We start from the raw sequence: 57,671 nt of genomic DNA, 5'->3' as shown, positions 1-57,671 counted from the left end.
CGTCGACGAAGGTCGCGGCGGTCGCGGCGGGGTTGTTCCAGTATCCGGCGACGACAGTGGCGCCGCGGATGAGCAGTTCGCCGACTCCGCTGACCGGATCGGGCGTTTCGATGGCCAGGTCGATGATCGGCGCGGCGAACCCCACCGATTCCGCGTGTTCGGTGGCCCACTCGTGGGGCAGGTAGGTCGCGATGGACGAGGTCTCGGTCAGACCGAACCCGTTGGCCAGCCGCGCGTTCGGGAAGTGCCGGGCGATCTCGGCGACCAGCGCGGGCGCGACCGGCGCGCCGCCGTAGGCGACCCGGTTCACCGCGCTCAGATCGAAGTCGGCGAAGTTCGGCTGCCGAAACGCAAGGTAGTAGATGGCGGGAGTGTTGGTGAGCGAGGTGACCCGCTCATCGACAATCGCGCGGAGGAAATCCTGAATCTTGAACTGCGGCAGAATGATCGTGCTGCCGCCGATGGCCAGCTGAGGAATCAGCTGACTGTTGCAGGCGGTGACGTGGAACAGCGGCACCGAGACCAGGTTGCGCAGAGTCGGGCCTTCGTCGGCGGCGATGTGGGCGAGCCGGCGCACGTTCTCCACGGTGGACAGCAGGTTGCGATGCGTGGTCATCGCTCCCTTGGGTCGTCCGGTCGTCCCACTGGTGTAGAAGATCGCGGCCAGATCCATGGGACCCGCACCCTCGTGGACGTAGGGATCGCCCTGGGGCAGTGCCTCATTCGGCCGCAGGCTGAACGCGGCGTCGGAATCGGTGAGGACATAGTCGATTTCGGGGTCGGCGAACCGGGTGTTGACCGGCACGGCAACCGCACCCGCGAGCACGATTCCGAGAAAGCCGACCACCCACTCCGTTCCGGCGTTCAACAGGATGGCAACACGGTCGCCCGGTTGAATTCCCTTGTCCTGCAACCCACCCGAGACCGCGGCGGCCCGGTCCCACAGTTGCCGGTACGAAAGTCGCTCGCCACCGATCTCGACGACGGCTTCCTGCTCGGGCCACGTCTGCACGGTGTGGCGCAGCATGTCCACCAGGGAATCGGGCAGGTCGGCGTAGTGCGCGATACCGTACTCGTCGCGAAAGATCCCGGCGGTGCCGAACGGTTGCACGGTCATCGCGCACCCTGCGGGTTCAGCAGCGCGGCGAGGTTGTCCTCGGCGAAGAAGTCCCGGCCGCTGAGCCCGCCCGCCATCATCCGGAACCACTGCTGCGTGTGCTTCGCGCTGCTCGGCAACGCGCGCATCACCTCGACGTGCTTGTCCGGCAGTACCAGTCGCGAGGACTCACAGGTGAACCGGTACATCGGCTTGCTCGACCGATCCCGCTGCGCCTGATAGTCGGCGAGCGCTTCGTCGAGTGGCCGCGCCGCCGACAGCCCCTCGTGCGCCCGCTCGGCGAGCAGGTCGGCGTAGGTGAACGCGTCGCTGATCCCGAGGCCGGTGAACGGGTCCTTGTGATATCCGGCGTCGCCGACCAGCGCCCAGCCGGGGCCGTGCGATTCGCGGTAGAAGTTCTCCGGATAGCGGGCGATGTAGAACCGTTCGTCGCGTTCGCCGGTGTCGAGCAGTTCGGCGAGGTCGGGCGCGGTTTCCTTGAACGCCAACGAGAAGTTGCGCTCGACATCGGCGCGGAACGGCGCGAACCGGTCGACGTATTGCACACACCAGATCAGCGTCTTGCCGTCGTGGGTCGGCCAGCCACCGACCGCCTGCTTGTCGCCGATCCGCAACTGGCTCTGCATGGTCAGGCCGGACCAGTACGAGTAGGCGGTGAAGGTCTCCCCCGGGATCACGTCGTATTTCTGGGCCCCGGTGAGCTGGGCGACGGTGGACGCGTATCCGTCGGCGCCGATGACGAGGCGAGCGTGTTCGGTCACCGGTTCGCCGTCGCGGTCGCGGCCGACGATGCCGGTGACGAACTCACCGTCGCGCACCAGATCTGTCACGGTGACGCCTTCGCGCAGATCGACCCCGGCCTCGCGGGCGGCATCCTGCAACAGCTTGTCGAGCACGATGCGCCGCGGCGCGTAGGTCTCGGCGATACCGTCGATCGGGTCGGAGAAGCCGGAGAAGTGGGCGTCGGCGTAGGACATGGTGATCGAGTGGATGGGCGTGCAGCCGGTGGCTTTCAGCCGATCGAGCAGGCCCCAGTCCCGCAGCCGCGCCAGACCACTCTGCCGCAGCATGTGGGTCGACACAGCGTCTTTGGGAAACAGCGCCTGGTCGACGCAGAGCACTCGGTAGCCACGCCGCGCGAGCAGCATCGCGACTGTGGCGCCGGCGCAGCGCGCGCCGACAACAATGACATCGTGCACAGTTTTCGACCTTTCAGGCATCGAGCACGAGACGGTCCGTGCGCGCTCGGGAAACGCAGATCATCATGGTTTTGCCCGACTCTTGTTCAGCCGGGGTGAGCACCGAATCGCGGTGCTCGACTTCGCCTTCGAGCACGGTGGTCTCGCAGGTCGCGCACGTTCCCTCACGGCACGACCACAGCACGTCGGCGCCCGCCCGTTCGAGTGCGTCCAGGACCGACGACCCGGCCGGCACCTCGATGGTCCGGCCGGAACGGTTGAGCACGACGGTGCTCGTCCGCTCGGGTCCGGTTGCCGCGATCTCCTTCGGATGAAAACGCTCGACCCGCAGGGCATCCGCGACACAGTGCTGCTCGACCGCGGCCAGCAGCGGCTCGGGGCCACAGCAGTACACGAGCGTGCCCGAGGTCACCGGCTCGAGAATCTCGGCCAGTGGCATCAGCCCGACGTCGTCCTGCGCGTAGCGACGAACCCGCGCACCATAGGCGGACAGCTCGCCGGCGAACGCCATCCGCGCGCCGGTGCGGCCGCCGTAGTGCAGTTGCCAGTCGGCGCCGCGCTGCTGCAGTTCGCGGATCATCGGCAACAGCGGGGTGATCCCGATACCGCCGGCGATCAGGAGGTAGCTCGCCGCCTGCGTGAGCGGGAAATTGTTGCGTGGCTCCCGGATCTCCAGCAGCGTGCCCGGCCGCACGTTCTCGTGCATCCACGCCGACCCGCCGCGGCCCTGCTCCTCGAGCAGCACCGCGATGCGATAACTGTCCCGATTCGCGGGATCGCCACACAGCGAGTACTGGCGAACGACGCCGTCGGGCAGGACGACGTCCACGTGCGCACCCGGTGCCCACGGCGGCAGTGGCGCGCCGCCGGGGTCGGTGAGCACAAAGGACAGCACGCCCTCTGATTCGTAGGTGATGGACCGAATTCGCACAATCGCGCTGATCACACGACGAGTCTCGCAGGGGTTCGGCGGCCCGCGGCGATTGATACTTTCAACGAATTGCCGGATTGAAATGGGGTCGATCGGCTATCGGCGGTCAGCGGGAGAAACGATCAGGAATCGAGAAGTTTCCAGGTCGGCGCCGTGTCAGCATTGTTTTCCATGGATCGACGAAAGGGTTTTGCGATGAACATCACCTGGGTTCGGCGAACTCATCGCGTGCTCGCCGTCGCCTTCCTCGCGGCCGTGCTCATCACGGTGCTCGGATTGTCGCTCAGCGGGCCCGAATGGGTGGTCTACCTGCCGCTCGTTCCGCTCGCCGGGCTCTTCCTGTCCGGTGCGTCGATGTTCGTATGGCTCTTGCGCGGCCCGCACCCGCTGTCGGCGTTCGGCGACAGTGCCGGTCGCGTCCGTCAGGTGCATCGCTGGTCCGCGGCGGTATTCGTCGTCACCGTTGTCGCCACGGTGATCGCGCTGGCACAACCGGAGCCGATCGTGTGGATCTCCTACCTCCCGCTGATCCCACTCGCCGGGCTCTTCCTGTCCGGCTCGTTCATGTTCGTGTCGCCGCTGGCACGGGCGCGGCGCGCCCACTAGCTGGGTGACTCCCGTCAGCCGATGTCGACCACTCGCGCCCATGCGGGTGGGCTGTCCGGGACATAGTCCGGGTCGTCGTGGCGCCACGCGCGTTCTCGGCGGAAGAGGCCGACGACGGTTCGGCAGGCCGGTTGGTGGGAGGGCCAGGGGGTTTGGCCGTCGGTCAGGGCGACGAGTACGTCCGGGCGGGTGCGCAGGGCCTGGGTGAAACCGGTGCGCAGGTCGGTGCCGCCACCGCCGATCAGCGTCATGCCCTCGGCCTGGCACAGCGGGTGGGCGATTCTGGCCGCCGCGTCGCAGGAGAACACGGTGACCAGGTCGCGGCGGCCGCCGACGGCGCGGATGATGGCGGCGACTTCGAGCAGGGCGCTGCCCAGTTCGTCGTCGCTGACCGAACCCGAGGTGTCGATGACCACGCTGACCTTGGGTGGGGTGCGACGCAGGCTGGGCAACACGATGCCGGGGAGTGCGGTGGAGCGGCGGGCGGGGCGCCGGTAGGTGTAGTCCTCGCCGACGCCGGGAGCCGAGGCGGCCGCGCGCAGTGCCGCGCCGAGCAGGTCCCGCCACGGCTGGGAAGGATGCAACGCCTCCTTCGCCCAGCGCCGCCACCCTTGGGGCGCGTCTCCCGGACGCCCGACGATGCCCTGTGCCACCAGGAATCGGACGCCGTCGCGCTGCTGTTCGCTGAGACCGTCCGCGCCGTCGGGTCCCAGCTCCCATTCGCGGTCCGATCCGTCCGCGCCGCTGCCGCAGTCGAGCCACGCCATGTCTTCGGTCAGCCGCCCGAGGCGGAACTGACCCAGATAGTCCTCCATGAGTTGCCCCGGGTCCAGCCCCAATGTGCTGGGCAGCACGGCGCCCTCGGGCCAGACCAGCCCGTCACCGAACGCGTCGTCGTTGATCTCGGCGTCCGCGGCGATGTTCATGCGCAGCCGCTCCCCCGGACCGGTCAGGTCGTGGGCGTGGGCGTAGCGGTCGCTGCGCGCGTGATGGTCTCGCAGCAGGTGCGACACCTCGTGCACCAGGATCGAAGCCAGTTCTTCCACCGGTGTGTAGTCGACGAATCGTGGCGAGACGTAGCACCGCCAGTGTTTGTCCACGCCCATCGTCGGTGACCTCGGCGACTCGACGATGTGCAGCGCGTACAGAGCGGTCGCCAGATAAGGGCGGGCCGAAACCGCCTGCAGCCGTGCGGCATACAGCTTGCCGAAATCCAGTCCGGTGGCGTCCGCTGTCATCGGCCCGCCTGCACGGCAACGCGGGCCGCGGCGCGATCGGCACTCTGCGACACCGCCACCACCCCGGCCAGCTGTTCGATCGCCGCGGGCACCTCCCAGTTCTCGCGACGCAGCGTGGCCAGCGTTGTCGCGGGAACAACCACCAGGTCGGGTGCTCCGGTTTCCACGGCTTTCACCAGCAGCGACCAAGCCGCGTCCCACCGAGCCCGCTCCGGTCGTTTGCGAACCGCGGCCACCACACCGTCGAGAACGGCCTGGCGCAAGTCGCCCCGGGTCGGCAGTTCAGCGGCGACCGGATCGGCCAGCAGTGCTTCCGGGTCGGGCAGATCCATCCGATCGATGCTGGTGAGCAGTTCGAAACCGGGCCCGTCACCGACTGTGCCGCGGATCAACTGGGACAGCACATCACGACTCGCGTCGGCCGCGGTGGCGAAGGCGATCAGCCGCACGGTCATCTCCCAACTCCGCGGTGACGCCCAGGCACCGCCCCGCCGGGTTTCGGTGGTGGGCATCTGGTGCACGAGCTTGGGCCGAGCCGCGAGCAAGGTGCATACCGCGCGACGGGCGAATGCGACCGCCTCCGGCAGGCTTTCGGCCGCGAGCCGAGGCAGGGTCGCGTGTGGCCAGGTTCCGCCGAGGCCGCGGACGACCACGTCGTGCTCGTGAGTCCACTGCAGGTGCACGAATCGGTTCGCCAGCGGCGGGCTCAGCTCCCAGCCGTCGGCGGCCGACGAGCGTGGGTTGGCGGCCGCGACGATGCGCACACCCGGCGGCAGTTCCAGTGCGCCGACCCGCCTTTCGAGAACGACGCGCAGCAGCGCGGCCTGCACGGCGGGTGGTGCGGTGGACAGTTCGTCGAGGAACAGCAGGCCGCGCCCGGCCCGCACGAGTCGAACCGCCCAGTCCGGCGGCGCCATCGGCACCCCCTGGGTCGCGGGGTCGTCGCCGATGATCGGCAGGCCGGAGAAGTCCGACGGCTCGTGCACGCTCGCGATCACCGTGGTCAGCGGCAGTTCCAGAGACTCCGCGAGCTGGGTCAGGGCAGCGGTCTTGCCGATGCCCGGCTCACCCCACAGCAGCACCGGCAGGTCGGCGGCCACAGCCAAGGTGAGCGCTTCCAGTTGCGTGTTGGTGCGCGGCTCCGTCTTCACCGCACCCAGCAGGGCAAGGAGTTCGCCCGCGACGTCGAGCTGGGAGTCGGTGGCGCGAATCGGAAGCGGGCAGAGGGTATGAACAGTCATGTGTGCATCACCTTTGGGTTCGGAGGAATTCGATGGGCGAGCTCAGGCGGAGCGAGCCCGCCCTCGGGGTCTGTCGATGAAGTACGAGGTCGGCGGCGCGAAGGCCGCACGAATCCACGGTCGAGGCGAGGTCCCGGCGACCCGCGGATCAGCCGGTCGTACCAGGCCCACACGACCCCACCTGTCAGCGAGACAAGGCGTGGCCCTGATGGCCTGGACGCCAACTCAGCGCAAGGCCAGGCGTTTCGGACGTGCGCGACGACCCTTGCGGTCGTAACGGTCGGGAAGAACGTGGCCGCGACCGGGTGCGGGTAGACCGGCCCGGAACAGACCATAGGTAATCCGTTGCCGTACAGCGGCTTCGAGTGCGTCGCGAAGTGGTCCGTCGCGCAGCGTCGCGTCCGCGCCGAGCTGGGCTTCGACGATGGTGAGGGCGCCGTCGATATCGCCGTGGTCCAGGCGGTCGCAGACACCGACGAGCCAATCCGGTTGGCGCAGTGACCGGTCGATGGCCTGGAGGCAGGGCATCGGTGTTCCGGTCAGGGCCGCCAGGAGTTCTTCACGCCGGATCTCGGTGGGGTCGTGATCCAGGGCGGCGAGCATCCCGTTCACCAACCCGATCCGATGACGTTCGCCCCGGCACTCCACGATCCGATGACCGGCGGCGGTGGTCCCGGAAGTCTCGGTCGGCGCGCCGTCACAGCCGAGCGCCGAGGCGACCAGCGGATGCAGTCGATCGGCGGCGATCACGCCCGCGCGCAGCAATTCCAGGTCGGGGAGCACCCAGGTCGCCGCGTCGGGCAGGACCGGGAGGGCGGAGATTCCGCCACGCGGGTGTTCCCTCGAAATCCGCACGGCGAGTGGGTCCTCCGCACGCACGTCCAACACGAGCCGCTTGCGCGCACCACACCGCACCGATACCAACCCGGACCGGCGCCCCTCGGCACGCAGCAGAATCCCCGCTTCGTCCGCCCACCGGTCGACGGCGCAACCCGGCGGCGCCGTTGCGGACACAGAATCCCTGGGGTCGTCGCCTGCCGCAAACCCTTGGGCAGCGAATTGCCCTGCACCAGAACGGGTCCGCAACTCCCCCACCCTGCGCGAATCCCACAGGTGACGGTGCAGATCGAGCCGGTAGCGACTGCTGGGTCGGGGGTGTGGGTGCATGCGCGCGCTGGTCGCGGCGCTCGCCGTGTCCCACAGCGCGAGGCTGATCCACTGTCCGGCGGCCGCCCAGGCCGGTGGCGTACGGACCACCAGATACACGGAATCCGCACCGTCACACTGCGTTACGTCACCGGCCGCGCTGTCGAGGCCGGCGATGCTCCCGGATTCGTACCGAGCCAGCACCATCGTCAACCCGGGTCGCAACAGACCGTCCGGCGCGATTCTGGGTAGATGCCAGCGCAACAGGTCCGGCGCCAGATATCGCAGGTCGGCCCGCACCCGGGCGGCGAGTCCTCGACCGTGGGTCCGCGCCAACGTCCGCAGATCCACATCGAGATCGACGTGCGCGGCGGCGCAGGCCCCCGACCAGTCACCGACGAGCCGCCGTGCGGTGGCGGCCTCGATCATGGCGGACGGCACAGCGAGTTCGCGCACACGCAACCAGAGGTCGAGGCGCGCATCGTCGTAGGACGTACGGGAAGACTGCTGATTTTCGGTGAATCCCCCGCGTTCACGCGGGGCAGAAGCCGGTTCGATGACCGGCGTGGGGCTCAACGGCCCGGGCGCAGAACGCCCTTTCGACTCGATGTCATGTCGCCAGTATGCACAACAACGCGCGAGCCGACAAGCGGTGCTGGTCGGGTCGCGCGGTCTGCCACCGAGTCGACGAGGCAGGCGGGCCCTGGTCACCGACCAGATGCCCGCCTTGCCGGCGGGCCGCTATCGCGCGTCGGTGAGCTCACGCACGTCGGACTGCGCACCCAGCTGCGGGTAGGTCGGGTATTCGATGCCCGAGATGTACTGCACGGTCCGCACCACCTGGCACGAGTAGCCGAATTCGTTGTCGTACCAGACGTAGAGGATGGCGGTGTCGCCCTCGACGATGGTGGCGTTGGCGTCGATGATCGAGGCCGCCCGCGAGCCGATGAAGTCGCTCGAGACCGCGTCGGTGGCGGCGGTGTAGTCGAGGTTGCGGCTCAACGGGCCCGCGAGGGATACCTGACGCAGGTACGCGAGCACGTCTTCCTTGGTCGTGTCCTGCTTCAGCTGCAGGTTCAGGATCGCGACGGAGACGTCCGGGGTGGGAACGCGGATCGAGTTGCCGGTGATCTTGGCTTTGAAGTCCGGCATCGCCTTGGCCACCGCGGAGGCGGCGCCGGTCTCGGTGAGCACCAGGTTGAACGGCGCGGAACGACCGCGACGATCGGCCTTGTGGTAGTTGTCCAGCAGGTTCTGGTCGTTGGTGAACGAGTGCACCGTCTCCACGTGTCCACGCACGATGCCGAACTCGTCGTCCATGGCCTTGAGCGGCGGCACGATCGCGTTGGTCGTGCAGGAGGCGCAGGAGAAGATCTGCTGCGACAGGTCCAGGTCGCGGTGGTTGACGCCGTGCACGATGTTGGGCACGTCGCCCTTGCCGGGCGCGGTGAGCACGACCTTCGCGATGCCGGGACGCAGGTGCTGCTCCAGGCCTTCGCGGTCACGCCAGCGACCGGTGTTGTCGATCAGGATCGCGTTGTCGATGCCGTAGGCGGTGTAGTCGATCGTCGTCGGATCATCGCTGTAGATGAACTTGATGACGTTACCGTTCGCGGTGATCGTGTCGTTGTCGGTGTCGACCTTGATCGTGCCGTTGAAGTGCCCGTGCACCGAGTCGCGCCGCAGCAGCGACGCCCGCTTGGCCAGGTCGTCGTCGCCGCCCTTGCGCACCACCACCGCGCGCAGGCTCAGCCCGTTGCCCGACCCGGCCTTCTCGATCAGCAGCCGGGTGACCAGCCGCCCGATCCGCCCGAACCCGTAGAGCACCACATCACGCGGTCCCTGCGACACGGCCTTGTTGCCGTCGCTCACCTCGGCCAGCACCGAGGTGGTGAACTCCTCGACCGACAGGCCCCGCTCGTCGGCGTGAAACGCCATCACCAGCTGGCCCAGGTCGATCTTGCACGGCCCCAGATCCAGCCGGCTGATCACCTCGAGGAACGGCAGGGTCTCGTCCACCGACAGCTCTTCGCCGCCGATCTGGCGCGCGAACCGATGCGTCCGCAGGATGCTGATCACCGACTTGTTCACCAGCGACCGGCTGTGCAGCAGAATCGTCACACCCTTGCTGCGGTACAACGTCCCGATGATGGGAATCATCGCCTCCGCCGCAGCTTCCTGAGCGTTCCAGCGATCAAGTTGTTCGGTAGTCAACACACGTCCTCTGGGTTCATCGATATTTCCGCTGCATCGATGCTAGTGAGCGCCGAATTTTCACCGTGGGCCACTCCCCACCGGTGAGATCGTGCGCACTGTGCCGAGAGGAATGCCCGCGATCGGGCGACTGTGACCCGCGGCACCGAACACGGCTCAGAACTTGCCGGTGTGGTGCTCGACGCGGTGGCCGAGCCGGGCGGTGAACTCGGCGATGAATTCGTCGGTCAGCGGTGGCCAGCCCCAGAAGTCGAAGGCAAGGGCGCCGAGGGCGAAGCCCCACGGCCATTGCCAGTCGGTGATCGCGCCGGCCGTACCGCACGCGGTGCATGCCACCGCACCGGTGCCCGTCTGCTCCCACCCTTCGATCGCGTCCGAAAACGGTTGCCACACTGCGGGATCAGGTTCCCAGGCCTGTGGGTAGTCGATGATCACCGTGCTTGCCCGGCAGCTCGGGCACGTCGCGCCGGCCGGTGCGATCTCGCCCTGGCCGCCGTAGTGGGCGTGGCGGCCGGCGATGACCCCTACCGGGGCGGGAATCCACTCGGCGCCCCAATCCTCGGCGATCTCCGCCCACGCGGGCCCTGCCACATACCCTTCGTCGACGTGGAGGCTGTACATCGCGTCCGCCGAGGTCTCCCGCAGCAGCCACCCCCGCGACACCATCCAGCCGATCGTCGCCTCGGCCGACGCCTCGGCATCCGCCGCGGCCACATCGAGATCGACGATCCGTTCGAAGTTGTCACCCACCCTTCGCATCCTGCCACCGCGGTCCGACAGAGTGTGACGCACGTCAGCACCGCGGGTCGATGCTGTGGTCAGGTCGCGGCAGCCCAGCGGATCGACGCGGGTTCCACCCTCGCGCACAACGGGTTTCCGGTCGCGTCCGTGAGGCCGAGACGAGCCTCGAGCACGCCCGATTCGGTCGCGGCCGCCAGCGTCTCTGCGGGAACGTCGGCGAGCATCAGCTTGGCGCGCCGGAACATCGTGAGCGTTGCGGTGTCATCGTCGCTGACCCAGCTGAGGTAGAGGAACCGCTCCCCCGGTCGGCCCTGGACATAGGGCCCTCGGACGTCGGTCACGTGGACGGTGCACTCGACCGTCCACGTGACGGTTTCCGAGTCACCACGCTGTAGGTCGAGCAGCTCCTGTGGCCGGTTCCTGCGCTGCACGCCGACATGAATGTTCGAGTACGCCGTCTCGACCCCGGGCGGTCGACAGGACGACCCCGGCAGCTGTGTCCCCACGATTCGGATACGCATTCCGCGATTCTCCCGCACGCCTGCGCCGATTTCCGCGCAATGTTCGACGACGCAGCGGAGTCCGCCGATTTCACCGCGGAGCTCAGTCCACGGCCACTGCTTCGGTCGAAGCAGGCTGTGCCGCTTCGGCTTTCGCGAGCACTCCCGGCCACCACACCTTGTCGCCCAGCAGCGCGAACAGCGCGGGGACAACCAGCGTGCGCACCACGAACGTATCCAGCAGGATGCCGATCCCGACCACGATGCCCAACTGGGTCAGGGTGATCAACGGCAGCACACCGAGCACACAGAACACCGCGGCCAGCACCACACCGGCGCTGGTGATCACGGCTCCGGTCGAGGCGACCGCGCGCACCATGCCCTGGGTGGTGCCGTGCGCGCCCGCTTCCTCGCGGGCCCTGGTGACCAGGAAGATCGTGTAGTCCACCCCCAGCGCGACCAGGAACAGGAAGCCGAACAGCGGCACATTCGTGTCCAGGGCGGGGAAGCCGAAGATCGTGCCGCTGATCCAGCTGCCCGCACCGAGCGCCGCGAGCGCGCTGAGCACCGTGACGCCGACGAGCAGCACGGCGGCGGGCACCGCGCGCAGCAGTGCCAGCAACACCAGCAGCACAACGGCGAGGATGAGTGGAATGACCAGCGCCTGGTCACGGCGGGCGGCGTCACGGATGTCGAGCGCTTCGGCGTCCGTACCGCCGACGAGGGCCTCGGCGCCGGGGACGGTGCCGACCGCCGTCCTGATCGCCTCGATGGTGGTGAACGCCTCCGCCGAGCCGGGCGGCGCCTCCAGAACGACCGACCACCGTGTCGCACCGTCGGCGGAGGTACCGGTAGCGGTGGCGCGCGAAATGCCCTGTACGCCGTCGAGGGCCGACTGGATCCGGGTGGTGGTTTCGCTGCGCGCGATCACCACGGCGGGATCCGACGAGCCGGACGGGAAGTGGTCGGCCATCGTGTCGAGCCCGTCGACGGACTCGGCCTCGACGCGGAACTGCTCGGTCTGCGAGAGCCCGATATCGGTGGTCGCGAGCCCGGTCGCGAAGACGATCAGCACCGCCGAAGCCGCGCCGGCCACGACGGCAGGGCGGCGCACCACCCGCTTCGCGACGACCGCCCAGACGCCCTGCTCGGCCGCGTCGCGACCGTCCGCCTTCGGCACGAACGGCCAGAAGACCCGCCGACCGCACAGTGCCAGCGCCGGCGGCAACGCGGCGAGCACGAAGATCAGCGCCACCACGAGTCCGGCGGCGGCGAACGCGCCGAGGCTGCGGGTGTTGGGGAGCATCGCCAGCAACAGCGTCAGCAGAGCCAGCACAACGGTGACGTTGCTGGCCACGATGGCGGGCGCGGCATGGCGCACCGCGGCGCGCAACGCCACTCGATGATCGGTGTGGCGATGCAGTTCGTCGCGATACCGCGATACCAACAGCAGCGCGTAGTTCGTTCCCGCCCCGAAGACCAGCACGCTGGTGATGCCCGACGTCGAACCGTCGAAGGCGAGTCCGGTGAGCTCGGCCAGGAGCGTGCCGACACTGGTGGCGACGCGGTCGGCGAGCCCGACCACCGTCAACGGCACCAGCCACAACACCGGCGAGCGATAGGTGACGATGAGCAGGGCCATCACCACGATCGCGGTGACGATGAGCAGCAGCGAGTTCGCACCGGAGAAGGAGTCGGCGATATCGGCGCCGAAGGCCGGTCCGCCGGTGATCTGCACGCGCAGCGCATCGGGTAGATCGGTGCTGACGGCTGCGCGTAATTCGTCGACCCGATCGGTGAGCGCGAAGCCGTTGAGCTGTGCGGACACCGGAATCTGGGCGAGCGCGGCCCGCCCGTCGGGAGCGAGCATCACCCGGGGATCGTCGGTGGGCGAACCACCCGCGCGGGTGAGCGCCGCGTGCACTGCCGTGAGATCGGCCGGTGTCAGCGAACCGCCGTCGTCGCGGGTCGCCACCATGATCGCGGCGGCGGTTCCGGCATCGGGAAACCGTGCCGCGGCCTCGGCGGCCAGGGCGGATTCCGCCGATCGCGGCAACGACACCGGGGCCTGGCCCGCGCTGTCGTTGCTCCCTGCCAGCGCCATCACCGCCATGGCGGCCGCGACGACAGCGAGCAGTACCGCCCACGATCGCCGACCGGTGACGAGCCCGGCGAACCGGTCCCAACCGTTTCCGTCACTCACTCGCATCACGCCGAAACTATTTCAGAAACTTAACTAATTGGCAATGCCGGTGGCTCCGACGGCTAAGCTGCCTGTCGGACAGAGAGGAGGCCGCGCGTGGATGACGACACCGCCGACACGAACCCGGCCGCCGACCGGACAGCGCTCGAGACCGGCATCGCCCGGGATCTGCGTGCGCTGACCGCGATCTCCGAACAGATCGGTCATGTCTTCGCGCGATCGAACGACCTGCGCCCGAACGATTTTCGCGCCCTGATGCACGTCGCCACGGCCGACTCCGAGGGCTCACCGGTGAGCGCGGGCCAGTTGAGCAAGCTGATGGGCGTCTCCGCGCCCGCCGTCACCTACCTGGTCGAGCGCATGATCGAATCCGGGCACCTCGACCGCGTGCCCGATCCGGCGGACCGACGGCGGGTCAACCTGACCTATACCGACCACGGCATGTCGGTCGCCGCCGGATTCTTCGGACCACTCGGTTCCCGCACCCGCGAGGCGCTGTCCGCCCTGCCCGACAGCGACCTGACGGCCGCCCACCGCGTGCTCGTGAGCGTCACGGCCGCACTGCGCGAGTTCTACGCCGAGCTGCCGGAGCCTGGGCGAACCGCCGAATAAACGTGTCCGGAACCGGCATCCGCGACCGCTCGGCTCGACACGGCGCCGACGTCAAACGGGCCCGCTCGATCTGCGATCGGACACGCGTGTCGCCCTCTCCGCCGGTAGCCCTCAGGGAATAGCCTGGGCTGGTCAGCAGCATTTCCGACCTTTGTTGCCGCCGAATCGGTGTCCACGGTCGGCCGAATTCTTCTCCGCCTCGAACACCACAAGCGAGGGAGTTGGCTGTGTCGGATTTCATTCTCACCGCAGGCACCGTGATCACCATGGACGAGGACCGCCCCCGCGCTGACGCCGTCGCAGTCTCGGGTTCACGCATCGTCGCGGTCGGGTCGCTGGCCGAGTGCGTGTCGGCGGTGGCCCCGGACGCCGAGGTCATCGATACCGGCGCGCGAGCGTTGCTGCCGGGGTTCGTCGAACCGCACGGGCATCCGTTCCTGGGCGGGGTCCTCACCCAACCACCCATCGCGCAGATCACCCCGTGGGTAGCCCCGACCTGGGACGATGTGGTGGCCGTGTTCACAGCGGCCATCGCCGCGACCGACCCGTCGACGGCGTTGGTGTTCAACGGGTTCGACGCACTGCTCCAGGAACACGCGGCACCGACAGCATCGGACCTGGACGCGATCTTCGGTGATCGGGTGGCCGTGGTCCTGGACAACTCCGCGCACGGCATCTACTTCGACACCGCTCTCATCGAGCGCTACGGCTGGTCCGACAACCCGCCACCGGACCCCGACGGCGGTCACTACGGTCGCAATCCGGACGGCTCGCTCGACGGTCAGGGATTCGAAGTGCCGGTGCTCACCGCGGTCATGACGCCGTTGATCGCCGAGATGCCCAGCCCGCTGCTCAGCGGCGCCGGGTTCTTCGCGGCGATGTCGCGCGCCGGGTACACCACGACCTCGGACATGGCCTACGACCCGCAGACCGCACACGACTACGAAACACTGGCCGCCACCACATCGTGCCCGCTGCGGGTCAACCTGTGGGAGATGTCGACCACCGACACCTACACCGAGCCCGAGACCTTCGCCGCCGGCGACGAGATGCTGCGCAAGGCCGGCGTCAAACTCTGGACCGACGGTGCGGTCTGGGTGGGCAGTGCGGCGACGTCGTTTCCCTACCTCGATACCGAGGCGACTCGGCGCGCCGGTATCGACCCGGCGACCGCGGGCGGCACCGGTTCGCTCAACTACACCCGATCGCAGCTGGACGAGATTCTGGACAAGGCCGCGCCCGCGGGCTGGCAGATGTCGTTCCATTCCAACGGCGATCTGGCCGTCGAGCTGGCCCTGGACGCTTACGAGGCGGCGTTGCAGCGCCACGGCCTGACCGGCACCGATCACCGGTGGCGGATCGAGCACCTGGGCGGAGCGAGCCGCGCGCAGATGGACCGAGCGGCCCGGCTGGGCGTGCACGTGTCGCTGTCACCGTTCCAGTACTACTTCTGGGGCGATCTGCTCGACGGCGCGATCTTCGACCACGAACACGGCAGCCGGTGGCAGCCCACCGCCGACGCGCTGGCCTCGGGGGCGTGCGTGTCCCTGCACAACGACGGGCCGGTCTCGCCACCGTCGCCGCTGGTCAACATCCAGACCGTCGCCTCCCGACGCACCCGCGCCGGCACCGTACACGGCGCCGATCAGGCGATTCCGCTCGATGACGCGATCCGCGCGCAGACGATCAACGCCGCCCGCACCCTGCGCCGCGATCACCTGATCGGGTCCATCACGGTCGGCAAGCTGGCCGACTTCGTCGAGTTGTCCGGTGACCCCTACGAGGTCGACCCGGCCACGTTGGGCGAGACCGTCCGGGTCAACGGCACGTGGGTGGGTGGGCGCCGGGTCGACCTCGACGCGTTCCTGGCCGCAGTGCCGAACAGCGACACGACCCCGCGCCCGAGCGCGCGCCTCGGACCGTGCTGCTGAGCCTGCGCCGACCCTGGACCGAGGGAAATCCCTGAGCTGAAGCTCCGGGTCGGGACCTGATGTGCCCGACCCGTCCCGACGGGAGCATCGAAGAATGGAAACCGTTGGCAATCAGGATATTTCAGGAACCGTTCGACGGCGTCTCGGTGTCGCGGCGCTGGCATCGGCTGTCACGGTAGCGGGCTTGCTCGAGCTCTCGACGGCAACCGCGTCCGCGGACACCGCTGTCAGCTGTTCGTGGGCGGGCACCCCGTACACACAGGGAGCCACCGTCGTCGCCGGTGGCTGGACCTTCGCCTGCGGCCGATCGCAGGCCGGGGACGCACGCTGGGATCGCGGAGCATCGACGCATCGGACGAGCACGGTCGCCAATCCGGGCGCCGCCGCCGAGCCCACCGGCCGCTTCAGCGCGGGGGCGGTCCAGCCGGGCACCGGATACAACGACTATTGCGTGGGTGAGCAGCTCGTCAGCGGTCGGGAAGCCGTCTACGAAGCCGTGCCGGACGGGCGCGGCCTGCGCTGGCGGCAGGCGGGTCCGATCACACAGTGGCGTTTCGATCAGGGCGACGGCACTGCCCCGGCGGGCCGGTCCGCGAGCGAGTGCCGGGTGGATCCTCAGTTCTGAGCAGCATCGACGGTGATGGGGTGATCCGGCGTCGGCGCGGACACGCTTCGACAACGCCGAGGACACGACCCTGGTTCTCCGGGCGAAGGGGAGAAATGATCGAACTTGACCGGCACTCCCCGGCCATCGGCACAACGTGGAGGTTCGAGCGATGTGGAACGCGATTGTTCAGATCTGTGGATTCTTGATCATCGGCGCCGTGGTCGGCGTGCTCGCCAGGGTGCTCAAGCCGGGTAAGGAGAACATGAGCATGGGCATGACCCTGGTGCTCGGCATGGTGGCGGCGCTGATCGCGGGCGTGATCGCCAGCCTCATCGGCGTCGGCTCCATCACCGAGCTCAACTTCTGGGGCTTCGTCCTCGCGGTCATCGCGGCGGTGGTGCTGCTGTTCGCGGCCGAGTCGATGGGCGCCCGCAAACACCCGCCGGTGGCCTGAGCCGAACGCGTCGGCGCTCGCCCGTCGCCGTGACCTGGCGACGAGGTGCAGCGCCCCCTGTGCGGCGCCGCTCCTCGGCGGGCCTCGGCCGGTAGTGCCGAGGCCCGCCGCAGCGCGGTCAGGTGATCTGCTCCGCGACCTCTCGATCGGCGTCGCGTGCTCCGGTGATCGCGGCCACCTTCGCGAACGACTCGGCTGGATCGCTGCCGACGATCTCGTGTTCGAACTCGCTGACGGTTCCAGGCCAGGCATTGGTGACCGTGCCGTCCGCGCGTTTCCACCATGCCGTCGCCGCACCGTCGCACCAGATGGTCCGGGCGAGAGCATGATCCAGACGGTCGAGGTAGCGCGCCATCGCCCGCTCGGTCACCTCCACCGGCGCACCCCAGTCCGCGCTGAGGGCCAGACAGCGCGTGATGTACCGGGCCTGGTGTTGCTTGACCGCGGGGTTGCTGTTCGACGGAGTGAACGAGTGCGGCCCCGCGATCATGTAGAGATTCGGAAAGCCGGGCACCGCGAGTCCGTAGAAGGCGGCCGGTCGACCTCGGCGCCGCCACCGGTCGTGCAGATCCACTCCCCCACGGCCACGGATCCGCACCCCGGCGAGGAACTCCGGCGCACGGAACCCGGTGGCCCACACGATGACGTCGGCGCGGCGCTCGGTGCCGTCGACAGTGCGGATCCCGTCGGGGCCGAGCCGGTCGATGCGGTCGGTGACAAGTTCGACGTGTGGCCGGGTCAGCGCCGGATAGTATCCGCTGTCGAGCAGGATCCGTTTCTCCCCGATCCGGTAGTTCGGTGTGAGCTTCGCGCGCAGTTCACGATCGCGCACCTGCCACCGAAGGTGGGCGCGCGCAACGAGTTCGGCCGGTCCCGCCGACCACCCCGCGCGCATGATCGGCGCGAGAACCAGATCAGCCGCGTGGTAGATCCCGGCCCGATACAGGTCATGCAGACCGGGCACACGCGTCAGCGCCCACCGCGACAGCGGACCGAACGACGCGGCGGGCTTGGGCAGCACCCAGGACGGGGAACGCTGATACACGGTGACGCCGGCCGCGACGCGGGCCAGCTCGGGAATCATCTGCGCCGCCGAGGAACCGGTACCGACGACGGCGATCTGCCCGCTCAGGTCCGCGGTGTGATCCCACCGCGCGGAGTGGAACGCACGGCCGCCGAAGGTCCGCGCTCCCCGCAACCGAGGAATCGCGGGTCGATGCAGTTGGCCGAGCGCCCACACGACCGCGTCGGTGCGGATCCGCTCCCCGGTGGTCGTGGTCAGTGTCCAGGTGCGGTCGGTGTCGCTGTAGTCGGCGGCCGTCACGGCGGTATCGCAGCGCAGATGCGCACGCAGACCGTTGCGGTCGGTGACCTCCCGCATGTAGGTCAAGATCGCCTGCTGATCCGGATAACGCACGCGCACGTCTCGATAGGGGTCGAAGGCGAAGCAGTACAGGTGCGCGGGCACATCGCAGGAACAGCCCGGATAGGTGTTCTCCCGCCACACCCCGCCGACCTCCGGTCCTTCTTCGAGGATCAGGAAGTCGCGCACCCCGGCCTGTCTCAGCTGCGCGGCCATGGTGAGCCCACCGAAGCCCGCCCCGACGACAACTACTTCGTGGGTGATCGTGGGCCCGGTCATCGGCGGACGCCATAGGGGCGCGCGAGAATGACGAGTACATCTACTGTGGTCATCGCAGAGTTCTCCAAGTGTCTGCATCTGCTCTGCGGGCGGTGGCGACCGCCGTGCAGAGCTGTTTTCGGGTGTCTCCCCGTGCTCGCGGGGAGGCACCCGATCCGGTATCCGAGGGAGAATGCGCGCTGAATGCGGCGACACGACCCCGGTTGAATTCGCGAGCAGAGGGGTCGACAACGACCCTTCCGCCTTCACCACCGCGGCGGTCCACGGACGAGTCCCGGGTGCGCCGAAGACGACATTGTTGCCCACGGAATCACCACCCGGACAATCGAATTGGGCCAGGTCATACCGTGAACTCCTCCAATGCTCGGGAACGGCCGCACATGATTCGCTTGCTTCCGGACTCGGGAGTTCATTCCGACCGGCGCGCACGCGACTTGTCCCCGCCCCACCAGCAACGGCAATCATCCGGCAATCGAGCCGTTCGGCAGGCGGTCTCGGTCGAGCCGGGGTGTCGTCGCGCTTCGGGCCGGCATGCGCCACCGATCCGGCGGCCCACCGGGACTACGAGTGGCCACCACGTCGTTCAGCCGAGGTTCGCGGAAGGCCGCGAGCGCGGATTGCGAACCTGAAACATCGCCGCATCAAGAGGCGTGCCTCCGGTAAACTCGCTGCGTGTCGAGCTAGACGGATCGTGGGCGATCGAACTCCGATCGCGAGCACCACCCTTCAGTCGGCGCTGCGCACCGGCGTGCCGCGCAATCCGCCGTCCCTACCGAAGTACGCGATTGCCTGTCATTGCGACCTGTCGGAGTCTCGGAGATCTGCGATGGCGGAATATCGCCGCAGCAAGGGGCTTGCCATGACCGAGCGCAATCCTTCCGCAAATCGTCCCGTTCCCGAAGAAGAGCCTTTCGCGCGGCAAGCCGCTGCCGAGGGGATCTCCGTGCTGGCGGCGATCATGCTGTTCATCGCCGCGGCGGCCTCCATCCTCGAGGGCATCTCCGCGATCGCCGAGGACGAGTTCTATGTCGCCGGCTTCAGCTACGTCTACGAATTCGACGCGACCACCTGGGGCTGGGTTCATGTCGTCCTCGGCGTGATCGCCATCGTCTGCTCGATCGGTCTGATGTCGGGCACCGCGTGGGCGCGATACGCGGCGGTGGGCATCGCGGCACTGGTGATCATCGCGAACTTCTTGTCCCTGCCCTACTATCCCGCGTGGTCCATCGTGATCATCGCGATCAGCGTGGTGGTCATCTGGGCCGTCACCGCCTGGCAGCCCGCTCGCCACGACCGGGCATGATGCCGAAAACCGCACAACGCGAAAGCCGCAGGCCAAGGCTCGACCACGACACCGCGCGGCCCCGGCAGCTAATCTGAAATGAAACTGTGTCTGAAAACCTCGGCGAAACCGACGGCGAGTGGCGAGAATTGGCCCCGACGGACGGTTCGGCGCAACTCAGCACCTGTCGTACGTCACGAATTCCCTTCGGCAACAGAGGAATTGGACGATGGACAGGTTGTCGAGATCCGCCGCGGCGATGCTGGTTGCCGCCGTCGTCGCGGTCGGGACCGCGGCGGTCGGCGTCGCGCGGGCGGAGACACCCAGCACGCAGCCCTGCACCCCGTACACGGCAATCTTCGCGCCGGGGACCTGGGAGACCACGCCGGGCGCCGATCCCGGGGTGCCCGTCGGGATGCTCCAGCCCGTCGGCGATGGCCTGCAACGGCAGTTCGGCCGGGACATCACCGTGCGCTATGTGCCCTATGCCGCCAGCGCTTTCGACCTGGGTCTGAGCTACGCGGAGTCCCTGGGCACGCTGGAATCCCGCTTGCACCAGATGATGCGCGGCCTGTGTCGCTCGACGCGGGTCATCCTCGCCGGCTACAGCCAGGGCGCGGACGGCATCGGCGATCTCGCCACCGAGATCGGCAATGGCGACGGCCCCATCGATGCCGATCGAGTGGTCGGTGTCGGACTACTGGCCGATCCACACCGCGATCCGAAGACCACACTCTCCCTGGGCAATCCGCAGCCCGGCCTCGGCATAGCCGGAACGCGAAGCCGGGATTTCGGTGCGTTGACAGACCGGGTTCGCACCCTGTGCACCGACGGCGACCTGTACTGCTCCCTCGATGCCACCACCTCCCCGTTCCTCGCTGTATTGGGCCGGGTCCTGAGCGGTGATCCCGAACCGATCGCGAATGTCATCCCCGCCACGGTCGATCCCAGCAGCCTGATCGCTCAGGCTGTCACCATGGGCGCCGGCTGGACCGCCACCGCGGCGAACCTGCCTACCATTCTCGACAACCTCACCCACCTCTCGGAATTCATCGCGGCGGGTGACATTCGCGGTGCGCACCGGACCGCGAATGCCCTGAACGTTGCCCTGTCCCCGTTGGTCGAGGCCGCCGCGGGTGTGGACCGAGTCCTGGTCGCCCAGGTCATCCGCGCGGCCGCCGCCGTCGACCCCGCTGGTTGGACCGCAGCCGTCAGCGTCATCGCCGACGCCCTCGTGCCCATCGATTTTCTGAGCATCGCCGACAGGGTGGGCCGAATTCAGGAAATCCTGTGGCGTGCGGTCGAATCCCTCGATCGCAACGACCCCCTCGCCGCCGCCACCGACCTGGCGACCTTGGCCGCCACCGGCGCCGACCTCACAGGTTCCGTGCTCGGCCCTGTCGCCGCCGGGCTCCGAGCAGACCTCCGCGCGACCACCCGAACCCTGCTCAGCATCGCCGACCCCGCCACCATCGACGAACTCGTCCAGCTGGCCCGCCAAGGCGTGGACATGGCCAACTTCTACGCCTCCGAGGCTCACGTCGACTACGGCGACGACGTCCTGATCCTCCTGAACTACCTGAGCTCCCAGGTCGTTTCGTAGCCTCGCTGGTGTGTCGGCTCGACCTGCATCGAGCCGACACACCAGCATTCAGATCAGCACGTCACGGCATCGCCGACCGAGTTGTCGAGACGCACCCCCAGAACTCTCGACAACTCGCCGACATTGTCGGCACTGGGTGTCACCACATCGCGCTCCCACCGGCTGATCTGGTTTCCGTCCGCGATTCCGATCCAGTCGGCCAACTCCGCCTGGGTGAACCCGGAGGCCATCCTTGCCGCCCGAATCGCTTTGCCGATCGTGGACATGGTCTCCCCTTTCTCTCGATGCCCTCAGCGCGGACCGCATCGGCGCGGGTGCCCGTCGGCGAACCCTCGTACTCCTGATGCGGTCTCGCGCAGCCACATTCGAAAGGTATCGGCGAATCGGCCTGCGAAGGAGGCTGTGACTGCACGGCAACTGACTGTGCACGCACAAACGTGCGTGCATCCGGGCGCGGAACTCCGGCTACTTCGGTGGGTTGCCCACATCGGTGGCGCTGCGGCGCCAGTCACGGGGCGTCATCCCGAATGCCTCGCGGAATCGCCGGGCGAAGTGGGCGGCGTCGCGGAAACCCACGGCGCCGGCCACAGACGCGATGGACCGGTGCGCATAGCCTCTGTCGATCAGCATGTCGCGGCCCCGGACCAGGCGTTGTTCGATGATCCACTGCTCGAGGCTGATACCCGACTGTGCGCAGACTTTGTACAGGTGGCGCACAGAGATGTTGTTGCCGGCGGCGATATCGGGGATCTTCAAGTCCGAATCGGACAGGTGGGTCCGCACATACCCGAGGATCTGCTCGATCAGCAGCTGCTCCGGGATGGCGGCGCCGTCACCCGGCCCCCGGCCGGCCGCCGAGATCAGTAGCGCCCGAACCATTTCCAGACAGGACTCACCCACGGAAGCAGCGGCCGGGTCCGCTTCGAGCTGGTCGGCGATCCCGACCAGATGCTGGATCTGCGCCGTGACCATCGGGTACAGCGGCGACGCCGCCAGTCGCCCGTGCGCCGCGACGACCGTTTCCGCGGAAATGCCGAGGCGCTCCCTGGACAGCTGCAGGCACAGCGTTCCGCCGAGACCGTGCCAGCCGGAGGCGAACGTCGTGGCCAGGTCGATCACTTCGCAGGCGCCGGGCTCGATCAGCGTTTGCGCACCGAACTGTTCGTGCCTGCGAACCTGTCCGTTCTGCACGGTCACCGTCAGGGTGTCGCTGGGCGTGGTTCGCTCATGCCGACTGGTTCGGCAGACCTGATGACCGGATACCTCCGAGCGAGTGAGCGCGATCGGACCCAGCATCCAGGCCTGGTGACGGCTGACCACTTCGGCCGGCGAATCCCACATCTGCAGGGTGGCCCCGATATCGGCTTCCTGCAGGATTGCGGTGACCGCCTCCCGCCGGTCCGCCGGCGTGAAGTAGTCGGAGTCGATCAGCACTGCCATTTGTGATCTCTACTTCGGATTCTCGTCGGCGGTGGTGTCCCTCCCATCGCCGGCCGCTGCGCGTATTCGGGTGGTGGCGATTCGGGGGCCTGTAGTCGGCGATGCTATCGCGCCGTGGCGCGCCCGGAGCCCGATTCGGCAGGGTTGCCGCACCGACTTCACCGGCCCACAGTGGCGTGTTCCCTTGCCGTGGTAGGCCGTAACGCCAGGATTCGACGTTCGGCAGGTGTCGCCGTCGCAGCCCATTCCGGCCGTATAGCCGCATAGATGCACACGTCGCGCCACCGACCCTGGGTTCGGTACAGCTGGCGCAGCCGCGCCTCCGGCGTCAAGCCCACTCCCGACATCACCGTGTCCATCACCGGATGATCGTGGCGGTGCCCGGCCCATACTCGGTGAATCCCGAGCGGCCCGAAGGCGAATGCCGCCAACAGCCGCCCCGCCTCGATACCGCCCGCGCGCAGCGCCCCCTCCGGAACCACGACCAGACCGCCGATCATCGCGTTGCTGCCGAAATCCTCCACCAGCAGGCCGATGGTGCCGACCATGGTGTCCTCACCCGGCGCCGTGATCGCCAATGTGTACTTGCGCCGCGGAGTCTCGCCTCGGGAACGCAGGGCGGCGTCGAACGACGTCGCGGCCGCCCGCACACCCATGCTGTCGGTGCCCATATATCGGGTCAGGTGCGGGTCGGTGAAGATCCGCTGATAAACGCCCAGATCACCGGCACGGAGATCACGCAACCGCAGCCGCGGACCGACCAGTTCCACATTGCGCAGATCGATCGTCAACGGACTTCCTCCATCACCCGCACGAATGCCGGAGCGATCTGTGGGCCTACCGCGGGGATCAGCTCGTCGAGGTCGATATAGGTTCGCCCCGACGGGATCAGCTCGCCGAGCAGGATCCGGCGAGCCGTGTCCGCCACCAAGGCGCCGCCGAGCATCACCCCGGAGGCGAGCTGCGGCCAGCTGCACAGGCTTCGGCCGATCTCACCGACAGCGTCGCGCATCGCCGGACTCAGCCGCGGCTCGTCGACCACTGCCAGCAGAAGAGCCAGCAGCTCGCCCCGGTTCATCCCTGCGACATCGGACGAGGTCGACTTACCGATGCGACCGTGGAACAGCGGGCGATGGGGTTCGCGATCGAAACGCTCCACATCCAGCAAGCCGCGATCGTTGGCGTCCATCAGTACCGGGATCTCTCGGCGCCGCGCGTACTCACGGGCAGCGACTTTCGCCCATACCGTGTCGCATTCCTCCACCAGCAGATCCAGCGGACGGGTGCCCTCCACTCCGTCGAAGAACGGCCCGATCGATTCCTCGGTCAACCCGTCCGTGAACACCTCGATATCGAGATAGGGGTCGATCTCGAACATCTGACGCGCCGCCAGCACGGCCTTGGAGACCCCGAGATCGCCCACCCCGGCCCGCAGCCGGTTCAGATTCGACAGCCCGACGGTGTCGAAGTCGGCCAATCGGAACGATCCGCCGACCCCTTCCATCGCCAGCGTCGCAGCCGCGCTGTTGCCCACCGACAGCCCGATCACACCGATCCGGCGCTCGCGCAGGACTCGCTGCTGCACTCGGTCGATCTTGTTGCGATTCCGATCTGTCCGCACCCGCTGGAAAACCTTGCGCGGCAGCACATGTACCAAACTGCCGTTCCACGGATAGAACACCCACGTCCCCCACTGCCACAACGGAGTCCCGTCACAGATCCGACGACGGGACGCCACCAGTGAGCCGGTCGACTGCGCGACCGCAGGGTCCTCGCAGCGGATCAGTTCGTCGAGCTGATCTTCGATCGTGTCGTGCACCGCACTGACCGAACCCGACGCTGTCAGCGCTTCGAGATCACACAGCCCTTCCGGGCTCGATGCATCGAGCAGCTCGGGACGGAAATGCGACGTCGCGGCGCCGGGCGTGAGTGCCGCCGGACGCGGAACCGAGCGATGCCAAACCATGTGTGCACAAACCTCCGACCCTCATGAGGCGAACGGCCACCCGCTCGCCTCTGTCGACCAAGACGCGCAAAGGATACACACAGCACACCTTCAGCAAACCGACCTTCGGTCCACCGGCATGGCGCGACAATACCTCCGGCAAACTGGGACTATGACCAATAGAGCCAGCACGAAAGGCGACCCGTTCCACCACTCTTTCTCACTATCGCAATAATCCCGCAAGCATCGATTCCAGGGTCTCGGGCGCCGACGACCGCTCACTGGCGCCCGGTTCACCAGAGCGGACACAGTTCGCACCGGCCGGCCACCCCGGGGACGGACTTCCACCGGCGTGGCACAGAACAGTCCGGCTACACCGGCGGCGCAGTGGACCCGAGGCGCACCATTTGCTCGAATCGGAGCGATACCCTTGAGCAAGGGAGTCTTGATGGAAGGAGCTGACGTGGGGCAACTGGGCCGCATCGCGTATAGCCGCTCTGTGATCGCCCGAGGCTGATCTCGAGCTGCCGATGTCCGAGCCGATCGACCTGGTCGATGCAGCCGAACGAACCCGCACCGCGCTCGCCAGTGCCGTGGCGGAACTCTCGCAGGCTTGGGCGGCCGGTTCTCCACCCGACCTCTCGGCGTTTCTCCCCGGGGAACCCGCAGCGCGGCACACCGTCCTGGTCGAACTGATCAAGATCGACCTCGAATACCGCTGGCTTCGGTATCACTTTCCCAAACGACTGATCGAATACCGCGAGGAATTCGCCGAGCTGCGGGATGGTCCGCTGCCCGCCGAGCTCGTCTATGAGGAATTCCATGCCGTGCGCCGCGGATCGGAGGCAACCGATGGGGCTCCCACCGCGGATGCGGTGACCGCGGGGGCGACCAGCCCCGACCTCGTGAGCGACTACCACAGCACGATCATCGCGCGTCCCGGCGCGCAGGTTCTGCTCGACGCCGTCGATGTCGGCGACCACGTCGACGACTTCGACCTCCTGATGAGGATCGGCGCCGGCGCCTTCGCCCAGGTCTATCTCGCTCGGCAACAATCGATGCAGCGACTCGTCGCGGTCAAGATCTCCCACAACCACGGCATCGAACCGCAGACTCTCGCCCAGCTCGACCACGAATACATCGTGCGCATCTTCGACCAGCGGCTCATCGCCGATGGCCAGCTGAAGCTGCTCTACATGCAGTACCTACCGGGCGGGACGCTGCTCGACGTGCTGCGGTTGCGGCGCTCGACGCCGTCGCAACGCCACGGTGGGCAACTGCTGCTCGACGCCGTCGACGAGGTACTCGCCGCGAAGGGTGAGGTCCGGCCTACCGAATCGGCGATCCGGACCAGGACCGCGGCACTGACCTGGCCGGAGACCGTCGCCTGGCTGGGTCGCCGACTCGCGGACGCGCTGCAGCACGCGTCCGAGCGAGGAGTGTTGCATCGAGATATCAAACCCGCGAATGTGCTGCTGAGCGCCGAGGGAGTGCCGAAGTTGGCCGACTTCAACGTCAGCTTCAGCCAACGCGTCAAGGGCACCAGCCCCCTGGCCTACTTCGGCGGATCCCTGGCGTACATGTCGCCCGAACAGCTCGAAGCCTGCCATCCCGACCTGCCCGCGACCGCTTTCGATCTCGATACTCGCAGCGACATCTTCGCGCTGGCTGTCATGCTGTGGGAATTGCTCACGGGGCGGCGGCCCTTCCCCGACGAGACGTCCGCGGGCGAGTCGGAGACGTCGCTGGCCCGCATGCTCGAATTGCGGCGCCGACCGGTAGAGGCGGCATTCTTGTCGGAGCTTCCGCCGGATTGCCCCATGGCGCTGCGCCGTGTGCTCCTGAAATGCCTGTCGCCCGACCGCGAGGACCGTTATTCGTCCGGTTCGGAAGTGGCCCAGCAGTTCGACCTGTGCCTCGAGAAGAGGGCCCGCGACCTCGTCGATCCGCCGCCGGACAGTTGGCGAACGCGACTGTCGCGATGGCCCACCCTCACCCTCTGGCTGTCATCGATGGTCGGTGTCGGCCTGGCTACGCTGTACCTGGCTGTGCACGCCCAGGAACTGATCAGAGAGCGCCTGCCCGATGCCGCGAACGCGCAGATCAACAGGGGCGTGATGGTGTGCATCCTCTGCGGCTTTCTGCTGGCCGTTGTCATCTACGTCTGCATTTCACGTGATCAGCTCGAGGTTCTTCGCGGCTTGCGCAAGGGCGGACGCTACGACGAGGCAAGGCTCGCGCGGGTGCGGTCGCGGACACTGCTGTGGGGCGACCTGTGTGCGCTCAACACCCTGCTGTCCGCGCTTCTCGCCACCGGGACGGCCGTGCTGCTGCTGCGCTGGTTCACCGATCTTCCGGTGCGGCTGCAGGTACATGCGGCGATGACTGTTCTGGTGGCGGGCACCATCTCGGTCGCCTACACCTTCTTCCTTTCCACGTTCTATCTCGTCCGCTGCGTCTATCCCCGCTACCTGCGCCACGGGCGCACGACGGAGCGCGACTCCGCCGACTTGCGCTGGCTGCGCCGCAGGACCACGGTCTACCTCGCGGTGACGGCGTCGGTACCGGTGGTCGGGGTGCTGGCCGGATTCAGCTTTCTCGAACCCGAGGAGCTGTGGCTCGTGCGCGATTCGGTACTGGGGCTGTGCGCGGCCGGCGGGCTCGCCTTCGTCGCCGTGTACTGGTTGTTCCGGAAGCTGGACGCGGACCTGCGCGCGCTCAGCCGGGTGGTCTAGCGATCAACCCATGGCGACCTGGATCCGTCTGCCACGCCTCCCGTGCCGCAGACAGGGAACCTACGTTTCTGCACGCATATTGCACAAAAGAGGCTGGCCGACATGAAATCCATGTCGGCCAGCCTTTATCTGTGGTCCCAGCTGGTTTCGAACCAGCGACCTTCCGCGTGTGAGGCGGACGCTCTCCCGCTGAGCTATGGGACCGAACACTTGTCGGGCGGGTTTTGAGCCGCTCGAACGAGATGGAACATTAGCACGGGGGGCCGGGATGACACCAAATCGCCTTGTGAAGCGGGGTTTCGGCGAGGGGAACCTCGCCGGGTCGATGCTCGCGCTCGCGCGCGTGTACGCGCGGGCGGGCGATCGATGGTCCACACACTCGACGCTCGAGCGATATCATGGCTAGATGCGCATATCTATGTTTCAGAATGTGGACGTCAGGGGTCGCTGGGCGGCGCGGCTCGATGTGGGCGACACGCGTGTAATTCATATTTAGGGCGGTTTACCAGGCGATTTGTAGTCTGCGTCGAACGTCGGCTAATGTTCTCCTCGCACCGCAGAGAGCAGCAAAGCCGCCAGGCCGAGCCGCTCCCCTAAGTGTGAAGTAAATGCGGATGTGGCGCAGTGGTAGCGCATCACCTTGCCAAGGTGAGGGTCGCGAGTTCGAATCTCGTCATCCGCTCGAGAGGTAGGTAAGGCACTAGCCCCATCCTCCTTTGTACGGTGGAGTGGCCGAGTGGTGAGGCAACGGCCTGCAAAGCCGTGCACACGGGTTCGATTCCCGTCTCCACCTCGCGCGATTAGCTCAGCGGGAGAGCGCTTCCCTGACACGGAAGAGGTCACTGGTTCAATCCCAGTATCGCGCACCACCGTACCGAGTCAGGCCCCCTTTCGAGGGGGCCTGACTTGTTTGCGTTACCGGTCCTGCGAGCCGAGCCTGTAACCCAGATCACTCTCGGCACGGATTCCCGGTGAGCTCCCCTAGTATCGGCACACGGCATCGCCGGGCGGGTCCGGTGCGGGGACCGGCGGCATGGAGGGGCAATCGAGTGAGGCAGATCCTGTTATCGGCGGGGATCGCTCTTGTCGTCACCATCACGCTCACGCCGGGGCTGATCCGGGTCTTCGCGCGGCGAGGGTTCGGGCAGGAGATCCGGATCGACGGACCTGCCAGTCATCAGGCCAAACGCGGAACGCCGACGATGGGTGGGCTGGCGATCGGGGCCGGGGTGTGGGCCGGGTATCTCGGGTCGCATCTGATCGGGTTGCTGTGGGACGCACCGGGGCCGAGCGCGTCGGGCGTGCTGGTACTACTACTGGCGTCGGCGCTGGGTGTGGTGGGTTTCCTCGACGACTCCATCAAGCTGCGCAAGCACCGCAACCTCGGGTTGACCGCGGCGGGCAAATACATCGGGCAGATCGGCGCCGCGGTGGTGTTCGCTGTGCTCGTGCTGCGGTTCCCCGGCGCCACAGGGCTCACGCCCGCCGGTCGCAACCTGTCCTATGTCCGCGACATCAACACCATCACCTTCGCGTCGCTGTTCTTCGTGGCATTCATCGTGTTGCTGGTGGTCGCGTGGTCGAACGCGGTGAACATCACCGACGGTCTCGACGGACTCGCGGCCGGGTCGATGAGCCTCACGCTCGGCGCGTACGTGGTGATCACGCTGTGGCAGTACGACAACTCGTGCGAGATCAGTCCCGGACGCGCCTGCTACACGGTGCGCGATCCGCTCGACCTGGCGATGGTCAGTGCCGCGGGGGCGGCGGCGTGCATCGGTTTCCTGTGGTGGAACGCGGCGCCGGCCAAGATCTTCATGGGCGACACCGGGTCGCTCGGCCTCGGCGGGCTGCTGGCCGGGCTGTCGATCACCAGCCGCACCGAACTGCTGGCCGTGGTGATCGGGGCGCTGTTCGTCGCCGAGATCATGTCGGTGGTGTTGCAGATCGTGGTGTTCCGCACGACGCATACCCGGCTGTTCCGGATGGCGCCGTTCCATCATCACTTCGAACTCAACAACTGGCCCGAGACCGCGGTGATCATCCGGTTCTGGGTGCTGGCCGGGATCGCTTCGGCAACGGGGCTGTGCCTGTTCTACAGCGAGTACCTGACCTCGCTCTAGTTGTCGGGGCCTGCGGCTACGCTGACTCGATCGAGCGAGGGAGGTCGCCGCTGTGAGTGCCGAGATCGTCAGGCCACCGGGTCACGATATCGCTGCCGACGTCTCGTTCGAGCTCGAGGAGCTCGACGATCTGGTCGGCGAACTGCTCACCGACCATGCCGAACGCGCCGCCCGCGACGCGCGGATCGTCGCGTTGCGCCTCGGGATCGGAGGGCAGCGCCCGGAGACCCTCACCCGGATCGGCGCCCGCTACGACCTGGCCCGCGACAGGGTCCGCCAGCTGTACGCCAAAGCGGTCGGCCGGATCGTGCGCGACGCCGCCCGCGCCGGGCACCGGTCGGCGCAGGTGTTCGCGCACCGCTATCCGGTCGAGACGGGTGATCTGCGTCTGGTGCGCATGCTGCTGGCCGAGACCTACGCGACCGATACCGACCTGGTGGCCATGGAATGGTCCTACCTCAAGCTCCGGCTGGCCGGACACGAACCGGGCGACGCCAAGCGGGTGGCCGGCTATGTGATGCAACGAATCCTGGGCTGGCAGAAGAAGACTGCCAGCATCTTGGCCAAGCTACAGGTGCCGGCGGACGGTGCCGACGATCTGCGGGCGCTGCTGGCCGACGTGGAGTGGGCGACCGGATCGCCCGCCCCGCTGCCCACGGAGTCGGCGCGCGTGGCCGACGGTGACGACGACGGCCGCGGCCGGTTCTACTTGGCGAAAGCAGGCCGCGACGTCGCCTACGACTCGGCCATGGCGGCCCGGCTACTGCGAACCCTCGATGCAGACCCGGCGGTGGCGGCGTTCCAGGAAGAACCGACCGCACTGACCTATCGTTTCGCCGACGAAGACCAAGTGCACTATCCGGCCGTGGCCGCACAGCTCACCGACGGCCGCGCGATGCTCATCGACGTGGTTCCGCTGGGCCGCACAGCCTTCCACCACAACCGGATCCAGAGCGAACTCGGCCGCGCCTACGCACGCGAGCACGGCTGGGGCTGGCTCGTCTGGACCGGGAGCGCGATCGGTACACCCCAGCTCGAAGCTCGCCCGGTCGACGCCTCGATCGAGCAACGCCTGGCCTCCGACCTGGAACAGGGCCCCTACGATCGACAGGCGCTGGCCACGGTCAGCGCAGACACCGGCATCGACCTCCTCGACCTTGCCGGCCTCGTGCTCCGCAACGACTGGCAGTGGGACCGGTTGCCGATGCGGCTCAGCGCATCACCATCGCGCCGACCATCACGGTGAGGACCAGCAGCATCGCGCAGCAGGTGAGCCACTGCCACTGATCCAGGGTGCGATCCATCCGGCCGATGCTCGCGCGCAGGCTCGCCGCGACGCGCTGCTGGGCGAGGAGTTCGCTGCGCAGTCCTGCCATGGTGATGGCTTCGGCGTCGGCGTTCACCCCGGCCCGATCGATCCGGTTGTGCAGACGGCCGACCAGTCGCTGCTTGTCGCGCACGGCCTGGCGCGAGACCGCCAGCTCCACCCGCTGATCGCGCAACTCGGTGCGCTGGTGCTCGATCATCGCGGCCTGTGCCGCGGTGTGCCGTTCCCAGGTGCCCACGTCGGACCACCCTCCTGTCGTGAGATCCGCGTGCCCCCAGTGCATTGCGCCGGACACCCAGTCTTCGAGAAAATCACGCAACTCGGTACCGCCGCCGGCCGGGGCGGCGAAACCGGTCTTGCCCGCGGCGAGCATGCCCTGATCGATGCGGTAATCGGCGGCCGCGGGCGCGAAATCGGCGATGCCGACCGCGGGGACCAGCGGCACCCAGAAACCCTGCGGGCACACCCACAGCACATCGTCGATTCCGGCCGCCTGCAGGCGTTTCCGGTGTGCGCGGGCCGCGGTGATGTCGAGCGGGCCGCTGCGCACCTCGACCACGCAGCGCCGGTCGCCGCGGCGCCAGTAGATATCGACGGGGATATCGCCGATCTGTGCGTCGACCTCGGCCTCGTCGGCGCCCGCCGCCGTGAGCCTGCCGCAGATCCAGTGCTCGAGACGCTGCGTATTCCATTGGGTCGCCGCACATTCGGGGCAACCACAGCCATAGCCGGTGCGTTCGGTGACGGCGCGGCGGCTGCCCTCGGAAATCCCCAGTTCGTCGAGCAGCGCTCGACGTCCACACGCCACCTGGGTCTCGCTCAGCCGCTTCGTCCTCACACCATCACTCCCTCACCAAGGGACCTGTCGTAGGCTCACGCGCACGTCCTGGACATCAGGTTCCCGCAGCCATCGAAAAGGCGCCAGCCCCCTTGACCCGCGTTCGGGTGCGTCATCGCCTGGTGATTGAGGTCACAAACGCGACTCTGCTTGTATATCAAGCCATTTCATTGTGCCAACGTCGCACGAAGACGCCTAATTCTTGATCATTTCGATACACAGACCCGGCCTGTTGCGTGTCCGTTTCATCCTGATTGAGAATCAGTTCGGCGCGTCGCGGAAGCGGTCACGACAACACGTGCTGTTGCTCCGGTGGATATGATCGCTGCGGCCGAGGCGGGCACGCTCGGGCGACCACGGGAAGTAGGGTGTGCATGAACCACGCTGAGCACGACGAGTCCATCGGGTCGATGCTGGCGAGTATCGCCACGGCGCTGCGCGAAGTCAGCGACAAGCTCGATATCGTCGCCGCGCGGGTCCAGCTCGATGTACCCACCTTCCCGGTCGACGAGGATCTGCCCGACCACACCCGGATCAGGCGGCTGGAATCCTGGGCATTTCGTGCGTCACAGGACATTTCACGCCTGAGTTCCCGGCTCGACGCCCTCGACAACGACGGTGAGCCCGATTCCGGCCGTCCGGCACGGAGCACGCCCAGCCGCCGCGAAATTCGCGAAGCCGCGGAGGCCGCCGAACGCGCGGCCGACGGACTCGACGACCACCGAGCGGCCCCCGAGTCATTACCACCTCATCGGGACCGCGATACCGACAGCTCCCGGCCCCCGCTCGAACGCCGCAACTCCCCTGTCCGGCCGGCCACCGACCACCTCGGCGACCCCACCGCGCTGGCCGCGACGCCGATCCCGCGCACAGCCCAGGCCGAGGCGGCGCCCCTGGGTCAACCGGCGTCGTTCGATACCGACTCGATCGCCGCGGTCGGTGGCAACGCGGCCGCCGGCGAACCGTCTGGTCGCCGACCCGCGCCCGTGCGGCTCAGCAGTACCGGCGAGCGGGTCTCGGCGGGCAATGGGACCTCGACGAACGGAATCAACGGCACCGCGAAGGGTCTGGCCGGCGACATCGCGTCCACCCGAAACGGCACACCGGCGCCCGCCGTGATCGGCATGGTGCTGACGGCACCGGTCGTCGACCACGCGGCAGAAGCGAGTGCGCCGACAGCTTCGAAGCCCACCGCGACGGTGCTCTCCGAGGATCGCCCGTCCACGTCGGGTGTCGACAACAGCACGCCGTCCTCCGCAACCAACGGACCACTGCCCGGGAGCGCGGAGGTGAGCGCCCTCGTGCGGGAGAGCGGCCCCAACGGGTTCGGGCTCGGTTCCGGTGCGATGAAGCACGTTCCGAGCTCGCCGGTCGACGACCGGTCGGCGCAGCAGGCGCCCGGAGATCCGCAGACGGCGGAGATCAGCCCCGATGCCGTGATCGAGCGGGCTCGCCCGGTGAAGAAGCCGACGGAGAGCTCGGCCACAGCGGACGGCAGACCGAGCGTTGCGTCGCCGGAGAAGCTGTCCACCAACGGGAACGGTGTCGCGCGGCCCGCGCCGACCGACCCCGTCTCTGCTGCCGAGGACCACCTGTCGTCGGGATTCACCGGCGAGCGATCCGCGACGCCGCCGAATGGCAAGCCGGTCAATGGATTCGAGTCCCACATCCCGCCGGCAGCTGAAGTCCGCCCGGACACCTCGGTGGATGCACAGCCCGCGGGCAACACTGCCAACGGCATCCACTGGTCTTTCACGGAGGAACCGGCGCCCCCCTCGCCGGCCCCGGACCGAAACGGACACGCCCGCAACGGCTTCACCACCGACTCCGCGCGCCGTGCCGAGTCCCTCTTCGACGATTTCACCCCGCGCGACCGCATGACCACCGGTGAATCATCCGAGCCACCGACCGTCTCCGGGCCGCCCCCACGCCTGACTCCACCGACAGAACTCACCACACAGCCGAACCAGGTGCCGGTGGATTCGGCGCGCACCCCCGGTCCGTCTCACGTCAACGGCGTCGGCCACAGCACCGCGTTCCCGAACGCCGATCGACCGGCGAACACCGCCGCCGTACCCGACCAGGAGCCGCGCAACAACCACGCGACGCTCACCGACCACGATCGTCCGTCCGCGGACTTCGATCCACCGACTCTCGGCCTACCGACCGGACGCGACGGGTCGGCGAGCAGCCCCGATCCCCTCGAACGCCCGGCCGCCGACCCGGTTCCGCCCACCGCCACCGACTCGGCCGGCATCACCGTCACCGGCACCTACCGCGCCTTCGACATCGAACGCGCGCACGTCGACAAGCTGCAGGCGATGCTGGACGAGCTGAAACGCTCGGCCGGTCTCCCACCGGGCCGCCGCGACGTATTCGGCCCGCCGACACCGGACGTGGGTTAGACGCACCTTCGTCTCCGCTCTGGACGTGAGCAGCTGAGAAACGCTGCGCGACGAGCATCCCAGGCGAATCGCCTCCTCCGATCCGACTGCGCACCACTGCAACCCATCAGGCGCGCGCGTCCATCTCGCACCGGTCACGTGCGAGCGGCGGACGAATGTTCCGGGGATGTCTGTCAGGCAGGTGTCGCCAGCGGAACCAGACCTGGACCGACCTCCGGCTTCGGAGGTTCGTGCAGGACTGTGCCGATGAGGTCGCGTAGGGCGCGATGACCGGCGTCGGCGGTATTGCGTGGATGCCACGCCATGGCGACGACGGGGGCCGGTAGCGGCAGCGGGATCTCGAACATCGCCAAGCCGAGCGCGGCGCGTGCGGCACGGGACACGAGTTCCGGTGCGGGGCAGATCAATTCGGTCGACGCGAGGGTGAGCAGCGCGGTGGGCAGGTCGGCGACGGTGGCGACCACGCGGCGGGTGCGGCCGTGCAGGGCGAGGCGGTCGTCGATCGGGCCGTGCGTGCGACCGGTGGGTGACACTTCCAGATGGCGTGCCGAGGCGTAGGCGGCGACGGTGGGGCGGTCGACGGCGAACGGATGGTCGGGCGCGGCGACGCCGATCCAACGGTCGGTGAACAGGCGCTTGACCACCGTTTCCGGGTCGGTCTGCCCGATCATGCCGACCTCGACGTCGACTCGGCCGTCGCGCAGCGCCACCGCACCGTCGGCGGCATCGGCCGCGAGCAGCCGCACGGTTACCCCGGGCAGCTCTGCGTGGACCGCCGCCAGTAGCGGACCGGACAGGCTCGCGCCGACCGAATCACCCACGCGGACAACGAAATCACGATGCCTGCCCGGCCCGTTCCCATCGCGGGCGGTGAGCAACGACCGGCCCTGATCGACCAGGCTCGCCACATCGTGGCGCAATTCGAGGGCCCGCGGCGTGGGCACCATCTGTCTGCCCGAGCGAACGAGCAGCGGATCGCCGAGCACCTCGCGCAGCCGGGTGAGAGTGCGACTCATCGCCGAGGTCGAGGTGTGCAGTCGCCTGGCCGCCTCGGTCACGCTGTTGGTGTCGAGCAGCGCGTCGAGAGCGAGCAGCAGGTTCAGATCCAGCGCGTCCACGCGAGGATTATCACCAACGCACCGATCGCCGTCGGCGTTGCCGACGGCGATCCGGCGTGTCGGCTACCGCTCCGCTACGGGCGCCGGTGCGGGCGCCACCGGGGCGGCCACCGCGCGATTGCGCAGCACCCCGCGATAGGACGGCGGCCGCACGGGTCGCACCCACTGCGCCAGCCGCGACATCAACGGCAGCGGCGTGCCGAGATCGTCGAGCATCTCGTCGATATTGGCCAGCGAGAACGGGACCACCGAGGCACCGTGCGCGTGGTTGCCCTCACTGCGTTCACGCGACCACTCCAGGCGCGCATCGATCTCGTTGTTCATCAGCTCGGCCATCGGCGGCACGAACCGGCCCGTGAGCAGCCCGGCGATCCAGTGCGCGCCCACCTCGGCGCTGAGGGCGCTCACATTCGAGCTGTTGTAACCGGCGAAGCTCAGATTGGGGATCTCCACCGGCAGGATGTGGCGGTAGAGCCGGAAATCGCTCACGTCGTCGGTGAGGGCGCGCCGCACGAACGGGGTGAGGAACGGCACCTCCTGCCGGTATCCGGTGGCGCAGAGGACGATCTCGGCCAGTTTCAGGCTGCCGTCGGCCAGACGCACCGCGGGTCCGTGCGGTCCACCGATCAGTTCGGTGATCTCGGTGTCGCGGTGCACGCTGATCCTGCCCGCCTCGACCTGCTCGGCGAAGCCCTCGGTGGCCAGGCTCGCGCTGCTGGTGCCGATCTCGGAGATCGGGCTCGTCGGTACCAGATCGAGCTCACGCAGCCGCAGCTTGCGCGTCACCCGCTCCTGCAGCAGGTCCATGTTCGACTGGCGCAGCGAGAGACGGTCGAGCGACCGTTCGACGCGGTGCGGGAAGCGGGACGGGAAGTGCGCCTCCCCCGCGCGGGTCAGCAGCAGACGTTCGTAGTCGGCGCCGAAACCGAGCTTGCGCGGCATCTTCCAGGTGAGTCTGCGCGCCACCACGGTGGTCTCGTCGGCGATGTGGCTGACGGCCTCGGCCACATCGCACGCGGACTTGCCGTAGCCGAGCACGACCACCGAACGATCACGCGCCTGTTCGACATCGTGGAATTCCGAGACATGGCACAGTCGCCCACCCGCGGCACGGAACGCCGCGGTGCCGGCCAGGTCGGGCATCACCGGGTCGCTGTAGACGCCGTTGGCGACGATCAGGTGATCGCAGGTGGTGCGGTGCACCCCCATGTGGTCGCGGATCTCGAGCAGCCAGCCGCTGTCGACCGGGTCGGCCGCCACCACCTCGGTGCCCAGGCGCAGGTGCGGGCCGAGGCCGAACTCGTGCACGTATCCGGCCAGGTAGGCCTGCATCTGCTGGCCGTCGGGCCAGCGGGGGAAATCCTCGGGCATCGGGTGATCGCTGAACGCGTACGTGGATTTGCTGTTCTGCGCGCGAAGTCCCGGATACCGGCGGGTGGCACTCCACACACCGCCGACGTCGGGGGCCCGGTCGAAGACTTCGACCGGGAACCCCGCCTGACTCAATACCTTCGCGCAGGCCAAACCCGCCACTCCCGCACCGACGATCCCGATGCGGCTACCGCTCGTCATGCGCAGGAGACTACTCGGACCAGTAGGTGAGGTGCCACCGCGCTGGACAGCCCACAGTCGGTGGGACAGTGCCCGACCCAGCCGTAGTGCCGCCGCGCTGTCGCGATCCACAGTCGCGCCGCGGCCGGGGTGACCCGTGCTGTACTGGAAGGATGACCAACAGTTCCGTCGTCGTCGACCGAGCCGGACTCTGGGACGCCGAGGCGCTCAGCGATGTGGCCGCCGCGACATTTCCGCTCGCCTGCCCGCCCGAGGCCACCGTGGGCGATATCGAGATCTTCCTCGAGCAGATGCTGTCGGGCGAACGCTTCGGCGAATACCTGTCCGACCCGACCAGGACCGTGCTCAAGGCCGTCGAGGGCGACGAGATCGTCGGCTACGCCATGCTCATCGCGGGCAGACCGAGCGACCCCGACGTCGCCGCGCAGGTGAGCGCGGGCGAGGTGGTCGAACTGAGCAAGATGTATGTCCTGCCCGGACACCACGGCAGCGGCGTCGCCGCGGCATTGATGGACGCCGTGGTCGACACCGCGCGTGACTCGGGCGCCGAGACGGTGTGGCTGGGGGTCAACCAGGCCAACGAGCGCGCGCAGAAGTTCTACGCCAAGCACGGGTTTCGGCAGGTGGGCACCAAGACGTTCGTGGTCGGCAACCAGCTGCACTCCGATTTCGTCTTCGAACGCGCGCTCTGACCGGCTGTGGGGTCAGGCGGCCGCGGCCTCGAAGCGCGAGAGCGCGAGCAGACGTGAGATCGCGCGCAGGTACTTCTTGCGGTAGCCGCCGTCGAGCATCTCCTTCGAGAAGATCTCGTCGAGCTTGACGCCCGAAACCGTCACCGGGATGCTCGCGTCGTAGAGGCGGTCGGCCAGTACGACCACGCGCAGCGCGACGGCCTGATCGGTCACGGTGTGCACGTCGGAGATGAACACCGAGGCCACGCCCTGGATCAGCGCGCCGAACTTGGACGGGTGCAGCGTACTCAGATGCTTCAGCAGCACGTCGAATTCGTCGAGGGTGGAACCCGGGGTGGTCGCGGCACGCTCGACGAGCACGTCGTTCGAGGTGGGTTCCGGCGCGGGCGGCAGGTCGCGGTGCCGGTAGTCGGGCCCGTCGACGCGCACCGGATCGAAGATCGAACCGAGCTTCTTGATCTCGCGCAGGAAGTCCGATGCCGCGAAACGCCCCTCGCCCAGCTGGCCGGGCAGCGTGTTCGACGTCGCCACGATGGAGACGCCACGGGCCGACAGCTCGGTGAGCAGTCGCGAGACCAGCATCGTGTCGCCCGGATCGTCGAGTTCGAACTCGTCGATGCACAGCACGCTGTTGGCCGAGAGCCGCTCGACGGCGTTGTTGAAGCCCAGTGCGCCGACCAGGTTGGTGACCTCGCCGAAGGTGCCGAACGACTTGGGCGCCGGGGAGCTGTGGAAGATCGAAGCGAGCAGGTGGGTCTTGCCGACGCCGAAGCCGCCGTCGAGATACAGGCCGGCGCCCGAGACTGCCTTCTTCTTGCCGAAGAGGCTCTTCTTCGAGGCGGCCTTGTGGATTTTCGCCACCTGACCTGCGAATTCCTCCGCCTTGGCTACCGCGGCCGCTTGGCTCGGTTCCTTGGGGTCGGGGATGTAGGAGGCGAAGCTGACCTCGTCGAACATGGGCGGAGGCACCATCTGCGCGACGAGTTGGTCGGCCGGGACCTCCGGATGGCGATCGACAAGGCGTTCTTGCATGGACAAATCGTACGGACGTGGTTGCATCGATCCCTATGCAGCGTATCCACAATGTGACCCAGCTCGCAGACCTCGACGCCGACGCACTGGCCAGGTGCTATGCCTACCCACGGCATCTGGACGGTCCGTGGGTACGGGCGAACTTCGTCAGCAGCATCGACGGCGCGTTCACCGTCGACGGTGTTTCGGCAGGCTTGGGCACCGAGGCGGACAAGACAGTGTTCACGGTCCTGCGTGAACTGGCCGACGTGATCGTGATCGGCGCAGGAACCCTGCGCGCGGAGAACTACGGCGGCGCGCACCCCGACCCGCAACGGCGCATCGCGCACCATCGGCACGGGATCGGTGGTCACCCCGACGGCACCCCGCCACCGATCGCGGTGGTCACCGCGACCGCCAAGCTCGATCCGGGGTCGAAGTTCTTCACCGACGCCGAGGTGCCGCCGCTGATCGTCACCACCAGCCACGCGGACCCGAAGCAGGTCAGTGCGCTCGAAGACGCGGGCGCGCAGATAGTGGTCGCCGGTGAGGCCGCGATCATGCCCGCCGCGCTGATCCGGGTGTTCGCCGAGCGCGGTCTGCACCGGGTGCTGTGTGAAGGCGGACCGCATCTTTTCGGGCAGCTGGCCGAGGCCGGCCTGGTCGACGAGCTCTGCCTGACCACCGCCCCGATGCTGGTCGGGGGCGCGGGCGGGCGAATCTCGCTGTCGGCGAGCACTTTCGACCTGCCGATGGCACGCAAGCAGCTGGTGCTCGCCGAGGACGGCACCGTCGCGGCCCGTTGGGCCCGTCGATGAAACCTGGCGCCGAACCTGGCAGTGTGTAGCGCATGCGTTGGACTCGGGCCGCGGCAACGGCCGCGACACTATCGATCATGCTCGCGGGCTGTGGGGCCGGGCCGTCGGATCGGCCCGTCGTCGCCGTCGAGCGTCCCGGGGCAGGCGGCGCGCAGACCGAAGCGCCCGCGCCGCAGGACCTGGCCAAGGCCGAGGTGCCCAAAACCGATCTGGCCTGGCGTGATTGCACCGCGGCCACGTTGAGCTCGCTCGACTTCGGCGCCGCTCCCGCGGGTCTGGTCCTCGAGTGCGCCGAGTTCTCGACCCCGATCGATACCGCGGGCACCGTGCTCGGTACGTTCCGGGCCGGCGCCCTGCGCGCTCGCCTGCCGCAGACGCCCACCGACGCGGCCCCGTTGGTGCTCACCTCCGGTTCGGACCGTTCGTCGGCCTCGACGCTGGCCGGTCTGGCGATCGGGCCCAACAGCGCGTTGCTGGCCGCGCAGCCGATCGTCGCGGTGGATCGACGCGGCATCGGCGCCTCCCAGCCCATCGACTGCATTCCGGCGCAGCTGCGCGCGGTGATGACCGACCTCGGACAGACCGGGGTGGGCAACGCCGATCAGGTCGGCGCCGTCGCGGGCTTCAGCCAGGACGCCACCATCGCCTGCCGCGATTTCCTGCAGCCCTACGAGGGCACGTTCGACGCGCCGCACGCCGCCGACGACATCGAGCAGCTGCGCAAGCAATGGCAGGTCGAGAAGATCAACGTGCTCGGCGCGGGCAACGGCGCCAAGGTGGCCCTGAGCTATGCCCGCCGCTACGGCGACCACCTGGCCCGCCTCGTGCTCGACGCCCCCGAACCCGTCGGCGCGGACGCCACCACCATGGCCGAGGCGCGGGTCACCGGCGCCGAAGCGGCCCTCACCGCGTTCGCGCAGCGCTGCAAGGCCGCCAACTGCGCACTCGGCGCCGATCCGCGGGCGGCGATCGTCGCGCTGATGAACAAAGCGAACAGCGGCGGCCTCGGCGAGATCTCGGCCGCTGACCTGTCGACCGCGCTCACCGGTTTCCTGTCCAGTCCCCGCGGCGACCAGGCGAATCGGGTCACCGCCATGGCCGACATCCTCGCCGCCGCCGACCGTGGCGATCGCGGACCGCTGTCGGCGATGGTCGTGCGCGAAGCCGCCGCGATCACCTCCGACGGCGAGTTCGTGAACCGGTGCACCGACAGCCAGCAGCCCCCGACCGCGGACAAGGCCCGTGAACTCAGCGAGACGTGGGCGAGCAAATATCCGGTATTCGGGCGCAATGCCGCCATCGGGCTGATGGTCTGCTCGGCCTGGCCGGTCTCCACCGCGGCGCCGCTGCCGACGAAACTCGACTTGCCGGTGCTGGTGTTCGCCGGTGCCGCCGATCCGATCGTCGGCGGGGCGGCCGCCTCGGTGACCGGTGCGCTCGGCTCGGCGGGCGCTCGGCATGCCACGATGACCTGGCAGGGCTGGGGCCATCCGGTCGTCACCCACTCCGGGTGCGCGCAGAAGGCCGTCAACGACTACCTCGCCGAGGGGAAACTGCCCGCCGACGGCGGTGCCTGCCCGGCCTGATCCGGTCGGGGCAACCATCCGGTTCCGGCGCGTCATACGGGTCCGGCGACACCATCGCAACCCGATTCGGTGTACCGTGCCCCAGTGTTGTTCCGACAGCTCGAGCCCCGTACCGCTCGCACCTCCGCCGAGGTGATCAAGTTCGCGCTCTGGCCCTTCGCGGTCATGATGGTGCTGAACCGCGTCTTCATCAAGGCGATCAACGGTTTCGTCACCGACGACTACCGGCCTGTGTACAACGCCTCGTTCGAGTTCCTGAACGGCAGGCCGCTGTACACCGCCGACTTCTCGTCGGTCGACCCGCACTATCTCTACTATCCGAGTGGAACGCTGCTGATCGCGCCGGTCGCGATCATCGACTACGAGCTGTCACGCTGGCTGTTCATCGGGCTCAACGCCGTGGCGATTCTGCTCGCCTGGTATCTGCTGCTGCGCCTGTTCAAGTTCGGTCTGGGCTCCATCGCCGCGCCCGCGCTGCTGCTGGCAATGTTCGCTTCCGAGACGGTGACCAATACGTTGGTCTTCACCAACGTCAACGGCTGCCTGCTGCTGGCCGAGTTGGCGTTCATCACGCTGCTGCTGGCGCGCCGGGACCTCTGGGCAGGCGTGGCGCTGGGATTGAGCATCGCGGTGAAACCGACGCTGGCGCCGTTACTGCTGGTCGCAGCCGTTCGCGGCCAGTGGAAGGTGTTCATCACCGCGCTCGGTGTGCCGCTGGTGCTCACCGCGATCGCCTGGCCGCTGTCGGCGGACCCCGAGAAGTTCTTCACCCACGTGATGCCCTATCTGGCTGAGACCCGCGACTACTTCAACAGTTCGGTGGGTGGCAACGGGCTCTACTACGGATTGCCCGAATGGCTGATCCTGCTGGTCAAGGTCCTGATGGCCGGTGTGGTCGCGGTATCGCTGTGGCTGCTGTGGCGCTACTACCGCCACGACGAACTGTTCTTCGTCACCACGTTCTCCGGGGTGTTGCTCACCGCGTGGTTCCTGCTGCCGTCGCTGGGCCAGATGTACTACTCCATGATGGTCTTCCCGTTCCTGATGACCGTGGTACTGCGCAATTCCGTCCTGCGTAACTGGCCCGCGTGGCTGGCGATCTTCGGGTTCATGACCTACGACAAGTGGCTCTCCGATCGCTGGCAGGGCGTCGGCCGCAATCTCGAATACCTGCGGGTGACCTTCGGGTGGGGCCTGCTGCTCATCGTCGTGTTCTGTGTGCTCGGCGACCGGTATCTGGCGGCGCGTCGCGAGGGCAGGCTGCAGTTCGGAATCGACCCGACGTGGATCGAGAGTGCGCCCGATTCGCGGGACGGCACCGATGAGCCCGCGCCCGTCGCACCGGTCGAGGACACTGCACCGCCCCGCGAGGATCCGGTGGCGCCGGTCGAGGATCGCGAGCCCGCGCTCAAGTAGTTACCGGCCGGTGACGCACCGCTCACGGCGCGCACCGGCCGAAACCATTAGCGTGGAGCCATGAGTTCCGATACTTCGTTGCCCACGCCGCGCATCCAGCTGACGCCGCAGCAATGGCGGGCGAAACTGGATCCCGAGGAATACGCGGTCCTGCGCGAGGCCGCCACCGAGCGTCCGTTCATCGGCGAATACACCGACACCAAGACCGAGGGCGTCTACACCTGTCGCGCCTGCGACGCCGAATTGTTCCGCAGCACAGAGAAATTCGACTCGCACTGCGGATGGCCGTCGTTCTTCGATCCCGCCGATTCCGACGCGGTGATCCTCAAGCCCGACGACACCCTGGGGATGCGCCGGGTCGAGGTGGTCTGCGCGAACTGCCACAGTCACCTCGGGCACGTCTTCGAAGGGGAGGGCTACCCGACGCCCACCGACCAGCGCTACTGCATCAACTCGATCTCGTTGCGCCTGAAGCCCGCCGCCGAATAGCGGTCACACGAGACCGCGCACGTCCCACACCCACACACCGCCCACCTGCTCGGCCGGTACGCCGAGCAGGTCGTCCACGGTGCGACGCAGGGCATCATCGCCCTGTGACGGCGGCAGCACCAGCACATCGGCGCCCCAGTAACGCAGGTCCGCGACGGCCTGCTCGCGCCGAGCTCGGTCGATGACCGGAACCGTACCGGTCTTGCGGACCAGCATGAGCAGAACGGCGGTGGATCGGGGGTCGGCGCCATAACCGGCCCCACGGTCCGCGCCGACCGGGCCGACGAAGTAGCCGCCGACGAGCGGGAAGGCGAAGTCGGCGTCGATCTGCCATCGCAGCGCGATCGAATCTCCCGAGGTGGGCGGCGGTACGATCACCACCGAGCCGTCCGAGACGTACTGCCGCACAGTGCCGTCGGCGAAGAACGCGGGCGTCTGGGGGCGTTCGGTGACGGGCAGCACGGTCGGCGCGATGGGCAGCAGCGCGAAGGCCAGGGCACAGAACCAGGCAACGGGTCGCCGCCGCGTGGCAGCGGTGCGCAGCGATTCGATCGCCCGCTGAGTGCCGAGGACCAGAACTATCGCGATGGCCGGAATGGCTATCATGGCCAACCGCGATTCGATCATCCCGTTCAGCGGCGAGATCCATCCGAAGGCCAGCCACGGCATCGGAATCATCGAATACTCACCCTCGCCGAAACGCACGACGCCGTCGAAGGACAGCACAATGCCCATCGACAGCGTCGTGAACACCACCCCGACGATCACGGCGGCCCGCACGATGCGCTCACGCCGCAGGTAGAACACGGCCGCGGCGACGAGCAGCAGTAGGGGCCAACCGAAGTAGGTGTTGTCCTCGGTCGGATTGATGCTCACATCGGGGCCGAACGAGAACATGCTGCCCGCCGATTCCGGCGAGAACTGCACCAGCGACAGGATGTCGTTGCCGACCCGTCCGATCCCCACGAATCGATACGACTGCGGTCCGGCGAACTGCCACCACAGCCCGAAACCGGTGAGCGTCAGCGTGATCAGCGCCGCGAGCAGTATCGACGGGGCCGCCGCGCGCGCTGTGCGCGCGATGGCGCGCGGGGTGCGCAAGTAGGCCAGGGCGAAGACCGCGAAGCCGAGCGCGAAGATCAGCAGCGGCTCCTCACCCAGCGTGAGCTGCAGCGCGACCAGCAGTCCGAGCGCGACGGCGGCGCGTGGCTGCCAGACGGGTCGCGCCCCAACGGTGTTCTCCGCGTGCCTTGCCATCCTGATGACCCGCACAGCGATGAGCGGGAGCAACACCAGAAAGACGAAATTCGCGTGCCCGTTGGTGTGCGCGATCATCGCGGGTGCGAAGCCGCAGAACAATCCGCCGATGGCCGCGGCGAATTTCGAGCTCACCAGCTCGCGCGAGAATGCCCAGTACCAGGCGAACGCTGTGCTGAACAGGCCGAATGTCAGCGCCGACACGAAGGTGACGGTGGGCCCGAACAGCAGCGTGATCGGGGTGAACGGCACCCCCCAGCCGTACATGAGGGTATTGGCCATCATGTTGATGCCGTCGGGATAGTTCTGCAGCTCGGTGCTGAACGGACTGTCGAGGTGGGTGAGGTTTCGCGCGGTGATGGCGTAGAACCACTCGTACAGCGTCTGGTCCTGATCACTCTTGCTCAGGTAACCACTGCTCGGGTTCCACCACAGCCCGGCGAGGACGAAGACCGCGAGCGACAGGTAGCAACCGGCGACGATCAGGTCGGTGCGCGCCGAGCGCAGCCACTGCACCGGAGTTCGCCGCGACTCGACCGTTTCCGGTGCGGTTCGATCGGTCACTGCTGTGTCGGATCGACCCTCTTCGGTTCGATCCGTTCCCCACCCTGATACCACGCGCGAATCTCTCTCACCCTCAACGCCACAATCGGCCCGCTCACGATACTCGAGCGGGAGACCGCGGCGATACCAGGCCGAGGAGAAAGGCCCTCTCCACGAGAGGGCCTTCGGTGTTTGCGCCGCTTACGGCAGTGCGGTGAGCAACTGTTCGACCTCGACGCGCGGACCGGTGAAGAACGGCACCTCTTCGCGCACGTGCAACCGCGCCTCGGTGGCCCGCAGGTCACGCATCAGGTCCACGATCCGGTGCAACTCGGGGGCCTCGAAGGCGAGGATCCACTCGTAGTCGCCCAGCGCCATCGAGCTCACGGTGTTGGCCCGCACGTCCGGATATCCGCGCGCGGCCTTGCCGTGATCGGCGAGCATCTTGCGCCGCTCCTCGTCGGGGAGCAGGTACCACTCGTAGGACCGCACGAACGGGTAGACGCAGATGTAGTTCCCCGCGTCCTCGCCTGCCAGGAACGCCGGAATGTGGCTCTTGTTGAACTCCGCGGGCCGGTGCACCGCCACATTGCTCCAGACCGGCGCACTCGCCCTGCCCAGCTCGGTGGTCCGCCGGAAATCGGAGTACGCGGCCTGCAGGTCCTCGACCCGCTCGGCATGTGTCCACAGCATGAAATCGGCGTCGGCCCGCAGCCCCGCCACGTCGTAGATCCCGCGCAGCACCACGCCCTTGTCGGCGAGTCCGTCGAAGAACTCCTGTGCCTCCTTGATCGCCCCGGCCCGGTCCTCACCGAGCACGCCCGGCTGAACCTGGAACACCGAGAACATCAGGTAGCGAATGGTGGAGTTGAGAGCCTGGTAGTCGAGTCGCGCCATGGATCTATGGTGCCACTGCGGCGTTTTCGCCCGCGGTCGGGGCTCAGTCCCCTACCGGTCTGCTCGCCCGCCACGGCGACGACTCGTCACTGCCGAACACCGAGGTCACCGTCGTCGCCTCACCGTCGTGAAGTTCGACCGGCCCGAGATCGGGATCGAGAATCAGGCTTCGCTCGTTGCGCTGCTCACCGGCAATGGTCACAGCGGGCGATCATGCAGTACCGCTATCGCCGATGCCCGCTGACACGCCGCTGGTCAGCCGGAGAAGCTGTCAAGTCCGGTGAGCTCACTGGACAGGGTCCAGAGACGGGCGGCGGCAGCGGGGTCGACGGCCCACGGTTTCACACCGCCGGCGAGCATGTCGTCGTCGGTGGCGACTTCGGCGACATCGCAGTCCTGGCAATACGCACCGCCGTGCCGCGCCAGCGCTGCGGCGGTCGCCGCCCAGACTGCGGTCGCCGCCCCCTGCGCCGGGGTTTTGAAGCCCTCGGCCTGGTGACCGTCACTGCCGATCCAGCCCTGCGAGATCTGTTCCGCACGGGCGATATGGCGTTGAAGTGGCGTGAGGATGCTGCCCGGGTGCACGGAGTACGCGTTGATCCCCGCTGCCGCGCCGATCGCGTCGAGGTGGGTGGCGAACAGCGCGTTGGCGGTTTTGGACTGACCGTAGGCTCTCCAGATGTCGTAGTCGCGGCTGAAATGTAGGTCGTTCCAGCGGATACCGGACAGGAAGTGGCCCGACGATGCCACCGCCACCACACGAGCCCCGCTCCGGGCCAGCGCCGGACGCAAACGGTTGACCAGTGCGAAGTGCCCGAGATGATTGATCGCGAAGTGCGCTTCCCAGCCCGGCCCGACATCCCGGCATGGGTAGGCCATCACCCCGGCGTTCGCGATGATGACGTCGATGCTCCGGCCGGTATCGAGAAAACGTTCACTGAACACCCGCACACTGTCGAGATCGGCCAGGTCGAGTTCATCGACCTCCGCGTTATCGATGTCGCACAGCGCTTTTCGCGCCGCTTCGACCCGGCGGGCCGGCACGACCACCTGCGCCCCGGCATGCGCCAACGCCGCGGTGGCCTCCTTGCCGAGACCTGAGTAACCACCGGTGACCAGGACCGTCTTTCCCGTCAGATCGACGCCGTCGACGACCTCGTCGACCGTGGTGCGCGGTCCGAACCCGCTACCGATTCTGTGCTGTTCTGTGATCGCCATGCGCTGACGGTAAAATCTAGAGTGCGATCTAGGTCAAGCTGTGAGGACGCATGAGATGAACGGGTTGTCTATCGGTGACGTCGGGCGGGCCACCGGCCTCGGGGTGCACGCCTTGCGATACTTCGAACGGGAAGAACTTCTGTTGCGCCCGATCCCCCGGTCTCCCGGCGGACAGCGCGTCTACGCACCGGCCGACGTCGAATGGCTCCTGCTCTGCAACCGCCTCCGCGAGTCCGGCATGCCGATCGCGACCTTGCGAGTCTTCGCCGGGCTCGTTCGCTCGGGGCCGGGAAACGAGCAGGAGCGACTGGCGTTGCTCGAGGCCCACGAACAGTCCGTCCGTGACAGGCTGGCCGAGCTGGCGGCCGACCTCGAGGTGATCCACAACAAGGTCGTTATTTATCGCAAGCATGTCGAAGAGGGCACCGCGGTCGGAGTCTGGTCCCCCGAGCCACCGAGCTGACAGACGGCGATATTCGTTCCGTGGCAGCTGCGCGGCCGGCCACGACTAGCTTCCGCCGTTCGCGCTGAGTACCGCCAGATCTTCGATCCCTCGGTAGTGAATGCCGGTCATGCCGAGAGACCGTGCGGCGGAGACGTTTTCCGGCCGGTCGTCGATGAACACGCAGCGGTTCGGTGCGACACCGGCCGCTTCAGCAGCGATCTCGTAGATGCGCAAGTCCGGTTTCGCGATGCCGACGGCCGCACTGCTGATCACGGTGTCGGCGAAATCGGTGAGACGCATCCGGGCCAGATGGATGTCGAGGTTGTCCATCGCGTTGGTGACCAGGACCAGCGGGACGCGGGCGCGGACCTCTGTCAGCAGATCCCTGACCTGCTCATCGACCCAGAAGTCGACCGCGGCGAAGGCGTCGACCGCCCGGACCGCATCGGGGTGACCGCCGAGCGCGGCGGTGATCGAAGCCAGCCACTGCTCGGCGGTGATCTGTCCGAGTATGGCCGGGCGGATCTGTTCCGGGGCGAAGGCGGTGGCCAGCACGGGCAGCCCGTAGTGCTCCTCGATGTCGCACTGACGGTCGTGGTCGAATTGACGGAGCACGCCATCCAGATCACACAGCACCGCTTCGAATCTCTGCATCGTCCCAGTCTGCCTGTGCCGCTGGGTGACTCACAGCGATCACGCGGCGCCGGTATCGCCTGCCGCCGAGGACACGCCACGAAACCGGGCCGGAGCGAGGTACCGGAATGGATCGGCCCACATATATCCGGTCGCCGCCGGCATCGGGATCAGCGCTGCGTGCTGGCGATGTATGCGGTAGCCACGCGTTCTGCGGCGGCGGTTCCCGACGCGACGCAGGCGGGAACACCGACGCCGTGCAGGTAGGCGCCCGCTACCGCGATGCCGTCGAGGGGGGCGATAGCCGACTCGAGAGCCGCGATCCGCTCGGTATGGCCGGGGGCGTACTGCGGAAGGCCACCGGGCCACCGTTGGACGACCGCTTCGATCGGGGTGATCGGGATGCCGGTGACGGTGGACAGGTCGGCGACAGCCGCCGCGATGAGGTCGTCGTCGGTCCAGGAGAGCGGCTTGTCGTCGCCGAGCCGGCCGAAGGAGGCGCGGACCAGCGCGACGTCACGCTCGGCCAGATGAGGCCATTTGCGGCTGGACAGGGTGAACGCCTTGGCGCGCAAGGGTTCTCCGGTGGCGACCAGGATGCCGGAGTTGTCCGGTAGCGCGGTGTCGCGTGGCAGGGCCATCGCGACCAGCGCCGACGAGGACAGTTCGATGCCCGCGGCGGCTCGGGCGGCCTCGGGCGCCACGTAGTGCAGCAGGCGGGCGGTCACCGGGGCGGGCGTAGCGATGACGACACCTTCGACGGCGCCGATCGGGTCGACCACCCAGCCATGGGGTCCGCGGGCGATTCTGGTCGCGGCCGTGGTCGCGACGAAACGCGCGTCCGAAGCCTCGGTCAGTGCGGCCAGCAGGGCTCCGTAGCCGTCGCGCAGCCCACCGAATACCGGGTCCGAGCTGGGCGCGGGCATCGCCGCACCCGCAGCCTCCGTAAGACTCGACGCGCCGTCGTCGAGCGCTGCGGCAAGGGTGGGTAACGCGGCGCGGACACCGATCGAAGCACTGATTCCCGCATAAACCCCGCCCAGCAACGGATCGACGCTCCGCTCGACCACCTGCCTGCCGAACCGGTCACCCACCAGAGTCTGCACGTCGATGTCGCAGCCTCGATCCCAGCGAAGCGGCCGCTCCGGCTCCGTGGCGACCCGGGCGAGCGTCGCATCGTCGACCAGCCCGCGCAGCGACTCGGCATCAGACGGAATCCCCATCAGGGTGCGCCCCGGCAACGGATGCGCCGACCCCTGCGCCCAGATCAGCGGCCGTTTCCCCGCGGGCCGCACCAACTGGTCGGCCAGGCCGAGTTCGCTCATCAACTCGATCACCTCGGGCCTGCGCCCCACGAAGGCCTCGGCACCAAGATCTACTGGCCCACCGGCCAATTCACGAGTGTGCAGCACGCCGCCGACCCGTCCGCTCTGCTCGAGCACGACGATGTCGGTGTCCTCCCCCAACCGCTGCCGCAACCGATAAGCCGCGACGAGCCCGCTGACTCCGCCCCCGATAACCGCGATCCGCATGTACCGACCGTAGCCGTGCGACACGTCGCCCTGTGCGACGCACCGGCTCCGATGTCGGCTGGGTCACCAGCGCGTCTGGTTCGTGAGCCGAAGCTACAGGGAGTGCACCAACTCGACCAGGGCGGTCAGCACGCCGGGATCGGTGTCGGGCAGCACGCCGTGGCCCAGGTTGAAGATGTGCCCGGTCGCACCGAGTGTGATCGCCTCGTCGGCTTCGCGCACGATCCGCCGCGTCTCGGCCTCGACAGCGTCGAACCCGGCGAACAGGATCGCGGGATCCAGATTGCCCTGCAAGCCTTTTCCGGCACCGACCCGGCGCACCGCATCGGTGAGCGGCACCCGCCAGTCGACACCGACCACATCGGCACCGGCCTCACCCATGGCACCCAGCAGTTCGCCCGTGCCGACGCCGAAGTGAATGCGCGGCACCCCGGCCGAGGCCACCTCGGCGAACACCCGCTCCGAATGCGGCAGCACGTACTCGCGGTAGTCGGCCAGCGAGAGCGCGCCCGCCCAGGAATCGAACAGCTGCACCGCGTCGACCCCGGCCGACAACTGGGCCTGCAGGAACGCGATGGTGATGTCGGTCAGGGCGCCGAGCAGGGCGTGCCAAGTCTTCGGGTCGGCGTGCATCATCGCCTTGGTGCGCTCGTGCTGCTTGCTCGGCCCACCTTCCACCAGGTAGGAGGCGAGGGTGAACGGGGCGCCCGCGAAACCGATGAGCGGGGTGTCGCCGAGCGCGCCGGTGAGCAGTCGCACACCTTCGGTGACCGCGCCGACCTCTTCGGGGCGCAGCCGCGGCAGCGCGCGCACGTCGGCTTCGGTGCGCACCGGGGAGGCGATGACCGGGCCGACACCGGGCACGATGTCGAGGTCGATCCCCGCGGCCTTGAGCGGAACAACGATGTCGGAGAACAGGATTGCCGCGTCGACGCCGTGGCGGCGGATCGGCTGCATGGTGATCTCACACACCAGCTCCGGGTCGAAACACGACTCGAGCATGCCGATGCCCTTGCGCAGTTCGCGGTACTCCGGCAGCGACCGGCCGGCCTGACGCATGAACCACACCGGGCGCCTGCTGGGCGTCGCGCCGGTGGCGGCGGCCAGGAAAGGGGCATCGGTCAACCGGCGGCGGGTGTAAGTGCTCATCGCCGTTCATCCTAAGCGTCGAGCCCGCGGGAACCTCACGCCCCGGCGGGTGTGGGACCGACCACACGTTCCACCGATCGAGTCGTCGATACCCGCCGACCCCGCTCACATCGCACATCGTGCATCGCGCCGACGCCGAGAATGCACCCTACGCAACGCGACCCGCACGCAACGCGCACGGCGGCGCGCCTCCGACGGCGCCGGGCACCCACGGTCTACCGTTCCTCCTCGTGACACCGCTCGACATCCGCGACGGCGCCGCACCGACCGGGGGAACGCCCCGCGAGCCTGCTTCTTTTCGGGCGGCGGTCGATGCGATGGGCACCGCAACAGTGCACCCCCGAATCGAGCTGGCGCCGATCCGTCCCCCGCAACGGTTGGCGCCGTTCTCCTATGCGCTCGGGGCGGAGGTCATCCACCCCGACAGTCCGGTGGTGCCCACCGACTCCGAGGGCGACGCGTTCGGCAGGCTGATCCTGCTCCACGACCCCGACGGCGACGAGGCCTGGAACGGTGTGTTCCGGCTCGTCGCCTACATCCAGGCCGACATCGACGCCGCATTGGCCGCCGACCCCCTCTTACCCGAGGTGGCGTGGAGCTGGCTGGTCGACTCCCTCGAATCGCGCGGCGAAGCGTTCACCGCCCTCGGCGGCACGGTCACCGCGACCAGTTCGGTCCGCTACGGCGATATCGCGGGCCCACCCCGCGCGCACCAGCTCGAACTGCGCGCGTCGTGGACGGCCACGACCACCGAGATGCGCCGACACGTCGAGGCATTCTGCGAAGTGCTGGCCTTCGCCGCCGGGTTACCCCCCGCCGGGGTCACTCATTTACGACCGGAGTCCTATACCCGCACCGATCGCCCTTGATCGCCACGTAGAGTTCACGTTTATGTCGGTCGCCGAGGAACCCACCGCAGCAGAGCCCCTGCTCGCCCCTGCCGAGGGGGTTCCACCTGTGCTGGCGACCGCCGACGAGGTCGCCGCGGCCGCCAAAACCCTCGCCGCGGGCACCGGTCCCCTGGCTGTCGACGCCGAACGCGCGTCCGGTTTCCGCTATTCGGCCCGGGCGTACCTGATCCAGCTCCGCCGTGAGGGCGCGGGCTCGTTCCTCATCGACCCGATTCCCGTCACCGACGCGCTGACCCCGCTGGCCGAGGCGATCAACGACCTCGAATGGGTCCTGCACTCCGCCGACCAGGACCTGCCCGGCCTCGCCGAACTGGGTTTGCGCCCCGCCCGCCTGTTCGACACCGAACTCGGCGGCCGCATCGCCGGCTACGAACGCGTCGGCCTGGCCGCGATGGTCGAAAACCTCCTCGGCCGCTCCCTGCGCAAGGGCCACGGCGCCGCCGACTGGTCGAGCCGCCCGCTGCCCGACGAATGGCTCAACTACGCCGCCCTCGACGTCGAACTACTCCTCGAACTCCGCGACACCGTCGCCGCCGACCTCGACACCCAGGGCAAACTCGACTGGGCCGCAGAGGAATTCGAGCACGTCCGCACCATGGACCCGCCCGCTCCGAAAGCCGACCGCTGGCGCCGCACCTCCGGCATCCACACCCTGCGCCGCACCCGTCAACTGGCGATCGTGCGCGAACTGTGGACCACCCGCGACGAACTCGCCCGCGCCCGCGACGTCGCCCCCGCCCGCATCCTGCCCGACTCGGCCATCGTCACCGCCGCCACCAGCGAACCCCGCTCGATCGCCCAACTGCGCACCCTCCCCGTCTTCGGCGGCCCCCGCCAGCGCCGCTACTCGCGCGACTGGCTGGCCGCCGTCGAACGAGGCCGCACCCTCCCCGACAAGCAACTCCCCCCACTCACCCTCCCCTTCGACGGCCCGCCCCCGGTCAACCGCTGGGAACGCCGCGACCCCATCGCCGCCGCCCGCCTCACCACCGCCCGCGGCGCCATGGGCGAACTCTCCACCGAACACTCCATCCCGGTAGAGAACCTCCTGTCCCCCGAACTGGTCCGCCGTCTCTGCTGGGACGGACTCCCCGACTACAAGAACGTCGGCACTCCCGAAGAGTTGTCCGCGAAGATCGAGGCCTTCCTCCTCGCCGGCGGTGCGCGCCCATGGCAACGCACCCTCGCGGTTCCGGCCTTGACAAGCGCACTGACTCCGGCATCCGACTAATCCGGCACCGGCCGAGGTTGGTCGGCAAGCGGACATCACCGCCGCGCACTTGCTTATCGCGATTGGCTTCCCTCAGCGCAAGGTGCAAGCCGACACGGTCTGCGAACTGCTTCACGATCGGTGCCGTCTGCCAGGATTCCGTCGGCTGCTGTCGACGGCGTCGCAACCGGATTCGCCTCAGCGAGAGCTGCGGCAATAGGTTTCGGCCCGTACGCATACGATCAACCTCACATATTCACGTTCGTGGGTCGCAAGATTGATCTCCCAAGCGTAGTCCGGCGAGAATTCCCTACCCTCCTCATTTGCCGCGGCCACAACATCAGTACCAGCGTGCGTCATGTGTGGATTTCATCACGAAAGTTCAGATCCTTCCGCCCGACCAGACCACCGCGAGCTTCGGTCGCGGTGAGGAAGACATCGAAATAGATCTTCTCGTCGCTCTTCTATTTCGAAACAAAGCTTTCCCCGCCGCACCCCCCGGTTGGAATGCGGGCAATTCGCAGGTGCCCCGCGAATGAATTCTCTACCAGGACCGAGTTACTTGCAGAATATATCCAGAACTCTGGATCTCGATCGAATATCTCATCAAAATGACTCAATATAAAGTCGGTCCCAACCTCAACCGTCGGCAATGTGAGACTACTCCAGAATATTAGCACTCGGCCGTCCCCGGGCAGGAATCTACGCAAGGCGCTGGCCGATTTTTCAATACTAGATTCGATATCTGCAAGAATGAGCGATTCCTGCTTCGAACCCATTTGACCGTACCATCGGAATTCCGCGGAAACCGACCAAGGCTCGCTCGCTCGCACGCAACATGATCATGGACATCGAGCAGCCGTACTCCGGTCCTGCCAATCCACGAACGATGGCGACCACCTTCGTGTCGAGCGAGTCTAACCAGCGTTTTCGGCAACAGATCGGGCCGCGATCCGTACAGATCTTCGATTGTCACACGTCGCCTCCCATTAGTCGCGGAAGTAGAAATGTTGGAAATCTATATTCAGCTAGAACATTAGCAGTGCACCATAAGGAGCCATATATTTGATGCCAGGTCCACTAAATCCAAAAGGCCACGGTTTGGTATTCCATTTCGTAGACGCGTAGGCAATTCACGAGATCGTTCGATACGATTGCAACGTCGTTCTCCCTCACATCGAATAGCTCGTCTATCCATTCGCTAGACGAAGCCAAGCACTCCGCCCACGGAAAGTGTTCCATTCCCGTGCGGAACAGGAATTCTTGCCCAATACCCGATAATTCCAAAATCTGCCTACGCCACTCGGACACCTCTGTCGTATCTAGCGTGTGGTCGGCCTGCGATTGCGGAACAGCGTCCATGCTTGTACACGAAATGAAGTACTCCCTCATGCGAATTGGAATATCGCCGTTGGTACGGTACCGAACTATTTCGATGTTCCGGAATCGAACCAATAGTCGATCTGCCAATTTTCGCTCACGAAGCAACGCCAGCTTGCTGCGAAGTTCCTCACTCGTCATCTACTACTCTCCCGTATAGTACAAGTGGTGGTCACCACCGACCGACTTGTAAATCTTACCCCGCATGTCTTGGCTATTCGGGCCGATTACGTTTACGTCTTCCTGCGGTTGACCGGCATGGAAGTGCGGGTGAGGAGCTTGTGGGTCATTGGTGTGCTCTACGATTACTCGACTTCCTTCAGGCGTTTCATACTGATAGTAACGCCCGTGAGCACCTGGATTTTCCGAGTAGTGATAATTGCTGTGATTTTGCCTATTGTAGTCGTCACCGACCTCCCATTGATGAGTTGGCTGCTGAGAACGAGGAACGCCGGCGCGATCCAGTGCTGCGTTAAATGCCTCTCGCCGGGAATCAAAATATTGGTTGTCCTTACACGCGAGCCCTAGAGGATCGAGCCACGTAAGCGGATTATGAGGATAGATATTGGGATTGGGAGACGGCGAGAGCCCCAACGGATCCTGTGTAAGGTACCTAGCCGACTCCGGATCGTAATACCGATGGTAGTTATAGTGAAGACCTGTTTCGGTGTCGTATTGTTGCCCCTGGAACCGATGGGGCATTTCAGGGCCAGTCCACACGGTTCTACCCCAGAGAGTGCTGGTGGCCGTTGAGGCGATTTCGCCGCTGACGGGGTCGGCGAGATGAGTGGGGCTGCCTTGCAGGTTGGTGACTATTGCCCAGAATTGGCCGTCGACCGATTGGGTGAGAGGGATGTGGGACGTGGGATGGTTGGTCCAGGTGTGGATTCGGACGTATGAAGGGGTAGTGGTGGATTGTTCGGTGAGGTGGACTCCGTCCCAGGCGAATTCGGTGCGGGTTTCGCTGCCGTGATGTTGTTTGGTCGTACGTCGGCCGAAGGGGTCGTAGGTGTAGGTCCAGGTGGCGTTGTCGGGGGTACTGACTTCAATGAGTTGGTCAAAAGCGTTATAGCGATAGTGCCAGATGGCGGGTTTGCGGGAGATCCGGGTTTTCTCTTTGCGGATGAGGCGGCCGGCGGTGTCGTAGTGGAAGCGCGTGCGGCCGGCGCGTACGAGGAGATTCTCGCGGTACTCGAACCGCGAATCACTCGCAGGTTCGGCGGGGTTATATTCGGGGACAACGGGATCAGATGGTGCCGGTAACGTGTAAATGTCGGCGGTGACGAGGTTCGACAGAGCGTCGTAGCTGTACTGCTCGGAGGCACCGCCGCCTGGAACATCGATGTGAGTTATGCGCCCGATCGCATCGAGGGTGTAGTCGCGCCGACGTCTGCTGGAGGGTGTCGTGATGGTGTGGCTGGTAATGTATCCGTCTGGGCGCCAAACATATTCGTCGCGTTCGAGTAGCCGGATCGGGTCAGCGGTGCGGGGGTCGAGTTGGATGAGTTCGCGGCTGAGGGTGTGACCGGCGGGGCTATAGGTGTTGTGTTGGCCTATTCCGACGGTGTGCCAACTGTTTTGGCGGCCGTTCGAATCATGGGTGAAGTCGAATCGGTGGCCGTTGGTGGTCATGGCGGCGATCCGACCGGTCGGGGTGTGTTCGTAGTCGGTCGCTGCGCCGCTCGGGGTTGTATACCGAACGCGGCGGCCGTGCTCGTCGTAATCGTAAGTGAGGGGGCGTCCGTCGACGTGTTGGGTCAAGACTCGTCCAGCCGGCGAGTAGGCGAAGGTGACCGCGTGAATAGTGTCGTCGTACACACCATTTCGGGCTGTGGTGAGTTGTCCGGTCTGGGTATATGCGTTGGTGATCCATTCGCCGGTATCGGTGCTGACGCCGGCGAACCTGCCGAGGATGTCATAAGTGTGGCGGCGTTGGACCCCGGTGGGTGTGGTGATGATGGCGGGCCGATTGAGGAGGTCGTGTTCGGTCTGGGTAACTGAGCCGTTGTAGTCGGTTTCGGTGCAGACGTTGCCGGACGGGTCGTATTCGTAGGTCCAGGTGTCGCCGAGGGGGTTGGTGACCGAGGTGAGTCGACGTTCGGTGTCGTGGGTGTAGGAAGTAACTGCACCATCAGCGGTTTCGCGGGTGGCGACCAGATCGAAAGTGCCGTAGGTGTAGCGGGTGATGGCGCCGATCTGGTTGGTGTGGGTGAGCAGGTTCGCTTCGCTGTCATAGGCCCACGACTGTGCGGTGCCGTCAGCATCGTTGCGCGACACCAGCTTTCCCTCGACCGAGTACTCCTTGGTGCTGATGTTGCCGAGGGGATCGGTGATTGTGACCGGTCGGCCGAACATGTCGCGCTCGACGGTGGTGACAGCGTTCCCAGGTTCGGTGATTCGGATCGGTAGCCCGGCGACATCGACATCAATACTGGCGGCGGCACCGGTCGAGAGCGTGATCGACGCCGGAGCACCGCACGGGTGGTGGGTGTAAGCGGTCGAGACGCCGTCGGCGTCGGTGATGGTGGTGAGATTGCCGGTCTCATCATAAGTGCGGGTGATGGTGGTGCCGTCGACATCGGTGATCGTGGCAGGACGTCGCGGTGCGGCGTAGCTGACTGTGATGGAAGCATTGTCGGGGCGTCGAACCAGGACCAGGTCACCGTCGGGGTTGAAGAGGTAGATGGTGGTGTTGGCGTAGGCGTCGACGTAGCGGACCGGTTGGCGGTACTCGTTGTAGTCGGTGATCGATGTCGCGCCGCGTGGGTCGATCAGGTTGCGCAGGCAGAGGTCTTCGTCGAATTCGAAGGTGGTGGTGGCGCCGAGGGAGTTCGTATGGTGGGTGCGCGAGCGCCCGAATTCGGGAAGCGGTTCATACGCGAAAGTCGCTGACAGGATGCCGTCGGTGCCAACCTGCTTGATGACCCGTCCGGATCGGTCGTAGCTGTTGTGCATTTCTGTGCCGCGGGAGTCGCGCCATGACAGCATGCGGTGTTGTTCGTCGTAGCTGAAGGTCGTAGTCGCGGCGACACCGTTGGTCACGGCGACGAGATGACCTGCCGTGTAGCCGAATTCGCGGACAATGGTTTCGAGCGCTTCACCGGTCGGGGTCGTACCGAGCACTGTCAGGGCGGTAACACGGTCGTCGGTGGTGTCGATCCGGACGCGGTACCCGCCGGAGTGGGTGACTTCGGTTGGTTGGCCGGTGTCGCTGTAATGGAAGGTGATTCGGTTGTGGTGGCGATCGGTGATCTCGGTGATCGGATAGTTGCCGAGGGGGGTTTCCGAACCGGCCGACGCTGCGGTGGGCCGAAAGCTCCAGGTGAGCTCGCGGTCTGGGTCGTGAACTGAGTATCCGCCTGTTTCGGTGCGGGTCATGGTTGCGCGAATGCCCTTGTGTACCGGACGAACTGGGAGGCCCGGGGCGGTGTGGGGGAACTGCCACAGCTCACCGTCGGGTCCGACGAAGCGGACTCCGACCTGGTCGACTTCGACCCGCATATCCAGTGTCGCGGCCCAGGAAGGCCCGAACCATCGGCCGAAGCGATACGAAGAACGATGGCGGCGGGTCAACACCAACGCCAACACCCCAGGCAGCTCGATATCGGTTGCGGGGAGCAGGAACTCGCCGGTCGCGACGTCGACCGGGTCACCACAGTCGGTGGTTTGCTTCGCGGTCTTGTTCAGGTCCGGCTTCTCGGAGCCGGACTGGTC

46 protein-coding genes and 4 tRNA genes (1 of these 50 running past the window's edge) are annotated in these 57,671 nt (G+C 67.2%); 22 read left to right on the top strand and 28 right to left on the bottom strand.

Annotated features, from left to right (window positions below; genetic code table 11):
* The 3 genes in view from ACWFRF_RS07030 to ACWFRF_RS07020 are tightly spaced (at most 13 nt apart) and all read right to left on the bottom strand, a layout consistent with a single transcriptional unit that may run on beyond the window.
* Positions 1–1,117: the 5' portion of a class I adenylate-forming enzyme family protein gene (locus ACWFRF_RS07030; RefSeq protein ID WP_452449180.1), read on the bottom strand. The gene continues 395 nt to the left of window position 1, outside the view; the window shows 1,117 of its 1,512 coding nt (coding positions 1–1,117); the start codon lies at positions 1,115–1,117; its stop codon lies off the left edge, out of view.
* Entirely contained in the window at positions 1,114–2,316 is a 1,203-nt protein-coding gene (locus ACWFRF_RS07025; protein ID WP_378988871.1) for an FAD-dependent oxidoreductase, read from the bottom strand. The genes ACWFRF_RS07030 and ACWFRF_RS07025 overlap by 4 nt, the downstream gene beginning before the upstream one ends.
* Positions 2,317–2,329: 13 nt before the next feature.
* On the bottom strand, positions 2,330–3,262 hold the full coding sequence (locus ACWFRF_RS07020) for a PDR/VanB family oxidoreductase (protein WP_379314080.1): 933 nt from the start codon (positions 3,260–3,262) through the stop codon (positions 2,330–2,332).
* A 180-nt stretch (positions 3,263–3,442) separates the two neighbouring features.
* On the opposite strand from ACWFRF_RS07020, the gene ACWFRF_RS07015 reads away from it, so the two are divergent.
* A complete protein-coding gene (locus ACWFRF_RS07015; protein ID WP_452449179.1) occupies positions 3,443–3,853 on the top strand; it encodes a hypothetical protein in 411 nt (136 codons plus the stop codon).
* 14 nt (positions 3,854–3,867) lie between these two features.
* Here ACWFRF_RS07015 and ACWFRF_RS07010 read toward each other — a convergent pair whose 3' ends face one another.
* The 7 genes from ACWFRF_RS07010 to ACWFRF_RS06980 all read right to left on the bottom strand — a co-directional run bounded on the left by ACWFRF_RS07010 (position 3,868) and on the right by ACWFRF_RS06980 (position 13,142).
* A complete protein-coding gene (locus ACWFRF_RS07010; RefSeq protein ID WP_452449178.1) occupies positions 3,868–5,091 on the bottom strand; it encodes a vWA domain-containing protein in 1,224 nt (407 codons plus the stop codon).
* Entirely contained in the window at positions 5,088–6,332 is a 1,245-nt protein-coding gene (locus ACWFRF_RS07005; RefSeq protein WP_452449177.1) for an AAA family ATPase, read from the bottom strand. Before ACWFRF_RS07005 ends, ACWFRF_RS07010 begins: the two co-directional genes overlap by 4 nt.
* Positions 6,333–6,557: 225 nt before the next feature.
* Positions 6,558–8,054, bottom strand: a complete 1,497-nt coding sequence (locus ACWFRF_RS07000) for a hypothetical protein (protein ID WP_379313960.1) — start codon at positions 8,052–8,054, stop codon at positions 6,558–6,560.
* A 165-nt stretch (positions 8,055–8,219) separates the two neighbouring features.
* Entirely contained in the window at positions 8,220–9,638 is a 1,419-nt protein-coding gene (locus tag ACWFRF_RS06995) for a glyceraldehyde-3-phosphate dehydrogenase (RefSeq protein ID WP_378989131.1), read from the bottom strand.
* 210 nt (positions 9,639–9,848) lie between these two features.
* Complete coding sequence (locus ACWFRF_RS06990) at positions 9,849–10,451, bottom strand: hypothetical protein (RefSeq protein ID WP_452449176.1); 603 nt, start codon at positions 10,449–10,451, stop codon at positions 9,849–9,851.
* A gap of 59 nt (positions 10,452–10,510) precedes the next feature.
* Positions 10,511–10,954 (bottom strand): DUF5990 family protein, encoded by a 444-nt coding sequence (locus ACWFRF_RS06985; protein WP_452449175.1) that lies wholly within the window; start codon positions 10,952–10,954, stop codon positions 10,511–10,513.
* A gap of 82 nt (positions 10,955–11,036) precedes the next feature.
* Positions 11,037–13,142: an MMPL family transporter gene (locus ACWFRF_RS06980; RefSeq protein ID WP_452449493.1), complete on the bottom strand. Its 2,106-nt coding sequence runs from the start codon at positions 13,140–13,142 to the stop codon at positions 11,037–11,039.
* 90 nt (positions 13,143–13,232) lie between these two features.
* Here ACWFRF_RS06980 and ACWFRF_RS06975 point away from each other — a divergent pair, with 90 nt between their 5' ends.
* The 4 genes from ACWFRF_RS06975 (at position 13,233) to ACWFRF_RS06960 (ending at position 16,740) form a co-directional block, all read left to right on the top strand.
* Positions 13,233–13,748, top strand: coding sequence for a MarR family winged helix-turn-helix transcriptional regulator (locus ACWFRF_RS06975; protein ID WP_452449174.1), 516 nt, complete (start codon positions 13,233–13,235; stop codon positions 13,746–13,748).
* Between the two features lie 227 nt (positions 13,749–13,975).
* Complete coding sequence (locus tag ACWFRF_RS06970) at positions 13,976–15,679, top strand: amidohydrolase (RefSeq protein ID WP_452449173.1); 1,704 nt, start codon at positions 13,976–13,978, stop codon at positions 15,677–15,679.
* A gap of 184 nt (positions 15,680–15,863) precedes the next feature.
* A complete protein-coding gene (locus ACWFRF_RS06965) occupies positions 15,864–16,304 on the top strand; it encodes a hypothetical protein (RefSeq protein WP_452449172.1) in 441 nt (146 codons plus the stop codon).
* A 151-nt stretch (positions 16,305–16,455) separates the two neighbouring features.
* Positions 16,456–16,740, top strand: coding sequence for a GlsB/YeaQ/YmgE family stress response membrane protein (locus ACWFRF_RS06960; protein ID WP_378988847.1), 285 nt, complete (start codon positions 16,456–16,458; stop codon positions 16,738–16,740).
* A 118-nt stretch (positions 16,741–16,858) separates the two neighbouring features.
* On the opposite strand, the gene ACWFRF_RS06955 is transcribed toward ACWFRF_RS06960, so the two are convergent.
* A complete protein-coding gene (locus tag ACWFRF_RS06955) occupies positions 16,859–18,382 on the bottom strand; it encodes a flavin-containing monooxygenase (RefSeq protein ID WP_452449171.1) in 1,524 nt (507 codons plus the stop codon).
* Between the two features lie 859 nt (positions 18,383–19,241).
* On the opposite strand from ACWFRF_RS06955, the gene ACWFRF_RS06950 reads away from it, so the two are divergent.
* On the top strand, positions 19,242–19,685 hold the full coding sequence (locus tag ACWFRF_RS06950) for a DUF7144 family membrane protein (RefSeq protein ID WP_378626797.1): 444 nt from the start codon (positions 19,242–19,244) through the stop codon (positions 19,683–19,685).
* Positions 19,686–19,893: 208 nt separating this feature from the next.
* The gene (locus ACWFRF_RS06945; RefSeq protein ID WP_452449170.1) at positions 19,894–21,267 is read left to right on the top strand and encodes a cutinase family protein; all 1,374 of its coding nucleotides are present in this window, start codon (positions 19,894–19,896) and stop codon (positions 21,265–21,267) included.
* A gap of 53 nt (positions 21,268–21,320) precedes the next feature.
* Here the strand turns inward: ACWFRF_RS06945 and ACWFRF_RS06940 are convergent, their stop codons facing one another.
* The 4 genes from ACWFRF_RS06940 to ACWFRF_RS06925 form a co-directional block, all read right to left on the bottom strand.
* Complete coding sequence (locus tag ACWFRF_RS06940; RefSeq protein ID WP_378988841.1) at positions 21,321–21,533, bottom strand: helix-turn-helix domain-containing protein; 213 nt, start codon at positions 21,531–21,533, stop codon at positions 21,321–21,323.
* A 199-nt stretch (positions 21,534–21,732) separates the two neighbouring features.
* A complete protein-coding gene (locus ACWFRF_RS06935) occupies positions 21,733–22,707 on the bottom strand; it encodes a helix-turn-helix domain-containing protein (protein ID WP_452449169.1) in 975 nt (324 codons plus the stop codon).
* Positions 22,708–22,865: 158 nt separating this feature from the next.
* Positions 22,866–23,498: a GNAT family N-acetyltransferase gene (locus ACWFRF_RS06930; protein ID WP_378988837.1), complete on the bottom strand. Its 633-nt coding sequence runs from the start codon at positions 23,496–23,498 to the stop codon at positions 22,866–22,868.
* Positions 23,495–24,673, bottom strand: a complete 1,179-nt coding sequence (locus tag ACWFRF_RS06925; RefSeq protein WP_452449168.1) for a ThiF family adenylyltransferase — start codon at positions 24,671–24,673, stop codon at positions 23,495–23,497. Before ACWFRF_RS06925 ends, ACWFRF_RS06930 begins: the two co-directional genes overlap by 4 nt.
* 509 nt (positions 24,674–25,182) lie before the next feature.
* Between ACWFRF_RS06925 and ACWFRF_RS06920 the strand changes: the two genes are divergently transcribed.
* Positions 25,183–27,387 (top strand): serine/threonine-protein kinase, encoded by a 2,205-nt coding sequence (locus ACWFRF_RS06920; protein ID WP_452449167.1) that lies wholly within the window; start codon positions 25,183–25,185, stop codon positions 27,385–27,387.
* 132 nt (positions 27,388–27,519) lie between these two features.
* Here ACWFRF_RS06920 and ACWFRF_RS06915 read toward each other — a convergent pair.
* Positions 27,520–27,591: transfer RNA gene (locus tag ACWFRF_RS06915), tRNA-Val, on the bottom strand.
* A gap of 406 nt (positions 27,592–27,997) precedes the next feature.
* On the opposite strand from ACWFRF_RS06915, the gene ACWFRF_RS06910 reads away from it, so the two are divergent.
* From ACWFRF_RS06910 to ACWFRF_RS06890, 5 genes are all read left to right on the top strand, one after another.
* Positions 27,998–28,069 (top strand) — tRNA-Gly (locus tag ACWFRF_RS06910).
* A gap of 40 nt (positions 28,070–28,109) precedes the next feature.
* A tRNA-Cys gene (locus ACWFRF_RS06905) sits at positions 28,110–28,180 on the top strand.
* Position 28,181: 1 nt separating this feature from the next.
* A tRNA-Val gene (locus ACWFRF_RS06900) sits at positions 28,182–28,256 on the top strand.
* Positions 28,257–28,436: 180 nt separating this feature from the next.
* The gene (mraY, locus tag ACWFRF_RS06895) at positions 28,437–29,510 is read left to right on the top strand and encodes a phospho-N-acetylmuramoyl-pentapeptide-transferase (RefSeq protein WP_378658313.1); all 1,074 of its coding nucleotides are present in this window, start codon (positions 28,437–28,439) and stop codon (positions 29,508–29,510) included.
* Between the two features lie 52 nt (positions 29,511–29,562).
* Positions 29,563–30,756, top strand: coding sequence for a sigma-70 family RNA polymerase sigma factor (locus ACWFRF_RS06890; RefSeq protein WP_379313698.1), 1,194 nt, complete (start codon positions 29,563–29,565; stop codon positions 30,754–30,756).
* On the opposite strand, the gene ACWFRF_RS06885 is transcribed toward ACWFRF_RS06890, so the two are convergent.
* Positions 30,722–31,675: a hypothetical protein gene (locus tag ACWFRF_RS06885; protein WP_378988723.1), complete on the bottom strand. Its 954-nt coding sequence runs from the start codon at positions 31,673–31,675 to the stop codon at positions 30,722–30,724. The genes ACWFRF_RS06890 and ACWFRF_RS06885 overlap by 35 nt on opposite strands.
* A 374-nt stretch (positions 31,676–32,049) precedes the next feature.
* On the opposite strand from ACWFRF_RS06885, the gene ACWFRF_RS06880 reads away from it, so the two are divergent.
* Positions 32,050–34,080, top strand: coding sequence for a hypothetical protein (locus tag ACWFRF_RS06880; RefSeq protein WP_379313696.1), 2,031 nt, complete (start codon positions 32,050–32,052; stop codon positions 34,078–34,080).
* Positions 34,081–34,253: 173 nt separating this feature from the next.
* Here the strand turns inward: ACWFRF_RS06880 and ACWFRF_RS06875 are convergent, their stop codons facing one another.
* Together ACWFRF_RS06875 and ACWFRF_RS06870 are read right to left on the bottom strand one after the other, a co-directional pair.
* A complete protein-coding gene (locus ACWFRF_RS06875) occupies positions 34,254–35,198 on the bottom strand; it encodes a LysR family transcriptional regulator (RefSeq protein WP_378988719.1) in 945 nt (314 codons plus the stop codon).
* A gap of 63 nt (positions 35,199–35,261) precedes the next feature.
* A complete protein-coding gene (locus ACWFRF_RS06870; RefSeq protein ID WP_452449166.1) occupies positions 35,262–36,770 on the bottom strand; it encodes a flavin-containing monooxygenase in 1,509 nt (502 codons plus the stop codon).
* 152 nt (positions 36,771–36,922) lie between these two features.
* Here ACWFRF_RS06870 and ACWFRF_RS06865 point away from each other — a divergent pair, with 152 nt between their 5' ends.
* A complete protein-coding gene (locus tag ACWFRF_RS06865) occupies positions 36,923–37,462 on the top strand; it encodes a GNAT family N-acetyltransferase (protein ID WP_378988715.1) in 540 nt (179 codons plus the stop codon).
* Between the two features lie 12 nt (positions 37,463–37,474).
* Here the strand turns inward: ACWFRF_RS06865 and zapE are convergent, their stop codons facing one another.
* Positions 37,475–38,494 (bottom strand): cell division protein ZapE, encoded by a 1,020-nt coding sequence (gene zapE / locus ACWFRF_RS06860; RefSeq protein WP_378988713.1) that lies wholly within the window; start codon positions 38,492–38,494, stop codon positions 37,475–37,477.
* Between the two features lie 35 nt (positions 38,495–38,529).
* On the opposite strand from zapE, the gene ACWFRF_RS06855 reads away from it, so the two are divergent.
* From ACWFRF_RS06855 to msrB, 4 genes are all read left to right on the top strand, one after another.
* Positions 38,530–39,291: a pyrimidine reductase family protein gene (locus ACWFRF_RS06855; RefSeq protein WP_378988710.1), complete on the top strand. Its 762-nt coding sequence runs from the start codon at positions 38,530–38,532 to the stop codon at positions 39,289–39,291.
* Between the two features lie 32 nt (positions 39,292–39,323).
* A complete protein-coding gene (locus ACWFRF_RS06850) occupies positions 39,324–40,877 on the top strand; it encodes an alpha/beta hydrolase (RefSeq protein WP_452449165.1) in 1,554 nt (517 codons plus the stop codon).
* Positions 40,878–40,961: 84 nt separating this feature from the next.
* Complete coding sequence (locus ACWFRF_RS06845) at positions 40,962–42,293, top strand: glycosyltransferase family 87 protein (RefSeq protein WP_378988706.1); 1,332 nt, start codon at positions 40,962–40,964, stop codon at positions 42,291–42,293.
* Positions 42,294–42,353: 60 nt separating this feature from the next.
* The gene (gene msrB, locus ACWFRF_RS06840; RefSeq protein ID WP_378626732.1) at positions 42,354–42,782 is read left to right on the top strand and encodes a peptide-methionine (R)-S-oxide reductase MsrB; all 429 of its coding nucleotides are present in this window, start codon (positions 42,354–42,356) and stop codon (positions 42,780–42,782) included.
* Positions 42,783–42,785: 3 nt separating this feature from the next.
* Here the strand turns inward: msrB and ACWFRF_RS06835 are convergent, their stop codons facing one another.
* From ACWFRF_RS06835 to ACWFRF_RS06820, 4 genes are all read right to left on the bottom strand, one after another.
* Positions 42,786–44,603 (bottom strand): glycosyl transferase, encoded by a 1,818-nt coding sequence (locus ACWFRF_RS06835; RefSeq protein ID WP_452449164.1) that lies wholly within the window; start codon positions 44,601–44,603, stop codon positions 42,786–42,788.
* 180 nt (positions 44,604–44,783) lie between these two features.
* The gene (hemQ, locus tag ACWFRF_RS06830) at positions 44,784–45,479 is read right to left on the bottom strand and encodes a hydrogen peroxide-dependent heme synthase (protein ID WP_452449163.1); all 696 of its coding nucleotides are present in this window, start codon (positions 45,477–45,479) and stop codon (positions 44,784–44,786) included.
* 43 nt (positions 45,480–45,522) lie between these two features.
* A complete protein-coding gene (locus ACWFRF_RS06825) occupies positions 45,523–45,681 on the bottom strand; it encodes a hypothetical protein (protein WP_378626730.1) in 159 nt (52 codons plus the stop codon).
* 53 nt (positions 45,682–45,734) lie between these two features.
* Entirely contained in the window at positions 45,735–46,697 is a 963-nt protein-coding gene (locus ACWFRF_RS06820; RefSeq protein WP_452449162.1) for an oxidoreductase, read from the bottom strand.
* A 55-nt stretch (positions 46,698–46,752) separates the two neighbouring features.
* Between ACWFRF_RS06820 and ACWFRF_RS06815 the strand changes: the two genes are divergently transcribed.
* Positions 46,753–47,160 (top strand): MerR family transcriptional regulator, encoded by a 408-nt coding sequence (locus ACWFRF_RS06815; protein WP_452449161.1) that lies wholly within the window; start codon positions 46,753–46,755, stop codon positions 47,158–47,160.
* Positions 47,161–47,205: 45 nt separating this feature from the next.
* On the opposite strand, the gene ACWFRF_RS06810 is transcribed toward ACWFRF_RS06815, so the two are convergent.
* From ACWFRF_RS06810 to hemE, 3 genes are all read right to left on the bottom strand, one after another.
* The gene (locus ACWFRF_RS06810) at positions 47,206–47,796 is read right to left on the bottom strand and encodes an HAD family hydrolase (protein ID WP_379316744.1); all 591 of its coding nucleotides are present in this window, start codon (positions 47,794–47,796) and stop codon (positions 47,206–47,208) included.
* A gap of 149 nt (positions 47,797–47,945) precedes the next feature.
* Positions 47,946–49,307 carry a protoporphyrinogen oxidase gene (locus tag ACWFRF_RS06805; RefSeq protein WP_452449160.1) on the bottom strand — a complete coding sequence of 454 codons (1,362 nt, stop codon included), beginning with the start codon at positions 49,305–49,307 and terminating at the stop codon, positions 47,946–47,948.
* A 93-nt stretch (positions 49,308–49,400) separates the two neighbouring features.
* Positions 49,401–50,456, bottom strand: a complete 1,056-nt coding sequence (gene hemE / locus ACWFRF_RS06800) for a uroporphyrinogen decarboxylase (protein ID WP_378988691.1) — start codon at positions 50,454–50,456, stop codon at positions 49,401–49,403.
* Positions 50,457–50,773: 317 nt separating this feature from the next.
* Here hemE and ACWFRF_RS06795 point away from each other — a divergent pair, with 317 nt between their 5' ends.
* A complete protein-coding gene (locus ACWFRF_RS06795) occupies positions 50,774–51,325 on the top strand; it encodes a DUF3000 domain-containing protein (RefSeq protein ID WP_378989124.1) in 552 nt (183 codons plus the stop codon).
* Between the two features lie 22 nt (positions 51,326–51,347).
* Positions 51,348–52,598: an HRDC domain-containing protein gene (locus ACWFRF_RS06790; protein ID WP_452449159.1), complete on the top strand. Its 1,251-nt coding sequence runs from the start codon at positions 51,348–51,350 to the stop codon at positions 52,596–52,598.
* Between the two features lie 1,503 nt (positions 52,599–54,101).
* Here ACWFRF_RS06790 and ACWFRF_RS06785 read toward each other — a convergent pair.
* Positions 54,102–57,671, bottom strand: a 3,570-nt coding sequence (locus ACWFRF_RS06785; RefSeq protein ID WP_452449158.1) for a DUF6531 domain-containing protein, incomplete at its 5' end; no start/stop codon positions are given.

It is taken from the genome of Nocardia sp. NPDC055165, from assembly GCF_053606985.1.
The sequence above is the reverse complement of the archived record's forward strand: the minus strand, read 5'-3'. Positions and strand labels throughout refer to the sequence as shown.

Coding starts and splice junctions, on each gene's coding strand:
- ACWFRF_RS06855 (WP_378988710.1), top strand. CDS start 38,530: ATGCAGCGTATCCACAATGTGACCCAGCTCGCAGACCTCGACGCCGAC.
- ACWFRF_RS06990 (WP_452449176.1), bottom strand. CDS start 10,451: ATGCGAAGGGTGGGTGACAACTTCGAACGGATCGTCGATCTCGATGTG.
- ACWFRF_RS06980 (WP_452449493.1), bottom strand. CDS start 13,142: ATGCGAGTGAGTGACGGAAACGGTTGGGACCGGTTCGCCGGGCTCGTC.
- ACWFRF_RS06955 (WP_452449171.1), bottom strand. CDS start 18,382: ATGACCGGGCCCACGATCACCCACGAAGTAGTTGTCGTCGGGGCGGGC.
- zapE (WP_378988713.1), bottom strand. CDS start 38,494: ATGCAAGAACGCCTTGTCGATCGCCATCCGGAGGTCCCGGCCGACCAA.
- hemE (WP_378988691.1), bottom strand. CDS start 50,456: ATGAGCACTTACACCCGCCGCCGGTTGACCGATGCCCCTTTCCTGGCC.
- ACWFRF_RS06880 (WP_379313696.1), top strand. CDS start 32,050: ATGAACCACGCTGAGCACGACGAGTCCATCGGGTCGATGCTGGCGAGT.
- ACWFRF_RS06995 (WP_378989131.1), bottom strand. CDS start 9,638: ATGATTCCCATCATCGGGACGTTGTACCGCAGCAAGGGTGTGACGATT.
- msrB (WP_378626732.1), top strand. CDS start 42,354: ATGAGTTCCGATACTTCGTTGCCCACGCCGCGCATCCAGCTGACGCCG.
- ACWFRF_RS06805 (WP_452449160.1), bottom strand. CDS start 49,307: ATGCGGATCGCGGTTATCGGGGGCGGAGTCAGCGGGCTCGTCGCGGCT.
- ACWFRF_RS06865 (WP_378988715.1), top strand. CDS start 36,923: ATGACCAACAGTTCCGTCGTCGTCGACCGAGCCGGACTCTGGGACGCC.
- ACWFRF_RS06945 (WP_452449170.1), top strand. CDS start 19,894: ATGGACAGGTTGTCGAGATCCGCCGCGGCGATGCTGGTTGCCGCCGTC.
- ACWFRF_RS06820 (WP_452449162.1), bottom strand. CDS start 46,697: ATGGCGATCACAGAACAGCACAGAATCGGTAGCGGGTTCGGACCGCGC.
- ACWFRF_RS06850 (WP_452449165.1), top strand. CDS start 39,324: ATGCGTTGGACTCGGGCCGCGGCAACGGCCGCGACACTATCGATCATG.
- ACWFRF_RS06940 (WP_378988841.1), bottom strand. CDS start 21,533: ATGTCCACGATCGGCAAAGCGATTCGGGCGGCAAGGATGGCCTCCGGG.
- ACWFRF_RS06795 (WP_378989124.1), top strand. CDS start 50,774: ATGGGCACCGCAACAGTGCACCCCCGAATCGAGCTGGCGCCGATCCGT.
- ACWFRF_RS06960 (WP_378988847.1), top strand. CDS start 16,456: ATGTGGAACGCGATTGTTCAGATCTGTGGATTCTTGATCATCGGCGCC.
- ACWFRF_RS06950 (WP_378626797.1), top strand. CDS start 19,242: ATGACCGAGCGCAATCCTTCCGCAAATCGTCCCGTTCCCGAAGAAGAG.
- ACWFRF_RS06870 (WP_452449166.1), bottom strand. CDS start 36,770: ATGACGAGCGGTAGCCGCATCGGGATCGTCGGTGCGGGAGTGGCGGGT.
- ACWFRF_RS07005 (WP_452449177.1), bottom strand. CDS start 6,332: ATGACTGTTCATACCCTCTGCCCGCTTCCGATTCGCGCCACCGACTCC.
- ACWFRF_RS07015 (WP_452449179.1), top strand. CDS start 3,443: ATGAACATCACCTGGGTTCGGCGAACTCATCGCGTGCTCGCCGTCGCC.
- ACWFRF_RS06790 (WP_452449159.1), top strand. CDS start 51,348: ATGTCGGTCGCCGAGGAACCCACCGCAGCAGAGCCCCTGCTCGCCCCT.
- ACWFRF_RS06815 (WP_452449161.1), top strand. CDS start 46,753: ATGAACGGGTTGTCTATCGGTGACGTCGGGCGGGCCACCGGCCTCGGG.
- hemQ (WP_452449163.1), bottom strand. CDS start 45,479: ATGGCGCGACTCGACTACCAGGCTCTCAACTCCACCATTCGCTACCTG.
- ACWFRF_RS06985 (WP_452449175.1), bottom strand. CDS start 10,954: ATGCGTATCCGAATCGTGGGGACACAGCTGCCGGGGTCGTCCTGTCGA.
- ACWFRF_RS06935 (WP_452449169.1), bottom strand. CDS start 22,707: ATGGCAGTGCTGATCGACTCCGACTACTTCACGCCGGCGGACCGGCGG.
- ACWFRF_RS06920 (WP_452449167.1), top strand. CDS start 25,183: ATGTCCGAGCCGATCGACCTGGTCGATGCAGCCGAACGAACCCGCACC.
- ACWFRF_RS06810 (WP_379316744.1), bottom strand. CDS start 47,796: ATGCAGAGATTCGAAGCGGTGCTGTGTGATCTGGATGGCGTGCTCCGT.
- ACWFRF_RS07010 (WP_452449178.1), bottom strand. CDS start 5,091: ATGACAGCGGACGCCACCGGACTGGATTTCGGCAAGCTGTATGCCGCA.
- ACWFRF_RS06925 (WP_452449168.1), bottom strand. CDS start 24,673: ATGGTTTGGCATCGCTCGGTTCCGCGTCCGGCGGCACTCACGCCCGGC.